Raw genomic sequence first — 55,729 nt, 5'->3', positions numbered from 1 at the left:
CCCACCATGGCGCCATACAATCGCGCCGATTCGCCCTTGAAGAGGACGCGGGTCTCGTCGTATTGCTGGTTGGCCGCCATCTCGGCCAGTTGCTCATCGACCTTGATGTAAGCGGCCAGGTTCTTGCCGAACCGGGCGTACTGCTCCTTTTCCTGCGGCTCGGACATGCGTTGTTCGAAGACGGCGCGTTGCTTGGCCAGGGCCTCCAGGCGCGTCTTGATGGCCTGGTTGGCGGCGGCGCGCTCCTGCGGGGTGACGGCGGTGACCAGTTCCAGTTCGGTCAGGCGCAGCGGCGGCAGCGAACCCTGCAGCTCGCGCGCGGCATCCATGGTCGGCATCCACTTGGTGACGATCTCGCCGGAAGCGTTGTTGACCTGCTTGAGCTCCTTGATGGCGAACAGGCCCTGCAGCAGGGTCAGTGAGATCACCACGGCAAAGGACAGGGCCAGCTTCCTGGCGATGTTGAGGTTGTAGAACCAGATCATGTCTTCCTCGCGTTCGATTGCTATCGTTGTTGGTATCGGACCCTGGCGATGCGATCGAAGCGGAGCCGCCCGTTTGGCGTGCGGGCGTGCGGGCGCGAGAAGCTAGGAGCGGCGGCCGGCCCGGATGGGCGGTCGCGGCGAGCAATGAAGTGCTGGTGATGTCATGCTGTCATGCCGTCACGAAGCGTCTGCTTCCTGCCCATCCTGTCTCTCTTCTTGCCGCCGGCCTCCCTGTGCTGCCGGCGTTTGCTTGTTCGATGGTCGCATGGCTGAATCGCCAATGATAGTAATCAGCGGCAAGACTTCCATCCAATGAAATTATTCTTTCGGGCAATGCGCGATTTGATATCGATTTGCAGCCCGTTCCCGTCGGTCGCGGCATTGGCTGTCGAGGGACGAAAAAAAAGACCGGGCGAACCCGGTCTTTTCTGGCTGCCCAGGGCCTGGCTCAGGCCTTGGACTTGCCGTCCTGTGCCTTGGCCGCTGCCAGCGCGGTCATGTTGAGGACGCGACGCACCGTGCTCGACGGGGTCAGCACATGCACCGGGGCGGCCGCACCCAGCAGGATGGGGCCGATGGTGGTGCCCTGACCGCTGCTGGTCTTCAAGACGTTGAAGAGGATGTTGGCGGCATCCAGGTTGGGGCAGACCAGCACATTGGCCGCGCCGGTGAGACCGCTGTCGGCCAGGCCGACGTTGTTGCGGATCTTTTCCGACAGGGCGGCGTCGCCGTGCAGTTCACCGGCCGATTCCACTTCCGGGGCCAGCTTCCTGAAGGCTTCATGCGCCTGCGCCATCTTGCGGGCCGACGGGCGCGAGGAGCTGCCATGGTTGGAGTGCGACAGGAAGGCGACCTTGGGCGGCACGCCGAAACGCGCCACTTCCTCGGCGGCGGCCTTGGCGATGCGCGCCAGTTGCTCGGCGTCCGGGGTGTCGTTGACGTAGGTATCGGTGATGAAGAGGGTCTGGTCCGGCAGCAGCACGGCGTTCAATGCCGCGAATTCCTGGGCGCCGTCCTTCAGGCCGATGACCTTTTCCACATGCGCCAGGTGGCCGTCGTAGTTGCCGTCCAGGCCGCACAGCATGGCATCGGCGTCGCCGGCCTTGACCATCAGCGCGGCCAGCAGGCTGCCGCTGGCACGCACGTCGGCTTCGCTGCCGCCCTGGTATTGCGCGGCGTAGGCGGCCACGCGGGCATCGCTGGCGGGGTTGATGACTTGCACGTTCTGGCCGATCTTCAGGCGCAGGCCAGCCTTCTTGATGCCGGCTTCGATGGCGTCCGGGCGGCCGACCAGGATGGGCGCGGCCAGGCCTTCGTCGGCCACGAACTGCACTGCGCGCAGGACGCGCTCATCTTCACCGTCGGCATAGACCACGCGCTGCGCGGCCACCTTGGCGGTGTTGAAGACGGGCTGCATGAACATGCCGGTCTGGTAGATGAAGCGGGTCAGCTCTTCGCGGTAGGCGGCGTAGTCCTTGATGGGACGGGTCGCCACGCCGGACTCGGCGGCAGCCTTGGCCACGGCCGGGGCGATCTTCAGGATCAGGCGCGAATCGAAGGGGGTCGGGATCAGGTAGTCGGCACCGAACACCAGTTCCTTGCCGGGATAGGCGGCGCTGACTTCGGCGCTGGTCTCGGCCTTGGCCAGGTCGGCGATCTCGCGCACGCAGGCCAGCTTCATGGCTTCGGTGATCTTGGTGGCGCCGCAGTCCAGCGCGCCACGGAAGATGTAGGGGAAGCACAGCACGTTGTTGACCTGGTTCGGATAGTCCGAACGACCGGTGGCGATGATGCAGTCCGGGCGCACCGACTTGGCCAGTTCGGGGCGGATTTCCGGTTCCGGGTTGGCCAGGGCCAGGATGATGGGCTTGTCGGCCATGGTCTTGACCATCTCGGCGGTCAGCACGCCCGGGGCCGAGCAGCCCAGGAAGACGTCGGCGCCGTTGACCACGTCGGCCAGGGTGCGCGCCTCGGTCTTGATGGCGTAGCGTTGCTTGGAAGCGTCCAGGCCGCCGGGGCGACCTTCATAGATGACGCCCTTGCTATCGACCATGAAGACGTTCTCGCGCTTCACACCCAGGCCGATCATCACTTCCACGCAGGCAATCGCGGCTGCGCCGGCGCCGGAGACGGCGATCTTGACGCTACCGATGTCCTTGCCGACCAGTTCCAGGCCGTTCAGCAGGGCGGCCGAGGAGATGATGGCGGTGCCGTGCTGGTCATCGTGGAAGACCGGGATGTTCATGCGGGCCGACAGCTTCTGCTCGATGTAGAAGCACTCGGGGGCCTTGATGTCTTCCAGGTTGATACCGCCCAGGGTAGGCTCCAGCGAGGCGATGATCTCGACCAGCTTGTCCGGGTCGGTCTCGGCCAGTTCGATGTCGAACACGTCCACGCCGGCAAACTTCTTGAACAGGCAACCCTTGCCTTCCATCACCGGCTTGGATGCCAGCGGACCGATGTTGCCCAGGCCCAGCACGGCGGTGCCGTTGGAGACCACGGCCACCAGGTTGCCGCGCGAGGTGTAGTCGAAGGCTTTCAGCGGATCGGCTTCGATATCCAGGCAGGGATAGGCCACGCCCGGCGAATAGGCCAGCGACAGGTCGCGCTGGTTGGACAGCGGCTTGGTGGGGCGGACTTCGATCTTGCCGCGCGACGGGGTGCGATGGTATTCGCGGGCGGCGTCACGCAGGAGTTGCTCGGCGGCGGAAATTTGTTGGGTCATGATCTTGATGAGGGATTAACGGTCTTGAGGAAGCGAGGGCCGGATGCAGGCGGCTCGCGTTCGCTGGTCTGGTTTCCTGGTCTGAATGCGGCGGGCCGATCGCGCAGGGTGCTGCGTTCTCGTCGGCTCGGATAATGGGTACGGGAACCGGTGACCGGCTCCACGCGCCTGCCTCCGCCCGCTCCGGGCTTGTGGCCGCCGGAACGGGTGCGGGGAGGGGGATATTACCTAAAATTTCAACATTCGGGTTTTTTGTGCGTACGTCGGCTTTGAGCGAAGTCTTGTCGGCTGTCTGTTACAAGCTGTTTCCATCTCGTTGATTGTCGACACATCTCTTCGAGAGGAAGGCGCGCATAATCCATTTGTCGGCGATCCCGTTCGTCCATGGGTTGAATGTGGGTCGCTGTGTCTACATTTGTCGTCATTACCGTAACGGCAGGAGCCCGCCATGATGAATCCGCAAGAAACCCAAGCCCTTCAGGATTTTCTCCAACAATTGACCCAGGTACGGGGCATCACCAAGGATGCCCAGGCCGATGCGATGATCGCCCAGGCGGTCGCGCAGCAGCCGGATGCGGCCTATCTGCTGGTGCAGCGAGCGCTGCTGATGGAGCAGGCGCTCAATGCCAGCAAGGCCCAGGTCAGTGCGCTGCAGGCCCAGGTACAGGCGCTGCAGGCCGGTGGCGCCCGGGAACCGGGTTTTCTGGATGGCAATGCCTGGGGGCATGCACCGTCTGGCGCCCGCCCGCAGGCGGCACCGGCGTCGGCATCGGCTTATCCACCGGCTTATGCAGCGGCTTATGCAGCGGCGCCCGCACCGGCACCGGCTTATGCTTCACCTGCGCCAGCGCCGGCCTACCAGGCAGCGCCGGCACCGGCGCCGTCTTCAGGCTTCTTCGGGGGCGGCATGGGCAGCGTGCTGGGCAGTGTCGCCGCCACGGCGGCCGGCGTGGCCGGTGGTGCTTTCCTGTACCAGGGCATCGAGCACATGTTCAATGGCAATAGCGGGGCTGGCCTGGCGCGCCAGAACGGCCTGAGCGCTCCTGTGGAAAACATCGAGAACACCACGGTCAACAATTACTACGGCAGCGATGGCGAGCGCAAATCAGACCTGGCCAGCAATGCCAGCGGTAGTGACAGCGGTAATGACAGCAGTGACTTCGGCTCCAGCAGCGATCTGGCAGACCTGAGCAACTTCGATCTGGACGACAGCGGCGGTTACGACGATTCGCTGGTATGAGCGCATGAGGTCATGAGCATTTCGCGTGATTGCCTGAGCGCCCGATTGCTTGATTGACTGATGGAAGAAGAAAAGCCAGCTGCGCGGAGCTGGCTTTCTTGTTTTCGCTCAGGCTGTCATGGCTCAAAGCGGGTAGTGCTCATCTTCCAGCAGCATGTCTTCGAAGAAGGCGCCGAAGCGATGCTGAGGATCGCGCAGGTGGATTTCCAGGATCCAGCGCATGGTCGCCGGCGCCTGTTCGAACTCGGCCAGTGCACCGGTGTGGATGGCCGCATGCGGGAAATCCGACACGCGGTGGCCCGGCAGGTCGAAATTGAGTTCCCAGCCCATGGCGCGTGCCGTCTTGTCGGCGAAGTCATAGAGCTGGCGCCCGCTCAGTTGCTGCCGGTCCCAGGCCTGGCGTGCCTGGTGGAAGAGTTCCTCGGCATCGCGGGCGCAGCGTGCGTAATCGGCATGTTGGCCGACCGTGAAGGTCTTGCCGCCATCGCCTTCCCAGGCCTCCACCCGGGGGGCGATGTCGAGGAAGAAGATATCGTTCTCCCCTAGCACCACGCCGGGCTCGGAGGCCAGTTTCATGGGCTTGATGGTATTGCGCCCGAAACGCACGCGGGTGGGGTGCCAGCTCAGGGCCAGGCCCATGTCGGCCATCTCCTGTTTGGCCATGGCCACTGCGTCTTCTTCCACCATGCCAGGCACGACGCGCTCGGCGATGCGGGCGATGGCTTCACGGGTCTTGCGCCGCGCCAGCAGCATGCCGTCCACGGAGAAGGCGGGGCCGACGCGTTCGGCCGGCAGGGAAACGGAGGGGGGAGGGGAAGACATGCAGAACTCCTGGTGGTCATGCCGGCGGTGCGGCGGGAGCGAGGATTATCGCGGCGCCACCGCAAGCCGGGACGCGCATTCGGCCTGGGCTTTCGGCCAGTCTGAAGGTGAATCCGGCCAGCACCGGGGCTGGCCGGATTCGGCTGTCGTCTGGCCGATGCTCAATGGCGCTGCCGCAGCAGCCGGCCCATGCGCGTGCCACAATTGCGCTCTGCCGACGGCATGCGGGCAGGCCTGCATGCCGTTTTCCGACCCCTGATGCGAACCCCCATGAAGACAGTGACAGTCGTGATTTTCGATGGCGTGCAATCGCTGGATGTGTCCGGCCCGCTGGACGTGTTCTCCGAGGCCAACCGGTTTTTGCTGCCGGGTGACCGCTATCGCCTGCAGACCGTCAGTGTGGATGGCGCGGCAGTGACTTGTTCGAATGGTCTGGGCTTGAACGCCGGCCTTACCTGGCGCGACGCCGACGGCGAGGATGACCTCTTGCTGGTGGCCGGTGGCCCGACGCTGGTGGAACGTCGTTTCGATCCCGCCATCCATGCGTGGTTGCGCCAGGCCTGCGCCCGTGCCGGCAAGTTCGGCTCGATCTGCAATGGCGCGTTCATGCTGGGGCGGGCCGGGCTGCTGGATCACCGCACCGTGACCACCCACTGGAATGATGCCGCCGCGTTGGCCACGCTGTGTCCGCTGGCGCGGGTCGAGGCCGACCGTATCTATGTACAGGACGAGGACCTGTACACCTCGGCCGGCGTTACCGCCGGCATCGACCTGGCGCTCTACCTGCTGCGTCAGGATCATGGCGCCGAACTGGCCCTGAACGTAGCCAAGCGGCTGGTGGTGGTGATGCAACGCAGCGGCGGCCAGTCGCAGTTCAGCCCGTATCTGGATCATCTGGCGCCGCCCGATTCTCCCATTGCCGAGGTGCAGCGCCATGTGCTGGCCAATCTCACGCAGCCGCTGTCGGTAGCCGAACTGGCGGCCGTGGCGCGCATGAGCCTGCGCAGTTTCTCCCGCAGTTTTTCACGCGAGGCCGGCATGGCGCCGGCCGAGTTCGTGCAGCGCGCCCGCATCGATGCAGCACGCGCCCAGCTGGAGCATGGCACCGCGCCGATCAAGGCGATCGCCTTCGCCTGCGGCTTTGGCGACGCCGGCCGCATGCGCAATGCCTTCGTGCGGGTGCTGGGGGTGAGTCCGCAGCGTTATCGGGAGTCCTTTGGCCAGGAACTGGGCACCTGATACGGCCGGGCACAAGTCTGCGGTGTGGCGCGGGAGGTACAACGCAAACTGGGAATCGGCAAAAAATATGATGAGCATCATATTTGTGCTATTGTGCTCCCATGAATTCCACCGCACCCAGCAAGAAGGAGCAATCCCACCAGCGCATCGTGGCCGCCGCCGCGCGGGCGATGCGTCGCAGCGGCTTCAAGGGCGTCAGCGTGGCCGAGGTCATGAAGGAGGCCGGGCTGACCCATGGTGGCTTCTACGCCCACTTTGCCTCGCGGGATGCCTTGCTGGCCGAAGCGCTCAGCCATGCCAGCCGCGACAGCTCGACGCTGATCATGAACCACGTCGGCAAGCAGGCGGATGCCGGGGGCGAGCGCTTCCGCGCCTATGTCAATGCCTATCTGTCCGACACCCAGATCGAGGCCTGCGAAAACGGTTGCCCGGTGGCGGCGCTGTGCAGCGAGATGCGCGGCCAGGCGCCGGAGGTGATGGCGTCCTCGCGCGAGGCCATCCACAGCCTGCAGCAACTGGTGCGCCAGGTCTTGCCAGCCCATCATGACGAGCAGGCGAGCTGGGTGGTGGCCGCGACCCTGAGCGGCGCGCTGCAGATGGCACGGGTGATGGGCAACACCCCGCAGGGACGCGCCTTGCTGGCATCCACCCGGGCCGAATTGCTGGCGCGCTACGCAGACTGAACAGGAGACTGAGCCAGGGCGCCCGGGATCGGGTGGCGCCCTGTTTTTTTACCCATGAATATGATGATCATCATATTTTGATTTGACCCGATCACAAGACGCTTGATTGCCAACCCGGATCGAGGCCGGACAGACCGGCCTCACTGACCCCACAGAACTCCATTGAAAGGAAAGATCATGAAACTCGAAAACGCTGTCGTCCTGGTGACCGGTGCCAACCGTGGCCTGGGCCTGGAATTCGCCAAGCAAGCCCTGGAGCGCGGCGCCCGTCGTGTCTATGCCGGTGCGCGTGATATCGCCTCGGTCAAGCTAGCCGGCGTGGAGCCGATCGCGCTCGACGTGACCAAGCCCGAGCAGGTCAAGGCCGCCGTGGAACGTATCGGCGACCTGAGCGTGCTGATCAACAACGCCGGCATCGCCCGCGTAGGCGGCCTGCTGCACGCCGGTGCGCAGGAACAACTGCAGGATCACTTGAACACCAACCTGTTCGGCATGCTCAACCTGAGCCAGGCCTTCGCCCCGGTGCTGGCCCGGCAGGGTGGCGGCGCGCTGGTCAACGTGCTGTCGGTGATCAGCATGGTCAATTCGCCCATGTTGGCGGCCTACGGGGTTTCCAAGGCAGCCGCCTGGTCGCTGACCAATGGCCTGCGCCAGGAACTGCGCGAGCAGGGGACGCAGGTGATGGGCGTGCACGCCGGTTTCATCGATACCGACCTGACCCGTGGCTTCGACGCCCCCAAGTCGCGCCCTGAGGATGTGGTGCGCCAGACCCTGGATGCGCTGGAAGCCGGTGCGCTGGAGGTCTTCGTCGATGAAGTCAGCCGCCAGGTGCATCAGGCCCTGTCGTCCTCGGTTTACCTGCAGGACGCGCTGGCCCGCTGAGTCGCGGTGTCATGACTCGGCCCGCCCACCCGGCGGGCCCGCCTGGGGCGGAACTTTTGGCGTACAATGATCATCTATTTTCGAAGTTGATCGACAGGAGAGCGCCATGCGCAAATCCAACGCCGAAACCGCCGAAACCAGGAAGCGCATCCTCGCCATCGCCTCCGGGCTGTTTCTCAAGAATGGCATCGCCGCCACCGCCATTTCCGACGTCATGTCCGCTGCCGGACTGACGCAGGGCGGCTTCTATCGTCACTTCACCTCCAAGGAACACCTCGTGGCCGACGCCAACGCGGTGGCCTTCGACTTCATCGTTGCCAACCTTGACGAAGCCACACGCGGCATGTCGCCCCGCGAGGCGGTGCAGCAGATCGTCTTCCACTACCTGCGTCAGCACATGGGCCAGGACCCCCGCATGCTCTGCCCGCTGGCCAATCTGTCCACCGAACTGGGGCACGCCGACCAGCAGGTCAAGGAAGTGGTCACGGCCGGCTATTCGCGCTTCGTCAAGCTGTTCGCCGCCCACCTGATGCGGCTGGATTACCAGGACTACATCGGCCTGGCCGAATCCATCGTCTCGGTCATCGTCGGCGCGGTCTCGCTGGCCCGCATGGCCGATGACCAGGCCCTGGTCGATACCATCGTCGGCAATGCCGAAAACACTGTCCAGCTGCTCCTGCAGAGCGCTCCCACCCAGGCCGATCTGGTCACTGCCCGCCCATAAAAAAATCCCGGCAGGATTGCTCCTGTCGGGATAAAGTCGCTGCCCCTTGGCGGACAGCGACGCTCCACGGGGATGGTGCTCAGTCCTTGCGGGCCAGCCTGTCGGTGCCGGTGGCGCTGCCACTGCCACTGCTCTGTTCCTGCCAGCCTCCGCCCAGCGATTTGTACAGCGCGATGCGGTTCTGCACTTCGGCCAGGCCGGTACGGATGGTCTGCTGCTGGCTGGCGAACCAGGCACGTTGCGCATCGAGGTAGTCGAGGTAGCTGGCTTCGCCGCTGTCATAGCGCAGCTTGGCCAGGTCATGACGCTGCTGTTCGGCACGCTCCTGGGCTTGCACCGCACGCAGCTCGGCGCCCAGCGTTGCCTGTCCGGCCAGGGCGTCGGCCACTTCGCGGAAGGCCACCTGGATCGTCTTTTCGTACTGCGCCACGGCGATATCGCGGTCGGCCTGGGCCACGCCGAGATTGGCGCGATTACGGCCACCATCAAAGATCGGCAGGCTGATCGAAGGCAGGAAGCTCCAGGCCCGGCTGCCGGATTCGAACAGGCCATTCAAGGCATCACTGGCCGAACCGAAGCTACCGGTCAGGCTGATGCGCGGGAAGAAGGCTGCCCGCGCCGCGCCGATGTTGGCATTGGCGGCGCGCAGCAGGGCTTCCTGCTGGGCGATGTCGGGTCGGCCCGTGAGCAGGTCCGAAGGCAGACCGGCGGGCAACTCGGCGATGACGCTGCCGTTCCAGTCGGTGTCGGCTGCCGGCAGCAGGCCGGCCGGGACCGGCTGGCCGATCAGCAGGGCCAGTGCATTCTGGTCCAGGGCGCGCTGGCGCTGGGCTTGCAACAAGGCGATGCGGGCGGCTTCAAGCAGCGAATCGGACTGGCGCAGGTCGTAATCGGAACTGGCACCCATCTCGCGCAGGCTGACCTGGCGCTGATGCGAGGCCGTGCGGCTGTCCAGCGTCTGGCGCGCCAGCGCCAGCAGGCGTTCGTCGGCCACCAGCGCTTCATAGGTGTAGGCCACTTGCGCCACCACGCTGATCTGCGTGGTCTTGCGGGCCTGCTCGGTAGCGCTGAAGCGTTCCAGTGCCGCGCCGCTCAGGTTGCGCACCCGGCCGAACAGATCCAGCTCGAAGGCGGTTACGCCCAGCCCCACGCTGTAGGCGGTGGTCAGGCCCCCCTTGCCGGCCGGCGCCACTGCATTGGGGGTTTCCTGGCGGGCGCCGGAGACGCCCAGGTTCAGCGTCGGCAGGCGGTCGGCCGACAGCACCTGGTAGAGGGAGCGCGCCCGCTCGATGTTCAGGGCGGCCACGCGCAGGTCGCGATTGTGATCCAGGGCCAGGCTGATGAGCTGGCGCAGCGATGGATCGCGGAAGAACTGCTGCCAGGGCAGGCTGGCTGCCGACGGCGCCTCGCTGCCGCCGGCGTTGGCATTGGTGGCGGCGGTAGCGGCCAGATCGGCCGGCCACTGGGTCTGCACCGGCAGGGCCGGGCGTTCATAGGTGGGGGCCAGCGAGCAACCGGCCAGCAGGGTCGCCAGCAGAGACGCGGCGCCCAGGTGTTTGATGACGTTCATGCGAACTCCTTGGAATCGGAATGCTTGACCAGAGGGGCGTTGGCCGAGGGCTTGCGCACCTTGAACCACAGCGAATACAGCGCCGGCAGGAACAGCAGGGTCAGCAGGGTACCCACGCCGACACCGCCGATGAGCACATAGGCCAGCGGACCCCAGAAGCTGGAGTGGGTCAGCGGGATGAAGGCCAGCATCGCCGCCACGGCGGTCAGGATCACCGGACGTGCACGGCGCACGGTCGATTCGATCACCGCCTCGTAGGCCGACAGGCCGGCGTCGAGGTCATGGCGGATCTGGTCCACCAGGATCAGCGTGTTGCGCATCAGGATGCCGGCCAGACCGATCAGGCCCAGGATGGCATTGAAGCCGAACGCCTGATGGAACACCAGCAGCGTGGGCACGGCACCCACCAGACCCAGCGGGGCGGTGGCAAACACCATCCACATGGTGGCGAAGGAGCGTACCTGCAGCATGATGACGGTCAACATCAGCACGATCATCAGCGGGAACAGCTTGGCCAGCGCCTTGTCGGCCTTGGCGCTTTCTTCCACCGAGCCACCGGTATCGATGTGGTAGCCCGGCGGCAGGCTGGCCTTGAGCTGCTCCAGCTTGGGCAGGATGGCGTGGGTCACGTCGGGCGGCTGGGTGCCGTCGCGGATGTCGCCCTGCACGGCGATGTAGGTCTCGCGGTCATAGCGCTTGAGGACGGCATCTTCCATCCGCGTTTCCAGCCGCGCCACCTGGGCCAGCGGCACGCTGGCGCCGGTGTCGGTGGTCAGCACCAGATTGCGCAGGTCGGCCAGGTTGTTGCGTTCGGCGTGCGGGCTGCGGATGAGCACATCCACGGTGCGCAGGCCTTCCCTGACCTGGGTGGCGGGGATGCCGTTGAGCATGGCCTGCAACTGGTTGGCGGCGTCGCGCGGCGACAGGCCCAACTGGCGCAGACGTTCCTGGTCCAGGCTCAGGTGCACGGTGGGCGTACGGTTGCCCCAGTCCATGTGCACATCCCGCATGTCGGGGTTCTGGATCATCACCACGCGCACCTGCTCGGCGATGTCGCGCACCTTGTCCAGGTCCGGACCGACCACGCGGAACAGTACCGGGAAGGGGACCGGCGGGCCGAACACGAACTGGCTCACCCGCACCCGTGCCTGCGGGAAGCGGCCCTCGGCGATCATCTTGCGGATCTTTTCCTTGAGCACGTCGCGTTCGGCAGGGCCGGCAGTGAGCACGATCATCTGTGCAAAGGCCGGGTTGGGCAGCTCGGGATTGATCGAAAGGAAGAAGCGCGGCGTACCCTGACCGATGTAGCTGGAGACGATCTCGGCTTCCGCTTCCTGGCGCAGATTGGCTTCGATCTGCTTGACCACGGCGTCGGTGGCGGCGAAGGCGCTGCCTGGCGGGAGATTGATTTCCAGCGTCAGTTCAGGACGTTCGGAGTTGGGGAAGAACTGCTTCTGCACCGACCCCATGCCCACGCCGGCCAGCAGGAACAGGCCCACGGTCACGGCGGCGGTCAGCCACTTGTGGTCCACGCACCAGCGCACCAGATTGCGCAGGCGCACGCCGAAGGCGGAGAGGTTGAAACCGCTCATGTTCCGCTCCCCATGCGGGTTTCCGCCAGCAGGGCTACCTTCTGGCCGGCCTTGAGCAGGTGTCCACCCATGGCCACCACCCGCTGGCCGGTGACCAGGCCGTCGGAGATACGGACCTGCTCGGCCCCCAGTTGCTCCACCTTCACCGCTTGCAGGCTGACGGTATTGGTCTTGGCATCGATGACCCACACACCGCTGCCCTTGCCCTGATCGACCAGCGCGCTGATGGGCAGGGTGACGCCGGTGGCGGCCGGGGTGGCGACATGGATGGTGACGGTGGCGCCCAGTGCGGCGTGGGCGGCACTGCCACCCAGGGCGTAGCGCGCCAGGTAGGTGCGGGTCTGCGGATCGGCCACGGCAGCCAGTTCGCGCAGGGTGGCCGGGGCCTGCTTGTCCGGATCGCTGAACAGCGAGGCGGTGGCACTGCGCCTGGCCATGCCCAGTTCCTGCTCGGGCAGATACACCAGGGCTTCGCGGGCGCCATCGCGGGCCAGGGTCACCACGTTCTGGCCAGCGGCCACTACCTGGCCGACATCGCTGGGCACGGCCAGTACCACGCCGTCCATGTCGGCTTTCAGGACGGCATAGTCACGTTGATGTTCGGTCTCGCGCGCCTTGGCGGCTTCGGCGCGGGTCTGGGCTACGGCGGCGTCGGCGGCTGCCTTGGCCAGTTCATAGGCCTGGTTGGAGGTGGCGCCATGTTCCAGCAGCTTGCGCAGCCGCGCTTCCTCGGCCACCGCCTGCACCTGGCGCGCCTGGGCGGCTTCCACGGCGGCACGGGCGGCGGCCAGGGCCAGGTCATAGTCCTCGGCATCGATGCGCATCAGAGCCTGGCCACGGCGCACGGTCTGGCCCGGGTCCACCAGGCGCTCCACGATCTTGCCGGCGACACGGAATCCCAGTTTGCTCTCGGTGCGTGCATGCACCACGCCGGTAAAGCTGACCCGCTCGGTGGTGGCCGGCTGCACGGTGGTCCAGGCCACCTTGGCGACGCTCTCGGCAGGTGGGGGCGGATGGCCGCAGGCGGCCAGGGAGAGCAGCAGCGTGGCGCTGAGGAGGGTGCGCCGCGGCAAACGGGGGAGCAGGGTTTTCATGAGGGCCTCGGAAGAAAGGGATGGTGCGGTGCTGGCGCTGGCCAGCGAACATTAGAGTACATCTAACCACTAAATATAGATTATTAACGAACTCTAAATTGTTCAAGGTTTTTCTTCCGGGCGGGGTCCGGATACCACAATGCTGCTGCCCGGAAAGCTCAGTCCGCCACCGCGACCGGCGGCAGCATGGCGTGCAGGGTCTTGCGGCAATTGGCGAGGATGGCCTGCTGGCTGTCGTCGTTGATCGCCACCCGCGCCAGCATGACCGCCCCCACCATGGTGGTGACCACGGCTTTGGCCAGGCGGGCGGGATCGGGCGCACCGGCCCGGGTCGCCAGCACCTGGAAGTACTGCACCAGCCGCTGGTAGCCGGCCATGGCGGCGCCCCGCACCAGGCGGTCGGCGCGGCGCAGTTCGCTGCCCAGGTTGGGCAGAGGACACATGCCGCCGCACTCCGCCCCGTCGAGCTGGCTCAGGTACATGTCGACGGCGGTGACCAGCGCCTGGCGTGGCGGCAGGCCGGCCAGTGCCTGGCTGAAAAAATCGAACATGCGGTCATTGGCGGCCAGGTTGGCTTCGGCGATGAGCTGCTCCTTGGACCGGAAGTGCCGGTAGAAGCCGCCCTGGGTCAGGCCGGCCGCGCTCATGATGCTGGCGATGCCGGTCTCGGCCAGGCCGTCGGCGAGGAACATGCGGGTGGCGGTGGACAGGATGCGCTTGCGTGTATCCAGTGTTTCCTGCTTGGATTTCTTCATGGCTTGAACTCCTTTTCAAATCTGCTTGCGCGATTTAGAGTTCTAATATAATCTATTTTAGATGTTTACCGAACTCTAAATTGTTTCGATTTCTTTCATGGGAAACGGGCGCGGCGCGCGGTGGGTGGTGCAGCAGATCACCACCCGGTACGAAGAAAGTCTTTTCCATCGATCCGAATCAACCCATACGAGGAGTAGCAACATGTCCCCCATCAAGGTAGTGGTAGTGACCGGCGTGTCGTCCGGAATTGGTCGCGCAACGGCGCAGCGCTTTGCCGAACGCGGCCACAAGGTGTACGGCACCGTACGCAAGCTGGAGGGTGCCGCCGGCATCACCGGTGTAACCCTGCTGGAGATGGACATGCGCGAGGCCGCTTCCATCGAGGCCGCCATGCAGCAGGTGGTACAGCGCGAGCAGGCCATCGACATCCTGGTCAACAACGCCGGCATGTCGCTGGTGGGGGCGGTGGAAGAGACCTCGGCGGCCGAGGCCCAGGCCCTGTTCGAAGTCAACGTGCTGGGCCTGCTGCGCACCAGCCAGGCGGTATTGCCCCAGATGCGCAAGCAGGGCGCCGGACGCATCGTCAACCTGAGTTCGGTGCTGGGCTTCCTGCCGGCGCCCTACATGGGCTTGTATGCCGCCTCCAAGCACGCCGTGGAAGGACTGTCGGAAAGCATGGACCATGAGACCCGCCAGTTCGGTGTGCGCGTGCTGCTGATCGAACCGGCCTATACCCGCACCAGCCTGGATCTGAACGCCCCCAAGGTCCATCACCGCATTCCCGCCTACGACGCCCAGCGGCAGGCCGCAGGGGCGGCGGTGGCGCACCACGTCAACCATGCGCCCCTGCCCGAGACGGTGGCCCAGACCATCGTGGCGGCCGCCCTCGACCCGAAGTGGCACATGCGCCGCACGCCCAAGGGACAGGCCTCGCTGCTGAGCAAGCTGCGCCGCTTCATGCCGGCCGGCCCGGTGGATGCGGCCATCCGCAAGGACCTCAACCTGAAATGAAGTGGGCCGGCGGGAGGATGGTCGGGATGCATGCACCGAACAGGTGGCGTGATCCCGGGAAACATTCCCGCCGGACTTCGCAAGCGCAGCAAGGCGCTTGACTTGGCCTCGCGCCGTCCATATGATGCGCATACATCGATGCATATGCATAGTTGTAGCAATCAGACGGCCGGCCATCCCGGTTGTCGGGTTTGTATCTACTGACGACCGGGATGCCCATGAGCAAGGATATTTGTACCTGCGCGCCCCTGCGCCGCCTAACGCGCAGGATCACCATCATCTATGACCACCACCTGCAGGACAGCGACCTGAGCATCACCCAGTATTCGCTGATCAGCCGCATCGGCCGCAAGGGCCCGATCGCCAATATCACCCTGGCGCAGGACATGGGCATGGACCGCAGCACCCTCAGTCGCGCCCTCAAGCCGCTGATGGCGGCCGGCTGGGTCGAGACCGTGGACCTGCCGGAGGAAGCCTTGCTGGACAAGCGTTCCTTCGCGCTGCAACTGAGCCGCGCCGGCCAGGCCAAGCTGGAAGAGGCCCGACCCCGCTGGCGCCGCGCCCAGGACGAGATCGACCGCCGCCTCGGCCCCAAGCTGGCGCGCGAATTCAACGACCTCATCGAAGACGCCTATATACGCCTGCAGGACGCCTGAGCGCGTTCGGCTTCGTTTTTGCCTTTGCTGCAACCACAACCACAATCACAACCTCAACCCTTACGCGTCTCTTTCTCCACAGGACCGCAATGAACAAGCTCACACAATCGCTCGCCAACGCCGTCACGCCACGCTTTCACTACGCCTGGGTGGTGGTGGGCGTGATCTTCCTGGTCCTGCTGTGTTCGGCCGGCATCCGCGCCACGCCCTCGGTGATGATCCTGCCGCTGGAGCAGGAGTTCGGCTGGAACCGCTCCACCATCTCGGTGGTGATTTCGGTCAACATCGCACTCTACGGCCTGATCGGTCCATTCTCGGCTGCCGCCATGCAGCGCTTCGGCATCCGCCGGGTGGTGCTGGCAGCCCTGGTGCTGCTGGCCACCGGCACGGCACTGTCGACCCTGATGCACATGCCCTGGCACATGCTGCTGTCCTGGGGCCTGCTGGTGGGCGCCGGTACCGGCGTGGCCGCCAATACCCTGGGTGCCACCATCGTCAGCCGCTGGTTCGAGACCCGGCGCGGTCTGGCCATGGGTCTGCTGACCGCCAGTGCGGCGACCGGACAGATGGTGTTCCTGCCGCTGATGGCATCGATGGTCGGCAGCTATGGCTGGCGTTCGGTGGCTTTCCTGGTGTCGGCGGTGGCGCTGCTGGCCATCCCGCTGGTGTGGTTGCTGTTGCCGGAGAGCCCGGCGGCCATCGGCCAGAAGATGGTCGGCCAGGTCGAGGACATCAAGGACGAAGGCCTGTCCCGCCGCAATCCCCTGGCCATCGCCCTGGATGCCTTGCGCACCTCGGTACGCATGCCGGACTTCTGGCTGCTGTTCATGAGCTTCTTCGTCTGCGGCCTGTCCACCAATGGCTATATCGGTACGCAGTTCATCGCCATGTGCAATGACTACGGCATCAACGAAGTCAGCGGCGCCTCCATCCTGGCCGCCATGGGCATGCTGGACCTGGTCGGCACCACGCTCTCGGGCTGGCTGTCGGACCGCTACAATCCGCGCGTGCTGCTGTTCTGGTACTACGGCCTGCGCGGCCTGGCGCTGATCTTCCTGCCCTATGCCTTCGGTCTGCAGTATTACGGCCTGACCATCTTCGCCATCTTCTATGGCCTGGACTGGATCGCCACCGTGCCGCCTACCGTGCGCCTGGCCAATGACGTTTTCGGTCGCCTGGCTGCACCGGTCGTCTTCGGCTGGATCGTCGCCGGCCACCAGCTGGGTGCCGCCACCGCCACCACGGTCGCCGGCTATATGCGGGCCACGCTGGGCAACTACACCCTGTCGTCCATCATGATGGGTGTCGCCTGCCTGATCGGTGCGGTGCTGGTACTGCGCATCAAGGGCAAGCAGGGGCAGCCGACGCCGGTTCCAGCCTGATTCTGCCCCCGGGTTTGTGCGAAAAGTCAGCCTTCTTTTGGAGGGATGACTTTTCTTGCTTGTTAGGTATTTGTGGCAATCGTGCAAGGGCATATGGCGTGCGAGAATGCCGCACGCCCGCAGCGCCGGCCTGACCGGGCGTGCGGATCTCCGGCATTGCTTGCGCCGGTCCAATCACCTGCCCGATGATGAACAAGAATCGCAACCTCACTCTGCCAAGGATGTCGACCGCGCTGGCGGTCATGCTCGGCCTGAACCTGCCGGCCTACGCCGGTCCGGCGACCCTGCCATCGATAGCGGACAAGACACCGCTGCGCATGCCGGCCGAAGCCCAAGCCCGGCCGGCCTTCCTGGCCCGTGCGCTGCGTCATTTCGAGCAGGACCCGCAGGTCATCGGCGAGCTGCAGCAGGGGCTGTTCTGCTCGCGCAAGAACGACATCGTCTGGAACCCGAAAAGCGCCGATGTGCTGCTGCCCACCAATGCCCTGTCCGCACGCTTTCGCCAGGAGCTGCAGGCCCAGGGTTACCCGGTGCCGGCGGCGAGGCCGGAAATCCTGTTTCCCGAGCGGCCGGAAGACATTGCACAAGCCGATCCCAACCGGAGCGGCGAAGCCAATCTGCAGGTCGGCGTGGTGGTCACCCAGTTGCAGGCCAATCTCTGCGTGAAGAGCGGGAATGCCTGGTCCGGCGAGGCCTACGTCAGGCTTGACTGGCAACTGTTCGCGCCGGAGCAGCGCAAGGTGATCTATCGCGGCAGCAGCGAAGGGGTGTTTCGCTCCGGCAGCACCGGCTTTGAGGGCGCATCGCCCCAGATTCCGGTGGAAGCCTTTGCCGTGGCGGTACGCAATCTGCTGGCCGATCCTGCCTTCGCACTGGCGGTGCAGACGCCCTACGAGCGCGCTGCCGCTGCGTTGCCACCGCCCAGAACCGAGCATCAGCCGCCGGCCAGGGCTGTGGAGATAGACAACCGCTCACCCGACCGCCAGGGGGCGGAGATGTCCAAGGTCATCGGCGAATTGCGCACGGCGGTGGTCACGGTCTTCAGCGAGCGTAGCTCCGGTACCGGTTTCTATATCGGCAGTTCCGGTTGGCTGCTGACCAACCATCACGTCATCGGCGATGCGCGGGTGGTGCGCGTGCGCCTGCCCGCCGGGCGCGAGCTGACGGCCGAGGTGGTGCGCTCCGACGTGGCGCGGGATGTGGCCCTGCTCAAGACCGCGCCGCCCGGTGTACGGCCGCTGCCGCTGCGCCTGAGCGAGCCCGGCATTGGCGAGGATGTCTATGCCTTGGGCTCGCCGCTGGGCGATGCCTTCAATACCACGTTGACGCGCGGCATTCTCAGTGGGGTGCGCACGGTGCGCGATCTGGAATTCCTGCAGAGCGACGTGGCCATCCTGCCCGGCAGCAGCGGCGGTCCCTTGCTGGACAAATCGGGCCAGGTCATCGGCATCACCGTGGCCGGCCTGGGCGCCAAGGGGTTGGCGGGAATGAATTTCTTCATTCCGGTGGGCAGTGCGCTGCAGCGCCTGAATCTGCAGTTGCAGGACCGGCCATCCTCCCAGACGCCGCAATCTTCCCCCTCCCGTAGCAGCCCCTAGCGGACTGCAGCTCAATTGGCGGCTTGCCGCAGTTCATAGACCTGCAGGTGGCAATAGGCCGCCCGTAGCAAGGGCAGCTCGATGCCGAGCTGCCGGGCCCGGGTCAGCATGTCGCCAATGATGGCGTCGGCTTCCAGCCGCGCCATGCCGGCGGCGATGTCGCGCGCCATCGAGGCTTCCCAGGTGGAAGCGGGTGACAGCAGCAGCTTGTGCATCTGGTCCAGCGCTACCTGCGGCAGGGGATAGCCGCTGCCGGCGGCCACCGAGGTAGTCTCCGCGATGGCCTGGCGCACCAGCGACTCGCCCCCGGCCGTCGCCAGGATCTGCCCGATGTTGCCGCGCATCAGGCAGGTCACGGCGGCGCCGGCCGCGATCATGGCCCACTTGTTCCACAGGGCCTGATCGATGTTGTCGGAGAACTGTCGCAGACCTGGCGTGCGTGCGATGGCGGCGTGGAACGCCCTGGCGATGTTCTCGCTGCTGCTGGCGCGAGCGCCAACGCTCAGGCTGTCGTTGCTGCCCTGGTGCTGGATATGGCCGTTCTTGTCCAGCGTGGTCGCGATATAGGACACCCCACCGAGGATGCGATCCCGACCGAACGTGGCGTCCAGGCTGTCGTAGGTGGACAGGCCATTGAGAATGGGCAGGATGACCGTGTTCTGCCCCGTCAGTGGCTTCAAGGTCTCGATGGCACCGTCCAGGTCGTAGCTTTTGCAGGCCAGCAGAATGAGGTCGAACTCCGCCGCGATGGCGGTACCGGAGACCAGCGTCTTGACCGGGCCGGCGAAGTTGCCCAGCGCGCTGTCGATGACCAGTCCCTCCTGTTGCAATTGCCGGGCACGCCGCTCACGCACCAGGAAACTGACGTCCTGGCCCGCTTCAATCAGACGTGCACCGTAATATCCTCCCATAGCGCCAGCGCCGAGAACCAGTATCTTCATGTTCATTGATCCGTTAAATAAATTATGATCATAATATATAAATCGAAGAAAATATGCACCGCACCCTACTCGGGAGGCGGTAGCTGGTTCGATGGGCGTGCAGGAGACCCGTCCGGGGCCGTTAGGCGCAGGACATGGCGGGATTTCTAGGGCCGCTTTTCCTTCAGGCCCGAGAGCAATTCCTTCCGGGTGGCGTCGAGGATCTCGCCGGACAGAGCGGTCGCGCCGCTGGCCCGCGCCAGCAGCAGTGCGCCCACCATGGTGGAGAGCTGGGCGATGGCGCGTCGTCTGCGGGTCTTGGGTCCACTTTGTGGCTGAAGTGCGGTCAGGCTGTCGAGCAGGTCATCCAGGCCGGCGCGATAGGCGGCCCGCACCGGCTTGTCCTCGTCCACGCGTGCCACGTCGCTGGCCAGCATGGCGGCCGGGCAGGCCTTGCCGGGCGCGTCGCGGTTGTCCTCGCTGAGGTAGCGGCCGATGATGGCCTCGATGGCGTCCGTCGGTGATCGGCTCTGGGCGGCCTGGGCGTGCCATTTGTTGCGCGACAGATCGAAGGCGCGGGTGCAGGCGATGGCGGCGAGCTCGTCCTTGGATTTGAAGTGGCCGTAGAAACCGCCGTGCGTGAGGCCGGCGGCCTTCATCAGGTCGATCACGCTGACCCGGTCGATGCCCATTTCGCGAAACAGTTGCGCCGAGACGTGTTCGATGCGGTCACGATTCAGTTCTGCTTGCTCAAGGGTAACGCGGGGCATGGTGGTTCCTGGGGATGGAGAAAAGGCTTCATCATAAGCGATCAAGCCTGCCACCGGTACCTGGTCCCGGCCTGGCCTGCGCGGTCCCTGGTCGTGGCTGGTGGGCATGCATGATGCTTGTCATTTATCCTTGTTCATCCACGGTATCGAATTCCTCGTCTGCGTCCATGAATAAATCGCCACCTGCTTCCGAACGATCCAATCTGGTGCGCCTCTGGCGCGAGGCGGACTTCGGCGGTGCCGAACTGCTTGCCGCCAGCTATCACAACCACCATTTCCCACCGCATGCGCATGATGAATATGCTTTCGGCATCATCGAACGAGGTGCTCAGGCCTTCCAGCACGACCGTGGCAAGCGGCTGACCATGCCGCAAGGATCGATCGGCGTCATCAATCCGGGCGACGTACACGAAGGACGCCCCGCCGACGGTCAGGGATGGGATTACCGGATGGTCTATCTGTCGCCCGACTTCGTCTGCCGTCTCTTCGAGCGGGAAGCCGGCCATCCGGCTGGCTTGCCCTGGTTTGCCCGGAACGTGATCTTCGATGACCAGACCATTGTCATGTTGCGGGCGGCGCACTGCAGTTCGGCGTCGCCCCATGCGAGCCGACTGGAGGTGAGCTCGCTCTTGACTGCGGCAGTGATCCAGCTGTTCGCCCGGCATGCGCAGTTCCGTCAGCGCAGGCTGGAGCAGGCGGCTGCGCCGCGGGCAGTCCGTCATGCGCGGGAATTCATCGATGCCCATCTGGTCGCCAGTCCTTCGCTGGAGGAGTTGGCGTCGGTGGCCGGGGTCAGCCCCTACCACCTGCTGCGCCAGTTCAAGGCCATTCACGGCATGGCGCCCCATCGCTACCTGATCCAGCGGCGGGTTGCCATGGCCAAGACGATGCTGCTGGCCGGCCGCCAGCCCAGGCGGGTCGCCATCGAGCTGGGCTATTGCGATCAGGCGCATCTCAGTCGTGAGTTCAAGACCTTCTACGGTGTAGCGCCGAGCCGGATCGGTCGCTAGAAAATAGCAAGATTATCCAAATCCCGAGACCGCGCCGCGCGCATATTGCTTGCTCCATCATTGAAGCGAGGTGTGCCGTGATTGATCTTCGAAGTGATACCTGCAGTCGGCCTACCGAGGCCATGCGCGACGCCATCCGGGATGCAGTGGTCGGTGACGACGTTTATGGCGACGACCCGACCGTCAAAGAACTGGAGCGCGAGGTTGCCGCGCTGCTCGGCAAGGAGGATGCAGTGTTCATGGTGACCGGCACCATGACCAACCAGGTCGCCATCCGCGCCCATACCGAACCGGGCGATGCGGTACTGTTCGATCAGAACGCCCATGTGTACATCCTGGAAGGCGGGGCGCCGGCGGCTTTCGCGGGCGTGCTGCCGCGCTTGCTACCGGGCGCGCGCGGTGTGTTCTCGGCCGCCGATGTGAGTGGCGCCCTGGGCCTGTCGCACCGCTTCTTCCCCAGCACGATTCCGGCACCGGTGAAACTCCTGTGCCTGGAAAATACCCACAACCTGGGAGGCGGAAAGGTCTGGCCCATCGAGCAGATGGCCGCGGTGTGCGAACTGGCGCGGCAGCGCGGCATCGCCCTGCATCTTGACGGTGCCAGATTGTGGCATGCCACGGCCGCCTCCGGCATCACGGAGCGCGAATATGCGCGGCACGTTGATTCCGTCAGTGTCTGCTTTTCCAAGGGGCTGGGAGCGCCAGTCGGTTCCGCACTGGCAGGCTCGCGGGAATTCATCGCGCGCGCCCGTCGCTTCAAGCAGCAGATCGGTGGCGGTTTCCGTCAGGCGGGCATCATTGCTGCCGGCGCCCTGTATGCGCTGCGTCACCATCGCGAGCGACTCGGCGACGATCACCTCCACGCAAGAATTCTCGCAAGAGGCATCGCCGGGATACCCGGCATCGCCATCGATGTGGCCACGGTCGAAACCAATATCGTCCGCTTCGAAGTCACTTCGACCACGGCCGGCGATTTCGTCGACAGGCTGCACGCCCGTGGGCTGCATGTTCTGCCATCCGGGGAGCGGGGCGTGCGTGCCATTCCCTATTTGAACATCTCGCCGTCGCAGATCGATGAGGCCGTCGGCATCATCGCGGCAGTTGCCAGGGAGGTGCAGGCGCTCAACTGAGTTCGTCACCGGCAGGGCCGGATCGAGACGGGGCCATGCTGCGAGGCGGCATCAATCCCACGCCGGAGCAAAGTCCGGATTGGCCAGGCGCTCGCCGCGATCCAGTGCTGCGATGGCACTCATCTCGGCGTCCGACAAGCTGATCTTGCCCGCGGCCAGGTTGCTGGCCAGGTTCTCGCGCCGGGTGGACGAGGGGATCACTGCGAAGCCCTGTTGCAGCGACCAGGCCAGCGCCACCTGCGCGGCCGATACACCGTGCCTGGCGGCGATCTCCAGCAGCGTCGCATCCTGCATCACCTTGCCATAGGCCAGGGGCATGTAGGCGGTCAGGTGGATGCCCTGGGTGCGGGCGTATTCGATCAGCTTGCGGTTCTGCAGGAAGGGATGGATCTCGACCTGGTTGGTGGCGATCTGGTCGGCACCGATGGCGGCAATGGCTTGCTCCATGTGGGCGATGGTGAAGTTGGAGATGCCGATCAGGCGCGTCAGGCCTTGTGCCTTGGCTTCGGCCAGGGTCTGCAGGTAGTCGGCCACCGGCAGCGCGTCCTGCGGCGAGGGCCAGTGGATCAGCGTCAGGTCGACCTGTTCCAGGCGCAGCTTCTGCAGGCTTTCCTTGAGGCTGGGGATGAGCTTGTCGCGCGACAGGTTCTCGGTCCAGATCTTGGTGGTGACGAACAGCGCATCACGGGCCACGCCGCTCTCGGCCAGCGCCTGGCCGACTTCGGCTTCGTTGCCGTAGATCTGCGCGGTATCGATATGGCGATAGCCCAGCTCCAGGCCGGTGCGTACCGAGTCGATGACCTGCTGGTCCTTGAGGCGGAAGGTGCCCAGGCCCAGGGCGGGGAGGGTGGGGGTATTCATAGGATTTTCCTTTGCAGTGGTGCGCCTGGCCCGGTGGGCTAGGCGGGTGAAATGGTGGTGAGCCAGTATCGGCCAATTCATTCCTTGCAAAAACCGCCGCTGCTACAAAACATTATTGATTCAAGATCAATAATCGGAGGGCATGAACGGCGACATCCTTGTTGTTTTGGTAACGCTACCAGCGATGCTAGAATGCGGCCATGCCCCAACACAGCCCACTCCCTGAAAATACCTCCGACGACACCTCCGCAGATGCGCGTGGCGGCCGCGACGACGACGGTCCCGAACCGCGTCGTCGCGGCCCGCGCAAGAGCGCCGGTGGCATCACGCTGCGCGACGTGGCGCAACTGGCCGGGGTGGCGCCGATCACGGCGTCGCGGGCCTTGAACACACCCTCGGCGGTTTCGCCCAAGGTCTTGCAGAAAGTGCGCGAGGCGGTGGAAAAGACCGGCTACGTCCCCAACCTGCTGGCCGGCGGGCTGGCCTCCAACAAGAGCCGGTTGGTGGCGGTGGTGGTGCCCACCGTGATCGGACCGGTGTTCCAGGAAATCGTCCATACCCTGACCGAAACCCTGGCCGCCGCCGGCTATCAGGTCATGCTGGGCCAGAGTGGCTATGAAAATTCGCGTGAGGATGCACTGCTGGAAGCCATCATCGGCCGCCGTCCCGATGGCGTGGTGCTGACCGGCATCATGCGCTCGGCCGAGGCCAGGAAGCGCTTGCTGGCCAGTGGCATCCCGGTGGTGGAGACCTGGGACCTGACGCCCACGCCGATCGACATGCTGGTCGGTTTTTCGCACGAGGCCATCGGCCGCGAAGTGGCGCGCTACCTGCACCAGCGCGGTCGCAAGAAGGTCGCGGTGGTGGGCGGGCGCGACGAGCGCAGCCAGCGCCGCATGCAGTCCTTCGCGCAGGAAGCGGTGGCGCTGGGCATGAACGACGGGCAGGGGGCAGCAGCCCTGCCGATGTACCACGTCATCGCCCCGACCACCCTGGGGCAGGGACGGCGGGGTCTGGCCGATCTGTTGCAGCAACAGCCCGACACCGATGCCATCTTCTGCAGTTCCGACCTGCTGGCCCTGGGCGTGATGATCGAGGCCCAGAGCCGTGGCATCGCCATTCCCGGACAACTGGCGGTGGTCGGCTTCGGCGACCTGGAATTCTCGCGTGACCTGCAACCCCGCCTGACCACCGTGCGCATCGACGGCACCGGCATCGGCCAGCGCGCGGCGCGTTTCATCATTGACCGGGCGGCGGGCATCGAGGTGGCCGAGCGCATTGTCGATGTCGGCTTTTCCATCATCCAGCGCGAAAGCGCCTGACGCGGCGATTCCGCACTTCCTGCTCCTCCTGCCCCTCCTGTCTTTCCCACCTTTACCGTCCCATCCGTTTCGATGCTGCCAGGCAAGTTGATCTGGCACTTCACATCCCTCTGTTGACAGGCTGATTTGGTACCGCTACCATGCATTCATTCTGATTTGGTACCGCTACCAAATTATCGCCGGATCCGCTGCCAGGTCATTCCCAGTGGGTGCCGGGTTTTCTTCATTGAAAGAGAAAGTGCTGCCATGACTTCCTTTGCCACTCCTGCCTCCTCGACGTCTGCCACCTCGTCTTCCGCTGCCCTGGCCAAGGGGGCGCCCCGCGTCACCGACATGCGCGTCATTCCGGTGGCCGGCCACGACAGCATGTTGCTGAACCTGTCCGGCGCGCACGGTCCGTATTTCACGCGCAACCTGGTGATCCTCACCGACAGCGCCGGCCATACCGGGGTTGGCGAGGTCCCGGGCGGGGAGGGCATCCGTCAGACCCTGGAAGATGCGCGCTCGCTGGTGGTGGGGCAGTCCATCGGCAATGTCCAGGGCATCCTGAACCGGGCACGCACGGCCTTCGCCGACCGCGATGTCGGCGGTCGTGGCCTGCAGACCTTCGACCTGCGCATCGCCGTCCACGCCGTCACCGCGCTGGAAGCGGCCCTGCTGGACCTGCTGGGCAAGTTCCTGGAGGTGCCGGTGGCCGCGCTGCTGGGCGAGGGGCAGCAGCGCGATGAGGTGGAAATGCTGGGTTACCTGTTCTACGTGGGCGACCGCAGGCAGACCGACCTGCCGTATCACGCCGAAGAGGAGCAGGCCGATGACTGGCTGCGCCTGCGCCATGAAGCCGCGCTCACGCCCGAGGCGGTGGTCCGCCTGGCCGAGGCGGCCTATGCGCGGTATGGCTTCAATGACTTCAAGCTCAAGGGTGGTGTCATGCGTGGCGAGGAAGAGATCGCCGCCGTCACGGCGTTGGCAGAACGCTTCCCCAAGGCCCGCATCACCCTTGATCCCAACGGCGGCTGGCTGCTCAAGGATGCCATCCGCCTGTGCCGCGACCAGCATGACGTGCTGGCCTATGCGGAAGATCCGTGCGGCGCCGAGGACGGTTATTCCGGGCGCGAGGTGATGGCCGAGTTCCGTCGTGCCACCGGCCTGCAGACTGCCACCAATATGGTGGCCACCGACTGGCGACAGATGGGCCATGCAATATCGCTGCAGTCGGTGGATATCCCGCTGGCCGATCCGCATTTCTGGACCATGCAGGGTTCGGTACGGGTGGCGCAGATGTGCCATGAATGGGGCCTGACCTGGGGTTCACATTCCAACAACCATTTCGACGTCTCGCTGGCGATGTTCACCCATGTGGCCGCAGCCGCGCCGGGAAAGATCACCGCCATCGATACCCACTGGATCTGGCAGGACGGCCAGCGCCTGACCCGTGAACCCCTGCAGATCGTGGGCGGCAAGGTGCAAGTGCCGGCCAAGCCGGGCCTGGGCGTGGAACTGGACATGGAGCAGGTGGAAGCGGCCCACCAGACCTATCGCAACATGGGACTGGGTGCGCGGGACGATGCGGTGGCCATGCAGTACCTGATCCCGGGCTGGAAATTCGATCCCAAGAAACCCTGCCTGGTGCGTTGAGCACAGGGCTGCACATCTGCTAGCGGGGCCGTGACAAGAGCGCGATGAACGCGCCGCCGGTCCGAATTTTCGTTCAGCTTTCTTTCATCCATCGGTAGTACGGGCTCAACAGAGGAGACAACCCGTGAATCCTTCCCCATCCGCATCATCCGGCGCAGCAACCCTGGCCCTCACCAGCGCGGTGAGCAAGATCAAGTGGCGCATCCTGCCGCTATTCGTGGCCATGTTCATCATCAACTACATCGACCGCGTCAACATCGGTTTCGTGCGCAGTCACCTCTCTACCGACCTGGGCATCGGCGCGGCTGCCTTCGGCCTGGGCGCCGGGCTGTTCTTCGTCGGTTACGCGATCTTCGAGGTGCCGTCCAACATGCTGCTGCAACGTTACGGCGCGCGCGCCTGGCTGACCCGCATCATGTTCACCTGGGGCCTGGTGGCGGCCTGCATGGCCTTCGTGCAGAGCGAGACCAGCTTCTATTTCATGCGTTTCCTGCTGGGCGTGACCGAGGCTGGCTTCTTCCCCGGCGTGGTGTATTACTTCACGCAGTGGTTGCCCAACCATGAACGTGGGCGCGCCATGGCGGTCTTCCTGTCGGGCTCGGCGATTGCCTCCATCCTCTCCGGCCCGATTACCGGTGCGCTGTTGCTCATCGAGGGCGGCGGCCTGCATGGCTGGCAATGGATGTTCCTGATCGAAGGCGGCGTCTCGATGCTGTTCTGCGTGGTGGTCTGGAATGTGCTGGACTCCACCCCGGCCGATGCCAAGTGGCTTTCGCCGGAACAGCGCCAAGCACTGACCGCGGTGATCGCCGCCGAACAGGAGCTGCGCGCCGCCAACCGGCCGGCGCACGTTTCCGCGCTGACCTTGTTGCGCGACCCGCAGATCGTCTTGTTCTGTCTGATCTACTTCGCCATCCAGCTGACCATCTACGGTGCGACCTTCTGGCTGCCGACCATCATCAAGAAGATGGGTCATTTCAATGACTTCCAGGTCGGCCTCTTCAATACCATCCCGTGGATCGTCGCCATTGCCGCCATGTACATGTTCGCGGTGCTGGCGGCGCGCTTCAAGCGGCAGCAGTTCTGGGTCGCCGCTGCGCTGGTGATCTCGGCGACGGGCATGGCGGTGTCGGCCTCGTCCGGGCCGGTGATCGGGTTTGTCGCGGTGTGCTTCGCCGGCATCGGCTTCAAGGCGGCTTCCTCGCTGTTCTGGCCGATCCCGCAGGCCTACCTGGATGCACGCATTGCGGCAGCGGTGCTGGCACTGGTCAATTCGCTGGGCAACCTGGGCGGCTTCTTCGCGCCGGCCACCTTCGGCTACCTGGAGCAGAAGACCGGTTCCATCCAGGGCGGGCTGTATGCCCTGTCCGGTGCCTCGTTGCTGGCGGCGGTGCTGGTGTTCCTGGCTCGCACCCGGCCGGCAGCATAGGACGGTGGCGGCACCGCCAGCGGCAAGAGCGAGGCGGTCGTCGAGCACGCTGCCTGAGGCGGTCCGGCAGGATCGATTTCTCCGAGGTCTTCCTCGTTCGCGCCTTGCGCGCCCGCGTTGTAGCGGGTGAGCAGGGCGCTTTTTATGGTCCGTCCCCTTTTTATCCGTATCAGGCCAAGCAGGGGCGGTGTCGGCATGCCTATAATGGCAGCCTGCAATCCGCCGTTACGGCGGGACAGTCGCCGCTTCTCACGCGGCAAGACATCAAGGCGGCCTGGCCATGGAAACCCTCTACCACCTCATCGAGCAATACGGTCTGATCCTCGTTTTCGTCAACGTGCTGGTGGAGCAGCTGGGCGCGCCGGTGCCGGCCTATCCGACGCTGATCATCACCGGTGCCTTGTCGGCCACCGGTCGCTACTCGCCGCTGCTGTTGCTCGTCCTGGCGGTCTGTGCGGCGCTGATGGCTGATTACGTCTGGTATCTCGCCGGCCGCCGTTACGGGCGCAAGATCATGTCGCGCCTGTGCCGCATTTCGCTCTCGCCGGATTCCTGTGTGCGCCAGACCGAATCGATCTACCTGCGCTGGGGCGCGCGGTCCTTGCTGCTGGCCAAGTTCATCCCCGGCTTTGCCTCGATTGCCAGCGCGCTCTCCGGCACCATGGGAACGCGCCGCGTCAGCTTCATCCTGTGGGACGCAGCGGGCAGCGCTTTATGGGCGGGACTGGGGATTTTCCTGGGTTCGCTGTTCAGTTCGGCCGTGGATGACCTGCTGAACGTGCTGGCCCAGCTGGGGCATTACGGCATGCTGATGATCGCCGTGGCGCTGGCGGCGTTCGTGGCCAACAAGTGGTGGCAGCGCCGGCGCTTCCGCAAGTCGCTGGAGATGGCGCGCATCACCGTGGATGAACTCAACACCATGCTCGAACAGGGCAATGCGCCCACCATCATCGATGTGCGCTCGCCGCTGTCGCAGCAGGATGGCCGTATTCCGGGAGCGGTGACCATCTCCAACCAGGAAATCCAGACCTTCGTCTTCGATGGTCCGGTGGAAGGGGAAGTGGTGGTCTATTGCGCCTGTCCCAACGAGGCCTCGGCGGCCGTGGTGGCGCGCCAGCTGATGCGGCGCGGCTACACCCGGGTGCGGCCGCTGACTGGCGGCATCGATGCCTGGCGCGCAGCCGGTTACGCGATCGACGTCTGAATCGCCGTGCCCTGGCGGATGGTCTTGGTGACCGGGGTCTTTTCGCAGATTTCCGCCAGGCGGGTCAGTTGTTCCTGGCTCAGGGCATTGCCGAAGCTGATCTTGCGGGTGATGGTTTCCAGGCCGCTGTCGTCGCGGCCGAAGTGGGCGTCCACTGCGATGCTGCCCAGGTCCCAGCCCTTGCGGTCGGCGTACATGCGCAAGGTCAGCGAAGTGCAGGATGTCAGCGCGGCCAGCAGCAGTTCATAGGGCGCGGGACCGGTGTCCTTGCCGCCATTGCTTTCCGGTTCATCCGACTTGAGCTGGTGGATGCGCGCCTTGATGTCCTGGGCGTAGCCGGCGGCGTTGTGCAGGGTGACGTGGGCCATGGTTTCTCCGATCGGTAGTCTGTGTGGCTTAAGGGGGAGCGGCGATTGTGACACACACGCGGCGGCCGATCTTGTACTTTCCTGCTGCGACCTTACACCAGCGTGCGCACCGAATTGGAGATCGAGCGTGCGCACTCCAATACCAGCGGCCCCAGCTTGCGTTCGGCATCCTCGGCGGTCCAGCGGCTGGTCGGCGCCACCACGTGCACGGAAGCCACCGGCCTGCGCTCGCTGTTGAAGATGGGCGCGGCCACCGTCATGTCGCCCAGGAACAGTTCTTCCCGGTTGCTGGCAAAGCCGCGTTCGCGGGCCATCCTGACCATGTCCATGATCTCTTCCACCCCGGTGCGCGTATGCGGCGTGTGGACCGTGCGCTCGCTGGAGAGCAGCAGCGTCTGCGCCTCGCCCTCGTCCAGCCCGCTCAGGTAGGCTCGCCCGGAGGCGGTGCAATACATGGGGATGCGGCTGCCGATGGGCATGTGGATGGGAATGAACTTGCTGGCCACGAAGCGGGCCACATAGACCATCTCGCGCTCGTAGGGCTCGGTGAGATTGACGGTCTCGCCGGTCATGTTGGCCAGTTCGGACAGGAAGGGATTGGCCACGTCCACCAGGATGTCGGCCGCCAGGTAGTTGTAGCCCACCTCTAACACCTTGGGCGTGAGCTGGTAGCGGCGTGTCCTGGGATGCTTGCAGATGTAGCCAAGCGTTTCCAGCGTATGCACCATGCGTTGCGCCGAACTCTTGGAAATGGACGTGGCGCTGGCCACGTCGCCCAGGGTCATGGTGCGGCGCTGCGCATTGAAGGCGCGCAGCACGGCCAGGCCTTTTTCCAGTGATTGATTGAACAGCAGGTCGGTGGGGCTTGCTTCGGTCTCGCTCATGCCTACTCCTCGCAGATAGGAATGACAGAATTCTACGGGAATTCGCATCCAATGTATCGAATATCGATACATAAATATCTATTGACGATTCGAGTAAACCAAATATACTTAATCCAAGGCCGTATATTGATATTCATGCATCTTTGTTTGTCGTCTGCCGTTCTTCCCGCCTCAGCCCTTCCAGCCGCTTCAGTGGTTTAAGTCGCATCGCGCCATACCGGGTAGTCCGATGCAGGCCGGGCCGGGGAGGAAGACCGGAAACCGCGTCCCCGCCCGGGGGCGTTGCAGTCCACACCGCCGTCGGCACCTGCCGGCGTGCGGACTTCCAGCCGTTCGTTCCGATCCGTCGTGATCTTGTGCCAAAGGGGGAGTCGTATGAAGTCGTTCAATCTGCCGTCCAGTCGCCTGTTGCATCGTCTGCTGTCGCCACTGCTGGGGGCTGCGGCCCTGATGTCGGTGCTGGCCGCCGCGCCCGCCATGGCCCAGTCCAGCTACAACGTGGGCGCCACCTCCACCGGGGTGCCTTTCACCTTCCTCGATATCAAGACCAACAAGCTGCAGGGCATGATGGTCGACACCGTCACGGCGGTAGGCAACAAGGCCGGCTTTTCGGTGAACATCCAGCAGACGCCGTTCTCCGCGCTGATCCCCTCGCTGACCGGCAACAAGATCGACATCATCGCCGCAGCCATGTTGAAGACCGAGGCCCGCGCCCAGATCGTGGACTTCAGTGATCCGGTCTATTCCTATGGCGAGGGTCTGTTCGTCAACGCCCAGGACCAGAAGGTCTACAAGACGTTGGACGACCTCAAGGGTGAGATTGTCGGCGCCCAGGTGGGGACGGTGTTCGTCGATGCCCTGAACAAGAAGGGCGGCTTCAAGGAAGTGAAGACCTACGATTCGGTAGCCGACATGATGCGCGACGTCGGCCTGGGCCGCATCAAGGCCGGTTTCGGTGATCGCCCGATCGTGGCCTACCAGCTCTCGCAGGGCGCCAATCCCCAGGTGCGGCTGGTCAAGGAATACCAGTCCACCCTGATGGGGGATGTCTGCCTGGTGATCCGCAAGGGAGACCCCAAGCTCATGGAGCGCCTGAACAAGGCGATTGCCGAACTCAAGGCCGATGGCACGCTCACGCGCATCGTCGATCAGTGGAAGCTGAACTGAGTGAACCGGGCTGACGTCGGCGCGACGTCACTGTAACCGGAGGTCGCCGCTCCACCGGCGGCCGCGCAAGTTCCCGTCGCCGCAGGGTGGCGGGGCGGTTCTCCTGCGCAGCTTTCCACGCTCATTTCCACCTACCTTCCACGCCCATGCTTTCCCAAACCGTGCTGGACTTCCTGCCCATCCTCCTCAAGGGAGCGCTGGTCACCATCGAAGTCACGATCTATTCCTTCCTGCTCAGTTCGCTGCTGGGGCTGGTGCTGGCGCTGATGAAGGTATCGCGCCTGAAACCGGTCTCGCTGCTGGGCGCCACCATCGTCAACATCATCCGCGGGCTGCCCATCATCGTGCAGCTGTTCTACATCTATTTCGTGCTGCCCGAGATCGGCATCCAGCTCTCCGCCTTCCAGGCCGGGGTGATCGGGCTGGGGATCGCCTACTCGGCCTACCAGGCGGAGAACTTCCGCGCCGGCATCGAGGCGGTGGACGTGGGCCAGATCGAGGCGGCGCAATCGATCGGCATGCGCGGGCCGCTGATCATGCGCCGCGTGATCCTGCCGCAGGCCTTTCGCATCGCGCTGCCGCCCTATGGCAATACGCTGGTGATGATGTTGAAGGATTCGTCGCTGGTCTCGACCATCACCGTGCTGGAGATGACCCGCGCCGGCCAGATGATCGCCTCCAGCACCTTCCAGAACATGACGGTCTATACCATGGTGGCAGTGCTGTACCTGCTGTTGTCGCTGCCGCTGGTGTTCCTGATCCGTCGCCTGGAAATCCGTGGCAGCAAGGGGAGGGCACGATGATCGAGGTCAAACGTATTTCGAAGTGCTTCGGCCAGCACGAGGTGCTCAAGGATGTCTCGCTGTCGGTGGCCGAGGGTGAGGTGGTCTGCCTGATCGGGCCATCGGGCTCGGGCAAGTCCACCGTCCTGCGTTGCATCAACGGACTGGAATCCTACGAGCGCGGCGACATCCTGATCGACGGCCAGCGCGTGGATCGCAACGGCGCAGACATCCATCGCCTGCGCACGCGGGTGGGTATGGTGTTCCAGCGCTTCAACCTGTTCCCGCATCGCACGGTGCTGGAGAACGTCACCGAGGGACCAATCTTCGTCAACCGGGTGCCGCGTGAACAGGCGCGGGCGCAGGCCATCGCCCTGCTGGACAAGGTCGGCCTGGCGCAGCGCTGCGATGCCTATCCGGCGCAATTGTCGGGCGGCCAGCAGCAGCGTGTGGCCATTGCCCGCTCGCTGGCGATGCAGCCGGAAGCCATCCTCTTCGATGAGCCGACCTCAGCCCTGGACCCGGAACTGGTGGGCGAGGTGCTGGCGGTGATGCGCACCCTGGCCGCGGACGGCATGACCATGATCGTGGTGACGCACGAGATGGGATTCGCCCGCGAGGTGGCCGACCGCGTCTGCTTCCTGCACAGTGGCAGCATCGTCGAATCCGGCCCGGCAGCACAGGTGCTGAGCGAACCACAACATGCACGTACCCAGGATTTCCTGCGGCGCGTGATCGGCAAGTGAGGCGCGCATGACGAGCTTGCTGCAGGATTTTCCGCCCTCCCTGTGGGCTGCCACGGCGGCCGCCGACGCCGCCCCGGAGGTGCCACCGCTGGCCACCAGCGCGCGCTATGACGTGGTCATCGTCGGTGCCGGTTATACCGGGCTCTCGACCGCACTGCACCTGGCCGAGGCCGGGGTATCGGTGTGCGTGCTGGATACCCATGCCCCGGGCTGGGGCGCTTCCGGGCGCAATGGCGGGCAGGTGATTCCGGGGCTCAAGTACGACCCGGACCAGTTGCGGGTGATGTTCGGCAGCGCCGTGGCCGATCCGCTGATCGCGGCCATCGGTTCGGCCGCCGATACGGTCTTCGACCTGATCGAACGTCACGACATCGCCTGCGATGCGCTGCGACGCGGCTGGATCCAGCCCACCCATTCGTCCAAGGTGATGCATGCGCTGGAAGCCCGCGCCCGGCAGTGGATGGCCGAAGGCGCGCCGGCGCGGCTGATGGATGCGGCCGAGGTGGCGCGCCATATCGGCACCGATGCCTACGTCGGTGGCTGGAAGGATGAGCGTGCCGGCAGCCTGCATCCGCTGAAGTATTGCCAGGGGCTGGCGCGTGCGGCGCAGCGGCTGGGGGTGGTGATCCACGGTGGCACGCCGGTGGTACGGCTGGAGCGACGCCAGCCGGGCTGGCGCCTGCACAGCGCCCAGGGGCCGCATGTGGATGCCGAGCGCGTGGTCATTGCCACCAATGGCTATACCGACGGGCTGTGGCCGCATCTGCGGCAGTCGGTGATCGCTGCCAACAGCTTCATCGTGGCGACGCAACCCCTGTCGCCGGAGCAGGGGGCCAGCATCCTGCCGGGTGGCGAAGTCACCTCCGATTCGCGGCGGCTGCTGCTGTATTACCGGCGCGATGCCCAGGGGCGCCTGCTCATGGGCGGTCGGGGTCCCTTCGGCGAGCCGCGCGGGGCGGGCGATTTCGCGCACCTGGAACGGTCGGTGGAACTGCTATTCCCGCAGTTGGCGGGGATCGGCTATGAATACCGCTGGTCGGGGCGGGTCGCCATCACGCGTGATTTCCTGCCGCACGTGCATGAGCCGGCGGCCGGGCTGTCCATCGCAGTGGGCTACAACGGGCGCGGCATTGCCATGGCCAGTACCATGGGACGTTGCCTGGCGCAACGCATCACGGGGCAGGCAGGGGCGGTGTTCCCGTTCCCGGTCAGTACCATCCAGCCGATTCCGCTGCACGGCCTGCAGCGCTTCTACATCGCCGCCGGGGTGGCCTGGTACAGCGTGCTGGATCGCTTTTCCTGACGCTGTATGCCGGGCAGGGACGAAAAAAAACCACGCTTGCGCGTGGTTTTTTCTTGCCGGGAAGGCAGCAGCCGGGATCAGGCGAAGTTCTTTGCCACGAAGTCCCAGTTGATGATGCCCCAGTAGTTCTCGACATACTTGGCGCGTGCGTTGCGGTAGTCGATGTAGTAGGCGTGTTCCCACACGTCGACCGTCAGCAGCGGCTTGCTGTCGGTGGTCAGCGGGGTGCCGGCGCCGGTGGTGTTGACGATGTCCAGGGTGCCGTCAGCCTTCTTGACCAGCCAGGTCCAGCCGGAACCGAAGTTGGCCAGGCCCTGCTTGGTGAACTCGGCCTTGAAGGCGTCGAAGCCGCCCCACTTGGCGTTGATGGCGTCAGCCAGCGCGCCGCTCGGAGCGCCTTGACCCTTCGGGGTCAGGCCGTTCCAGTAGAAGGTGTGGTTCCACACCTGGGCGGCGTTGTTGAAGATGCCACCGGAAGACTTCTTGATGATTTCTTCCAGGGACAGGTTTTCGAATTCGGTACCCGGGATCAGGTTGTTCAGGTTGGTCACATAGGTCTGATGGTGCTTGCCATAGTGATATTCCAGGGTTTCCTTGGAAATCGTGGGCGCCAGCGCGTCCAGATCGTAAGGCAGTGCCGGAAGGGTATGTGCCATGATGAATCCTTTCAGTCTTGTTGGTTTGCTACGAAGGGGTCTTTTCCGAACCTGAGATTCTAAAGCGGAAGACAATTCTTTGCACTCGATCAAATGCCCTGCCGGTCGGCTTCTTTCACATCCCGGTCGGGTAATGCGAATGGTTCTTGCTGGCGTGGCGCCTGTCCGCGAGGCAAGGAAAACCGTAGATGCCAGTGGTGGAAAGACGTTCCAGCTCATCCTTCACCTGCGTGGCGGACGTGCCAAGCCGAACGGGCCGGGAACCGTCCCCGGCCGGCGTTATAAGCTGATGAGAAAAAAGTCTGCCACAGCTGTCAAGCGTAGCGCGTTCACCCTTCAATCCAGCCGTGGCTGCACGCTGGCAATGCCGACCTCGGCGCTGCCCTGGGCCAGGCGGATGGTGATCTCGCTGCGGGCGGCCAGCTCGGCCGGTGCGTGCAGCACCCGCCCCTGACGGTCGCTGACGATGGCATAGCCGCGTTCCAGCGTGCGTTGCGGGTTCAGCAGTTCCAGCTGCGCATTCAGGCTGGCCAGCGCCTGGCGCTGCTGGGCCTGGCGGCTCGCCTGGGCATCCTGCAGGCGGCGCGCCAGCTCGGCCAGATCACGCCGGGCGTGGGTGGTATCGGGCATCTGGTGCGCCAGGTGGGTGGCGGCCTGCTGCAGGCGATGGCGCATGCGCGTCAATGGCACGCGGTTGGCATGCGAGAGGCGGGTTTGCAGGGCGGCCAGCTTGACCCGCTCATGGGCGATGGTGGCACCCGGATTGACCAGGCGGCGTGCCAGCCAGTCCATGTTCTGGGCGCGGTCGGCGAGCGTGCGGCGCAGGGCGCGGGTGAGGTCGCTCGCATGGCCGCGCAGTTCGGCCAGCCAGTCTTCGCGGGCCGTGGCGGCCAGCTCGGCGGCGGCGGTCGGCGTTGGCGCGCGCAGGTCGGCGGCGAAGTCGGCAATGGTGAAATCGGTCTCATGGCCGACGCCGGAAATGACCGGCATGGGCGCGGCGACGATGGCGCGGGCTACCACCTCTTCATTGAAGGACCACAGGTCTTCGATGCTGCCACCGCCCCGGCAGACCAGCAGCACGTCACATTCGGCGCGGGCCGAGGCGGTCTGGATGGCGGTGGCGATGCGCTGGGCCGCGCCTTCGCCCTGCACCGGGGTCGGATAGAGCACCACCTCCACGTGCGGCGCCCGGCGGCGTAGGGTGGCCAGCACATCGCGCAGGGCGGCGGCCTGGGGGCTGGTGACGATGCCGATGCGGCGCGCAAAGCCCGGCAGGGGGCGCTTGCGCTCGCGGGCGAACAGGCCTTCGCGTTCCAGTCTTTCCTTCAGCTGCACGAAGGCAGCGTAGAGGTCGCCTACACCGGAGCGGCGGATGGCTTCCACGTTCAATTGATAGTCACCCCGTGGCGCGTAGAGGGTGACCAGGGTGCGTACCTCGACCTTGTCGCCCTCGCGCGGCATGAAGCCGGCGTACTGGGCGCGTCCCTTGAACATGACCGCGCGGACCTGGGCGCCGTCATCCTTGAGATTGAAATACCAATGGCCGGAGGCGGCGCGGGTGAAGTTGGAGATTTCGCCCTTGACCCAGATCAGCGGGAAATTGCGCTCCAGCATGCGTGCCACCGCCTGGTTCAGCGCGGAGACCGTCAGCATGGGCGGTCCGCCCTCGCTGGCGGCGCCTGCGGGCAGGGCTTCGGCACGGGGGCGGGCGGTGGGGAAGGGCGGGAACTTGTCGGTGGGCATGAGGGCGCAGGTGATCCAGGGGCGATACAATGCCGCATTGTAAGGCCAAGCCGACGGCGCTTGCCGAGGCGCACGCAACCGGCTACATTCTGCACCGCAGAAGAAGGCGCGCCCGGCGGGTCGTCTCTTTGCCACAGAATCAGATCTTCACCGCATTTCAACAGGAGTACGTTTTGCTCGCCATCATCCTCGCCGCCGGCTGGCCGATCTGGCCTTTGCTGATCGCTTCCATCATCGGCCTGGCGCTGGTCATCGAAAGACTGGTCTATCTGCGCCGCCCGCGCATCCTGCCGCCGGACCTGCTGGGGGAGGTGGTACGGGTCTATCAGAGCGGTCGCGTCAACGACGACGTGATCGACAAGCTGGAACAGAATTCGCCGCTGGGCCAGGTGCTGGCTGCCGGTCTGCGCAATGTCGACGCCCCGCGCGAAGTCATGAAGGAAGCCATCGAAGAAGCCGGCCAGGCCGCCGCGCACCGGCTGGAGCGCTTCCTGACCACGCTGGGTACCATCGCCTCGCTGGCACCGCTGATGGGCCTGTTCGGTACCGTGGTGGGCATGATCGAGATCTTCGCCTCGCAGAATGCGGTCGGCACCAACCCGGCGCAACTGGCGCACGGTATCTCCATTGCGCTCTACAACACCGGGTTTGGTCTGGCCATCGCCATGCCGGCGCTGGTGTTCTACCGCCACTTCCGGGCCCAGGTGGATGGCTTCGTGGTGGACATGGAGCAGCAGGCCGTGAAGTTCGTGGACATCGTGCACGACGTGCGCCGTTGATTGCGCGGAGCCGACCATGAACTTCCGCAAGGGCCGTCCCCGCGAAGACCTGGAGATCAACCTGATCCCCTTCATCGATGTGCTGCTGGTGATCGTGATCTTCCTGATGGTGACCACCACCTACAGCAAGTTCACCGCGTTGCAGGTCACCCTGCCCACGGCCGATGCCCAGAAGGCGCTGGAGCAGCCCTTCGAGATCAACATCGCCATCGATGCCAGCGGGCGCTATGCGATCAACAACAAGCGCATCCCGGCACGTGATGCGCAGGGGCTCGCCGAGGAAATGCAGGCCGCCATGCAGGCCAGCGGCAGCCAGCGCGACCCGGTCATCATCATCAATGCCGACGCACTGGCCACGCACCAGACCGTGGTCAACGTGATGGAGGCAGCGCGTCTGGCGGGGTATCCCAAGCTGACCTTTGCGGCGCAGTCCAGCAGCAAGTGATTTATCCACAGGCTTTTGTTTGCCGACGTGGCGCCAGGGCCTTGGCCTTGGCGCCACGCTTTTCTTGATGACGGATTGAAACCATGGCCGATTCCAGGCCCACTGCCGAAGCCATCCTGAGCCGCGCCTGGCAATCTCGTGGCGTGCTGGCCTGCGCGCTGTGGCCGCTGTCGCTGCTGTTCGGCGGCCTGGCGGCGTTGCGCCGGCTGCTCTTTGCGCTGGGCATCAAGCGCGCCGAGCGCCTGCCGGTACCGGTGATCGTGGTGGGTAATGTCTTCGTCGGCGGGACCGGCAAGACGCCTTTTGCGATCTGGCTGATCGAGGCGCTGCGGGCGGCCGGTTTGCATCCGGGCGTGATTTCGCGTGGCTATGGAGGAGGCAACGGTACCGGGCAGACCCTGGAGGTCAGCCCCGAGGCCGCGGCGTCGCAGGTCGGTGATGAGCCGCTGCTGATCGCCCAGCGTACCGGCGTGCCGCTGGTGGTCGGGCGGCGCCGGGTTGCGGCGGCGCGCAGCCTGCTGGCGGCGCACCCGGAGGTGGATGTGATCATCTCCGACGACGGGCTGCAGCATTACGCACTGGGGCGCGATATCGAGATCGTCCTCTCCGATGCACGGGGCGTGGGCAATGGCTGGCTGTTGCCGGCCGGCCCCTTGCGCGAGCCGGCTTCGCGCCGGCGTGATTTCTCGGTGCTCAATGTTGGCTTGCAGGGCAAGGCTCCGGCCGGTGTGCATGCCATGCGCCTGCAGGCTGACGAGGCCGTGCAACTGGCGCCACCGCAGGCGCGCAAGCCATTGGCACAGATGGGCGAGGGCGGGGTGCGCCTGGCAGCGGTGGCCGGCATCGGCAATCCCGAGCGCTTTTTCGCCACGCTGGAAGGGGCCGGCCTGAGCTTTGCCCGCCACCCCTTGCCTGACCATTACGACTTCGCCATCGATCCCTTTGCAGGCCTTGCCGCCGATGTCATCCTGATCACGGAAAAGGATGCAGTAAAATGCAGGGCTATCGAGGCCATCCGAAACGACCCGCGTATCTGGGTCGTGCCCGTAACAGCGCGCATCGACGGCGCGCTGGCTGAACATATAGTGGAGAAACTCCGTGAACGCCCGACTGCTTGATATCCTGGTTTGCCCCATCTGCAAAGGTCCCCTGGACTACGACAAGAAAGCCCAGGAACTGATCTGCAAGGCAGACAAGCTGGCCTACCCCATCCGTGACGGCATCCCCATCATGTGGGCCGATGAAGCACGTGAACTGGGCGCTGCGCCTGCGGCTGCTTCAGGTACTTCCGTGCCGCCGGCTCCGGCAGCCTGATCCCGATTTTCCCTTCCTGCTGCGGCTGATCCCATGACCTTCACCGTCATCATCCCGGCGCGCCTGGCTTCCACGCGCCTGCCCAACAAGCCCCTGGCCGACCTCGGCGGCAAGCCGATGATCGTGCGGGTGGCCGAGCGTGCGGCCCTGTCCGGTGCCGCACGCATCATCGTGGCCACCGATCACCACGACATCCATGCCGCCTGCCAGGCGCATGGCGTGGAGGTGGCGATGACCCGCGCCGACCATCCCTCCGGCACCGACCGCATCGCCGAGGTGGCCGCCGCCATGGACCTGGCCGAGGATGCCGTGGTGGTCAACGTGCAGGGCGACGAACCGCTGATCGATCCCGGCCTGATCGCCGCCACCGCCGCTCACATCAAGTCCGGCGTGCCCATGGCCACGGCTGCGCATGCCATCGAGAGCGCCGCCGATGCCTTCAATCCCAATGTGGTCAAGGTGGTGCTGAACAAGGAAGGCTGCGCCATGTATTTTTCGCGGGCCACCATTCCCTGGCATCGCGATGCCTTCGCCCAATCGCGCGAGGTGTTGCCGGACGCCAGCGGCCCTGATCACGCCAACGAATACGTACCGCTGCGCCATATCGGGCTGTATGCCTACAGCAACCGCTTCCTGCAGCTCTATCCCACGCTCACGCCGGCCCCGCTGGAACGCATCGAGGCGCTGGAGCAGCTGCGCGTGCTGTGGCACGGCCATGCGATTGCCGTGCATGTCACTTCGCTGGTGCCGGAAGCCGGCGTCGATACGCCCGAGGACCTGTTGCGCGTGCGCAAGCATTTCGAGGCCCCGCCCGACAGTGCCCTGGTGCAAAGCATCTCCGCACTCTGATGTGAAGACAGGCAGCCATCCTGGCATGATCCGGCGCAAGGCTGGCCGGTGCCGCTTGCTGTAAGTTCCCTGTCAAGCTGACACGACACAATCAGGGCCGGGAGACTGCTTAAAAATCAGGCGTTTGTCATGGTTTGGTAAGATTTTGTGGTAAGTTTCGTCCCGGAGCTGACGCAAACGGCGCGCAAACAAGCTGCATAACCGTGTAGATGGCAGGCATCCTCTGTCATCCCGTCGCAAAAGAATTCAAGCATTCAAATTTTCAAAAACCTCAATTTAGGAAACCCTATGCGCCTCATCCTTTTAGGAGCGCCTGGTGCCGGTAAAGGCACGCAAGCCACTTTTATCAAGGAAAAATTCAACATTCCGCAGATCTCCACCGGCGACATGCTGCGTGCTGCGGTGGCGGCGGGTACCGAGCTGGGTATCGCCGCCAAGAAGGTGATGGATGCGGGCGGTCTGGTTTCCGACGACATCATCATCGGCCTGGTCAAGGACCGTCTGCAACAGCCGGATTGCGCCAACGGTTACCTGTTCGACGGCTTCCCGCGCACCACCCGTCAGGCTGACGCCATGAAGGAAGCCGGCGTGGCCATCGACTACGTGCTGGAAATCGACGTCCCCGACAGCGCCATCGTCGAGCGCATGAGCGGCCGTCGCGTGCACCCGGGTTCGGGCCGCAGCTACCACGTCAAGTTCAACCCGCCCAAGGTCGAGGGCAAGGATGACATCACCGGCGAAGCGCTGGTCCAGCGCGACGACGACAAGGAAGAAACCGTCAAGAAGCGCCTGTCGGTCTATCATGACCAGACCGAAGTGCTGCTGGGCTACTACGGCAAGTGGGCCGAATCGGGCCAGCCGGGTGCGCCGAAGTATCGCAAGATCGCCGGCGTGGGTCCGGTGGAAGAAATCAGGGATCGTGCATTTGCCGCCCTGGCGGAGTAAAGTAAAGCGGACTACGGTCCGCTTTTTTTTAGCCTTTTGAAGGCTGACACAAAGAGCGGAAGAGCTCGAAAACTAACAAATCGATAGATCGCGGCAGATCGCGGTCCATCGGCGAGGTCAATCGGCGAGGTCGATCGGAATTGGTCGCCGCCCGCACCCGCCCGAGGGTGGGGCGGTTGCAGCCCCGGCAAGCACAACAACTCCAATGAGAAGGGCGACGTAATTTGCAGGCGCAGTATCGGCGGTGATGCGTGGGTGACAGGGCAGCGATGTCCGATCCGGGCGCCACGGCGGATGTTCGTGATTGTTGATGAGTCGTGATAACAAAAGGAGATAAAGATGGCACTTGCCCTGTGGTTTGCCATTGCCTGCGGCATTGTCGCGGTGATCTATGGCCTCGTCTCGCGTAGCTGGATTCTCAAGCAGGACCCCGGCAACCCCCGCATGCAGGAAATCGCACTGGCCATCCAGCAGGGCGCGGCGGCCTACCTGGCGCGGCAGTACCGCACCATCGCCATGGTGGGCGTGGTGCTGCTGATCGTCATTGCCCTCATCCCCGGACTGGGCTGGCTGACCGCCGTCGGCTTCCTGCTGGGGGCGGTGCTGTCGGGCGCCTGCGGCTTCATCGGCATGAATGTCTCGGTGCGGGCCAACGTGCGCACCGCCCAGGCGGCCACGCGGGGCATGAACGAGGCGCTCGCCGTGGCATTTCGTGGCGGGGCGATCACCGGGATGCTGGTGGTGGGGCTGGGGCTGCTGGGAGTGTCGCTGTTCTTCTGGGTCCTGTATGTCTATGGACAGGGGCGCGCGGCCAGTCTGCACGACGCCATCCAGCCGCTGATCGGGCTGGCTTTCGGGGCCTCGCTCATTTCCATCTTCGCCCGCCTGGGCGGGGGGATCTTCACCAAGGGCGCCGATGTGGGCGCCGACTTGGTGGGCAAGGTCGAGGCCGGCATTCCCGAGGACGATCCGCGCAATCCTGCCGTGATCGCCGATAACGTCGGCGACAACGTGGGCGACTGCGCCGGCATGGCGGCCGACCTCTTCGAGACCTACGTGGTCACGCTGATCGCCACCATGCTGCTGGGTACCCTGGTGCTGCAGGGCATGGAGACGCTGGCCGTGCTGTATCCGCTGGCGCTGGGCGGGGTGTCGATCCTGGCCTCCATCGTCGGCTGCGCGATGGTCAAGGCGCAGCCGGGCAAGAAGATCATGTCGGCGCTCTATACCGGCTTGTGGTGGTCGGCCGGGCTGTCGCTGGTGGGCTTTGCGCTGGTCACCTGGCTGCTGCTGCCGCCCGAATTGCGCGCGCCGCTGATGGGCGCGGCGGTGGTGGGCATCGTGCTGACCGGCCTGATGGTCTATATCACCGAGTACTACACCGGCACCGACTTCAAGCCGGTGCGCCATATCGCCGAGGCCTCCACCACCGGGCATGGCACCAACATCATCGCCGGGCTGGGTGTGTCGATGAAGTCGACCGCCTATCCGGTGCTGGCGGTGTGCGCGGCGATCCTGGTGTCGTACTGGCTGGCGGGCCTGTATGGCATTGCCATCGCGGCAACCGCCATGCTGTCCATGGCTGGCATCGTGGTGGCGCTGGATGCCTATGGCCCCATCACCGACAATGCCGGCGGCATCGCCGAGATGTCCGGCCTGCCTGACTCGGTGCGGGCCATCACCGATCCGCTGGATGCGGTGGGCAATACCACCAAGGCCGTTACCAAGGGCTATGCCATCGGTTCGGCTGGGCTGGCGGCGCTGGTGCTGTTCGCCGATTACACGCATGCGCTGGAATCGGTGGGGAAGACGGCCAGCTTCGACCTCTCCAGTCCGGCGGTGATCATCGGGCTGTTCATCGGCGGCCTGATTCCCTACCTGTTCGGCGCGATGGCGATGGAAGCGGTGGGGCGGGCGGCTGGCGCGGTGGTGGTCGAGGTGCGGCGCCAGTTCAGCGAGATCAAGGGCATCATGGATGGCAGCGGACGGCCGGAATACGACAAAGCGGTCGACATGCTGACCTCGTCGGCCATCCGCGAGATGATCCTGCCATCGCTCCTGCCGGTGATCGTGCCGATCCTGGTGGGCCTGCTGCTGGGGGCCTCGGCGCTGGGTGGCCTGCTGATGGGCACCATCGTCACCGGCCTGTTCGTGGCGATCTCGATGACCACCGGTGGCGGCGCCTGGGACAACGCCAAGAAATACATCGAAGACGGTCATCACGGCGGCAAGGGTTCCGATGCCCACAAGGCGGCAGTCACCGGTGACACCGTGGGTGACCCCTACAAGGACACGGCCGGACCGGCGGTCAATCCGCTGATCAAGATCATCAACATCGTGGCGCTGCTGCTGGTGCCGCTGTTGCCGAACATGCCGAACTGAACCGGTCTGCAGTCGTGCAATTGTCGCCGCGCGGATAGTCGGGGCGCGGCGGCCTGCGCATAATCTCCGCCACCACGGAATCGCCATGCCGGGCAGACATTGCCAGGCCGGCCGATCCGTCAAATAATGCTGCCTGAGGCATCACCTCATCATCAGGCCACGGCGACCCGGGCCATCCATCCGGGCCAGCGAGATAAAAAACAGGAGACTCCATGCGTATCGAAGGAAATGTTTTCATCGTCACCGGCGCTGCATCCGGTCTGGGCGCGGCCACTGCGCGCATGATCGCCGCCGCCGGCGGCAAGCCGGTGCTGGCCGACCTGAACCAGGAAACCGGCAGCGCGCTGGCGCAGGAACTGGGCGGCATCTTCGTGCGTTGCGATGTCAGTTCGGAGGACGATGCACAGGCAGTGGTGCAGGCCGCGCAAGCGCTGGGCAGCCTGCGCGGCCTGATCAATTGTGCCGGCATCGCTCCGGCCGAAAAGCTGATCGGCAAGAACGGCCCGCATACCATGGCGCTGTTCATGAAGACGCTCAACATCAACCTGATCGGCAGCTTCAACATGGCGCGCTTCGCGGCCGACGCCATGGCCAAGGGCGAGGCGCTGGCGGAGGGCGAGCGCGGCATCATCATCCACACCGCCTCGGTGGCGGCGTATGACGGCCAGATCGGGCAGACCGCCTATTCGGCCTCCAAGGGCGCCATCGTGGCGATGACCTTGCCGATGGCGCGTGATCTGTCGCGCAGCGGTATCCGGGTCATGACCATTGCACCGGGCATCTTCGAAACGCCGATGATGCTGGCCATGCCGCAGGAAGTGCTGGACTCGCTGGGCCAGGCCGTGCCCTTCCCGCCGCGTCTGGGGCGCGCCACCGAATACGCCCAACTGGCCAGGAGCATCATCGAGAACGTGATGTTGAACGGCGAGACCATCCGTCTGGATGGGGCCATCCGCATGCCGCCCAAATAGGCCGCATTTCCCCGCCAATTCTCTTGTCCACAGCGCGGGCGCTGCTGATAAGCTGCCCGCATGGAGACAATGGAACATAAAACAGGCTTGATCCTGACCGGCGGCGGCGCACGGGCGGCCTATCAGGTGGGCGTGCTCAATGCGCTCTCGATGATCCTGCTCGAAGCCGGCTGGCCGGTACACAGCAATCCCTTCCCCATCATCTGCGGCACGTCGGCCGGTGCCATCAACGGTACCGCGCTGGCCTGCCGCGCCGATGATTTCGGCGAGGCCGTGCGCGAGCTGATGGCGGTATGGAGCAACTTCCAGGTGGAGCAGGTCTACCGCGCCGATTCACTGGGTGTGATCCGCTCCGGGGCGCGCTGGCTGTCGCTGTTCTCGTTCGGCTGGCTGCTGCGCAAGTGGCGCGCCAACCCGCCCAACTCCCTGCTGGACAACACGCCCCTGGTGAGCATGCTGCATCGCCTGCTGGACTTGCCGCGTCTGGATGCCGCGCTGGCGGAAGGACAGCTGCATGCGCTGGCGGTGACCGCCTCGTCCTATACCAGTGGCCAGCACATCACCTTCTATCAATGCGCCGAGGAAATCGAACCCTGGCGGCGCACGCAGCGTCTGGCCATCCGCGACCAGATCGGCATCGACCATCTGTTGGCCTCGTCGGCGATTCCCTTCATCTTCCCGGCCATTCCCGTGTATATCGACGGGCGCTGCGAATACTGCGGCGATGGTTCCATGCGCCAGATCGCACCGATCTCGCCGGCCATCCACCTGGGCGCGACCAAGGTACTCATCATCGGCGCCGGCCGCATGGGCGAGAAAGGCGAGCAGGCGCCCACCAACACGCCGCACTATCCCAGCCTGGCGCAGGTGGCAGGGCATGCGATGTCGGGCATCTTCCTGGATGGCCTGTCGGCCGACATCGAACGCATCAACCGGGTCAACCAGACCCTCTCGGTGTTGAACGAGGAGCAGCGTCGCCACACGCCCTTGAAACCCATCCGTACCCTGGTGATCTCGCCCTCGCACCGCATCGACAGCATCGCCAGCCGTCACGTGAGCAGCCTGCCGCGCCCGATCCGCACCATGCTGGGCGGCATCGGCGCGACCGAGGCACGTGGTTCGGCATTGGCGTCCTACCTGTTGTTCGAACAGAGCTTCACCAACGAGTTGATCGCCCTGGGAGAGAGCGATACCTACGCCAAGCGCGAGGAAGTGCTGGCCTTTTTTGAACCGGACACGGCGCAATTGCTCCAAGCCTCTGCCTGATTTGCTGCCGGTCAAGCCCTGGCCCTGCCGTGGTTGCCTAGCTGAAAGCAACAAGTTAATCTACCGGGTGCTGTTGTTTTTAATTGACAAAATTGCAATTCAAAGAATAACCACGGACCACGCAGATGCGAGCTCGATTCATCTCTTCGATATTCATGAAGTACTGGCTGGTGCTGCTCACCGCCCTGATGCTGGCCGCGCCCGTGCATGCACGTGGCCCGGAGCCGGGCGGCCTGCCCGAGGTGAACCTCGACCAGTTGCCGCGCGAGGCCCAGCAGACCATGGCCCTGATCCGCGAGGGCGGGCCTTTCCCGTATGAAAAGGACGGTGCCGTCTTCGGCAATTACGAAGGGGTTTTACCCAGGCAGAAGCGCGGGTATTATCGCGAATACACTGTCAAGACGCCGCGAGCCCGCAACCGGGGCGCCCGACGCATCATCAGTGGCGGGGATCCCAAGTCTTCCGGCGAATACTATTACACGAGCGATCACTACAAGAGCTTCCGCCGGATCCGCGATTGATCGCGGTCAGGCAGCAGGGCAGGGCACCGGGCCCTGTCGCAGCACGCGTGTCAGCCCAGGTCAGCCAGATCAACCACGACAGCCACACAGCCTCGCCTATGGATACTGAAGGGAGAATGAGTTTGTTTAAAACGGTGCCGCCCAATATCGTGCAGTCCATTCGCGCCTTCCGCGTGAACGAGCTGCAGCAGGAGGCCGCGCATCTGGAGCAGCATTTTCTCTATGCCTATTGTGCCGAGGCCGTCACCAAGCAGCAGGTGTTGAGCACCATCGCCAGCGCCTTCCATTTTCCCCGGCATTTCGGCAAGAATTTCGACGCCCTGCATGATTGCCTGACCGACCTGACCCACAAGGCCGGCAAGCAGATCGGCTTCGTCGTGGTGCTGGAGCAACTGCCCAATACCCAGAAGTTCGACAAGGAAGCCCGGGAGACCCTGCTGGACGTGTTCCGCGACGCCGCCGATTACTGGGCCGAAAAGAAGGTGCCGTTCCGGGTTTTCTATTCCTTCCAGTAAATTGCGCAGCAATCCGGGCACATTCCGGCACATTCGGGGTACATCCGGATAAACCATTTACGCCACGCTCTGCCTTTCGCATTGTGAAAAACGGCGGCAGCCGGGCCGGCAGCAGGTACAATGCGACCCCATGAGAAGCATCGTCATCCTGATTTCCGGACGGGGCAGCAATATGGAAGCCATCGTCCGTGCCGCACAGGCCGAGCGGTGGCCTGCCAGAATCGCCGCCGTCATCAGCAATCGCGCTGATGCCAGCGGCCTGGAATTCGCCGCCCGGCACGGTATCGCCACCGCCGTCATCGCCAATCGCGACTATCCCACGCGTGATCTGTTCGACGCCGCACTGCGCGATCGCATCGATGCGTTTGCCCCTGACCTGGTGGTCCTGGCCGGCTTCATGCGCATCTTGACGGCGCCTTTCGTGGACCATTACCAGGGCCGCATGCTCAACATCCATCCGTCCCTGCTGCCCAGTTTTCCGGGCCTGGCGACGCACCGGCAGGCCCTGGCCGCCGGCGTGAAGCTGCATGGCGCCACGGTGCATTTCGTCACGCCCGATCTCGACCACGGCCCCATCGTGGCCCAGGCGGCCGTGCCGGTGCTGGAAGAGGACAGCGAGGAAACGCTGGCCCAGCGCGTGCTGGAACAGGAACATGCGATCTATCCGCGCGCCGTGCGCTGGTTCATCGACGGCCGCCTGACACTGGAAGGCGCCCGCGTGCGCCTGACGGGCGCGGCCTGAATTGCCTGCCGGCCGGGCCGGCCTGCGCATCACTTATCTTGAATTGAAACTGAAGGACCTAGCATGAGATTGCCTCCCGCGATCATTCCCCATACCGAAGAACTGCTGCGCGAAGTGCTGCGCTTCACCGGCCCCGCCGACGTGACGCTGTCGCGTTATTTCCGCGACAACCCGCGCCTGGGCAGCCGCGAGCGCGGCGTCATCGCCGAGGCCGTCTATGGCCTGCTGCGCAACAAGACGGTGCTGACCAACTTCGCCGAGTCCGGCATCGGTCCGATGATGCGCCGCCTGGCCCTGCTGGGCCTGGCCGATGCTGTCGGTGCCGAATCCATCGCCGGCCTGCAGGAAGGCGAGGCCGAATGGCTGGAGCGTGTGGCCCAGATCGATCGTACCCAGCTGGCGCCGCAGATGCGCAGCAACCTGCCGCCCTGGCTGTGGGACAAGCTGGTGGCCCGCATGGGCGAGGCGGCTACCCTGGAACTGGCCGACGCCATGAACCGCCCGGCCCCGCTGGACCTGCGCGTGAACACCATCAAGTCGGACCGCGACACCGTCATCGCCGAACTGGCCAAGGCCCCGGTGGCCTGTGAGCCGACCCCGTATTCACCACTGGGCCTGCGCGTGTTCAAGAAACCGGCGCTGCAGAACATCCCGGTGTTCAAGGAAGGCGCCATCGAAGTACAGGATGAAGGCAGCCAGTTGCTGGCCCAGATCGTCGGCGCCAAGCGCGGTGAGATGGTGGTCGATTTCTGTGCCGGCGCCGGTGGCAAGACCCTGGCCCTGGGTGCGCTGATGCGCAATACCGGTCGCCTGTATGCCTTCGACGTGTCCGAAAAGCGCCTGGCCAAGCTCAAGCCGCGCCTGGCGCGCAGTGGCCTGTCCAACGTGCACCCGGTGGTGATTGCCCACGAGAACGACGCCAAGGTCAAGCGCCTGGCCGGCAAGCTCGATCGCGTGCTGGTCGATGCGCCCTGCAGCGGCCTGGGCACCCTGCGTCGCAACCCCGACATGAAATGGCGCCAGTCCGTGGAAACCCTGGGCGAGATGCGCGCCAAGCAGGGCTCCATCCTGGCCAGCGCCGCCCGCCTGGTGCGCCCGGGTGGTCGCCTGGTGTATGGCACCTGCAGCATCCTGGAAGAAGAGAACGACGAAGTCATCGCCGACTTCCTGCAGTCGCACCCGGATTTCATCCTGCGTCCGATGAGCGAGGTCCTGGCCGAGCAGAAGATTGCGCTGGACATGGGCGACTACCTGAAGTTGCTGCCGCACCTGCATCAGACCGACGGCTTCTTTGCGGCCGTGCTGGAGCGTCGCGCGGCATGAAGCGCATGATGGGCATGATGCGCCTGGCTTCTGTGCCGATCCTGACGGCCGGGCTGCTGCTTGGCCTGGCCGCCATCCGCAGCGCCCAGGCCAGGGAATCCCTGCCGCCACCGCCCGTGGTGGCCGCGCAGGGCACGATCCAGTCGGCCTTCGCTCCCTGGGACGACATCGAAGCCCTGATCGTCAGCCAGCTTGACGGCGCCCGTCGCCAGATACTGGTGCAAGCCTATCTGCTGACCAGCCGGCCCATCACCGACGCCCTGGTGGCCGCCCGCAAGCGCGGCATCGATGTGCGCGTGCTCATGGATGGCGGGCAGCTGGACAAGAACGCCAACGACCGCCTGCGCCAGCTGCGCGGTGCCGGCATCCCGGTCTGGCTGGAGACCGCCTACCGCAATGCCCACAACAAGGTGATCGTCATCGATGCCAGCCTGGCCTCGGCCACGGTGATCACCGGTAGCTATAACTTCACCTGGTCGGCCCAGCACAAGAACGCCGAGAACATCCTGGTCCTGGGCAAGAATCCGCCACTGGCCGCGCGCTACGCCGCCAACTGGCAACGCCACCGGCAGGATGCCGAAGCGGCGCCTTGAAGCGTCGAGCCTGAGCTGACCGTCGACAGCGGCCTTTCATGACCCCATGACCGACCATTTCTTCTCCCTTTTCACTGATCCCAGCCCGGTTGACCTGTTGCGCCAGCTGGTGGTGATCGTCCTCTCGCTGCTGGGCGGTATCGGCCTGTCGCGCTGGCTGCGGGCGCGCTTCGTGCTGCCCTCCGACCAGGAAGAGCAGTCCCTGGTGATGCAGATCGGCGTCAAGAGCTTTGCCCGCGTGCTCTCGCCGCTGCTGGCGCTAGGCCTGCTGACGGCGGCTTACTTCATCCTCAAGCGCGGCGGCCACGGAGTCTCGCTGTGGGAAATCATGTTCCCGCTGGCCGTCGCGCAGGTGGCGATGCGCTTCGTGTTCTATGTATTGCGAGGGATCTTCGTCAAGGACGCCACCGTGGGCGCGCTGCTGCACCTGTCGGAAAAGCTGATCGCGCTGCTGGTCTGGCTGTGCGTGGTGCTGTGGATCACCGGCCTGTGGCCGGACTTCGTCGATTATCTCGATACCACCACGCTGCCGCTGGCGCGCCACAAGGTGTCGCTGCTGACCATGCTGCAGGGCGCGGCCTCGGTGCTGGTGACGCTGATCATCGCCCTCTGGATAGGCACGGTGGTGGAGAACCGGCTGATGAAGTTCAGCGGCATGCACTCCTCGCTGCGCACGGTGGTGGCCCGCATGGCGCGTGCGCTACTGATCCTGATCGCCTTCCTGGTCAGCCTGTCGCTGGTGGGGATCGACCTGACCGTGCTGTCGGTCTTCGGCGGTGCGCTCGGCGTGGGTATCGGTCTGGGCCTGCAGAAGATCGCCAGCAGTTATGTCTCCGGCTTCGTGATCCTGCTGGAACGCAGCATGGTCATCGGCGACATGGTTGCGGTGGAGAAATATTTCGGCAGGGTCACCCAGATCAACTCCCGCTACACCATCCTGGAAGGGCTGGACGGTATCGAGACGGTGTTGCCCAACGAGCTCTTTGTCTCCAATGCGGTACAGAACTATTCCTTGACGCATCGCATTGTACGTTTGTCTACACAAGTTACAATTCTGTACCAGGATGATGTGGAAACGGTCTTGTCCATCATGGAGCAGGCCGCACTTGGGGTAGAGAGAGTCTCCCAGCAGACCGCGCCGCATGCGCTGCTGATCAAGATCGGCGTCGATGGGCTGGACCTGGAGCTGGGGTTCTGGATCACCGATCCTGAAAACGGGCGCCTCAATGTCCTTTCCGACGTCAACCGTGCGATCTGGAAAGCCTTCAAGCAACATGGCATCCAGGTGGCCCATGCCAAGCGCGACATTCGCATCATGGATGAGCGGAGCTTCCGCCAAAGTACGCCCCAGGAAAATCCTGATGGTCCGGAGCCGAAGAATTCGCGTACAATACCCGGCACTTAAAAGAAAATAAAACCATTTTCACGGAACAAGTAATATCCCGATTTGTAGTCCGATAGTTGTTTTCTATTTGGAGTTGTACTGATGACCCTTGATGCGATCCTCGACTTTGTTGCCAACGGCCTGCTGCATGCATCCGGTTGGCAGATTGTCATCTACACACTGGTGATGACCCACATCACCATCGTGGGCGTGACTCTCTACCTGCATCGTTGCCAGGCGCACCGCGCGCTCGAACTGCACGCGATCCCCAGCCACTTCTTCCGTCTGTGGCTGTGGATGACCACCGGCATGGTGACCAAGGAATGGGCTGCCATCCACCGCAAGCACCACGCCAAGTGCGAGACCGAAGAGGACCCGCACAGCCCGCAGACCCGCGGCATCAACAAGGTGATGTGGCAGGGCGCCGAGCTCTACCGCAATGAGTCCAAGAATGCCGAGACCATGGAAAAGTTCGGTCACGGCACCCCGGACGACTGGATTGAGCACAACATCTACAGCAAGTACGGCTGGCAGGGTGTGGGCATCATGCTGATCATCGACGTGCTGCTCTTCGGCGCCATCGGCCTGACGGTCTGGGCCGTGCAGATGGCTTGGATTCCCTTCTGGGCAGCCGGCGTGGTCAACGGCCTGGGTCACTTCTGGGGTTACCGCAACTACGATTGCAATGATGCAGCCACCAACCTGTTCCCGATCGGCATCATCATCGGCGGCGAGGAAATGCACAACAACCACCACACCTTCGGCACCTCGGCCAAGTTCTCGGCCAAGTGGTACGAGTTCGACATCGGCTGGATGTACATCCGCATCCTCGAAACCTTCGGCCTGGCCAAGGTCAAGAAGGTGGCTCCGGTGCCCAAGTTCGATCGCCAGAAGTCCGTGATCGACCTGGATACGCTGCAATCGGTCATTTCCAACCGTTACGACGTGACGGCCAAGTATGCCCGTTCGCTGAAGACCGCCTGGCAGGACGAGCTGGACCACCTGATCGAGAAGGCCAAGCTGGAATCGCGCTTTCTGAAGTCCTCCAAGAAGCTGCTGCAGCGTGAGCCGGGCCGCCTGGAAGATGGTCAGAAGCAGCAATTGTCCGAGCTCTTCGCCCACAGCAAGGCGCTGCAGACCATGCATGAAATGCGCATCGAACTGAGCGCCATCTGGGAGCGTTCGCATTCGACCCGCGAACAGCTGCTGCAGCAACTGCAGGACTGGTGTGCACGTGCCGAAGCCTCGGGCGTGAAGGCCCTGCGCGACTTCGCCCTGCGCCTGCGCAGCTACGCATGATTTTCCAGCCCGGTCAGGCCGGGATGTGAATAAAAAATCCCCGCAGAGCGATCTGCGGGGATTTTTTCTTTGGGCGCCGCTCAGGGATATGAACAATCGTCCGCGCCGGGTTTGGGGCTGCAGCGGTCGTCGCGTCGCTTACCCCGCCAAGGTGGGACGTGGACGTAGCGTCCAATGATGGAGGGCCGGCTGATCTCGCAGCCTTGTGCCCACTGCCGCGCAGGAAAAGCAGTGCTGCCTTCCAGGTGGTGGTCGCCGACCGGCGCCGGGCAATAAAAAACCCGCAGATCGCTCTGCGGGTTTTTTACTGGAATACCCAGAGACCGGGATCAATTACTTGATCTTGGTTTCCTTGTATTCGACGTGCTTGCGCGCCTTGGGATCGAACTTCATGATGCTGATCTTTTCGGGCGTAGTACGCTTGTTCTTGGTGGTGGTGTAGAAGTGACCAGTACCTGCGGTCGACTCCAGTTTGATTTTGTCGCGGCCGGATTTCGCCATGATAGATTTCCTTTACTCTGCTAATTAGACTTTTTCGCCACGAGCACGCAGATCGGCCAGAACGGCATCGATGCCGATCTTGTCGATCACGCGCAGGCCGGCGTTGGACAAACGCAGCGAAACCCAACGGTTCTCGGATTCGACGAAAATGCGGCGATTCTGCAGGTTGGGCAGGAAACGACGCTTGGTCTTGTTGTTTGCATGGGAAACGTTGTTGCCGACCATCGGCCCCTTCCCGGTGACTTGGCAGACACGTGCCATGTGAGACTCCTTAAAAATTTCCGAATTTGGGAAAAACGAGAGTATATGGAAAAAACTCAGATTTTTCAATGACTTGCATAAAACAATTGTGTCTTGCAATTCCTGTTTGATTTAACAATTGGCGGAGGCATTGCGGTCAAGACCTGGGTCATCGGGCTCTCAGCCTTGTTCCATGCGGGTTTGCGGCTGGTCAGGCCTGCCTGCGTCACAGCCGGCCATGGTCGGCGAAGGAGTACACGAGTGTCTCGGCCACCACGAAATGGTCCAGCAGATCCACGTTGATCATCCCCAATGCCTCGTCCAGCGCCTTGGTGAGTTCCAGGTCGGCCTTGCTGGGCTCAGGGTCACCCGAAGGGTGGTTATGGGCCACGATCACCGAGGCGGCATTGTGTCGCAGCGCCGCCTTGACCACTTCGCGCGGGTAGACCGCGGAATGATTGAGCGTGCCGCGAAACAATTCCTCGGTACCGATCAGGTGACCGCGCACATTGAGGAAGAGGGCGACGAAACTTTCACGTTCCTTGCCCTTGAACATCAGCTTCAGGTAGTCGCCTACGGCGCGGCTGGAGTTCATGACCGATCGTTTCTTCAACTGTTCGTGGATCACGCGCCGCGACAGTTCCAGCGCCGCCCGCAACTGGCTGCATTTGGCCGGACCCAGGCCGTCGCCCAGGTCGCTGTTCTTGTGGGCGGCATCGAAGAGTTGATCAAGGGTGCCGAAACGCTGCAGTAGTCCATGGGACAGGTCCATCACGTTCTTGCCGGGGATGCCCACCCGCAGGAAGATTGCCAGAAGTTCGGCGTCCGACAGGGCTGCCGGCCCATGCTGGATCAGGCGTTCGCGTGGCCGTTGGTCCTTGGGCCAGGCTGTCAGGGTCATGCTCATGTCGTTGCTCCTCTAAGAAGATGGAATGAAGATCACGAGGGAGCGGATTTGCGCAGGCGCAAGGACAGGGCAGGGAACTGCATGTGGAACCTCAGCGCCGTGAAGCCTCCAGCGGCGCGCCGGTCCAACGTGGCTTACAATAGCGGGTTCCTGTGCACCTTCGAATACCTGTCATGTCCAGCCCATCCGTCCCCGTCGTCACCGAAAACGCCTATCTCACGCTGCATTACCGCCTGGCTTCGCTGGAGGGGGAAGATATCGTCAGCACCTTCAACGAAAACCCGGCCACGCTGCAATTCGGCCAGGGCCAGTTGGCCCCTTTCCTGGAAGCCTGCCTGCTGGGCCTGCCGGAAGGGGCGCACCAGACCTTCGAACTGGCGCCGGCCCAGGCCTTCGGCGAACGCAGCGATGAACTGGTCCAGCGCATCTCGCGTGCCACGCTGGACGAGAACTCGTCCATGGACGAGCAGTACCGCATCGGTGACCTGGTGGATTTCGCCGCCCCCGGTGGCGGCCGCTTCGCCGGCATCCTGCGTGCAATGGATGATGATGGCGCAATTTTCGACTTCAATCACCCGCTGGCCGGGCAGACGTTGAAGTTCGAGGTGAAAATCATAGGAATCCTGTAAGCGCCTCGATAATTGGCGATACTGCGCTCGCGATGTTTTGAAGAATCAAGGGAATTACCATGACCATGGCTAAAGCCGAATCCGAAATCCTGCTGGCCCAGCCCCGTGGTTTCTGCGCGGGCGTGGACCGCGCCATCGAGATCGTCGAACGCGCCCTGGCGCAGTTCGGCGCCCCCATCTATGTGCGCCATGAGATCGTGCACAACGCCTATGTGGTCAGCGACCTGCGCGCCAAGGGCGCAGTGTTCATCGAGGAACTGGCCGACGTGCCGGCCGGCAGCACTGTCATCTTCTCGGCACACGGCGTGTCCAAGGCGATCCAGGCCGAGGCGGCCGAACGCGGCCTGACCGTGTTCGACGCCACCTGTCCCCTGGTCACCAAGGTGCACATGGAAGTGGCCAAGATGCGCCGCGAAGGGCGCGAGATCATCATGATCGGCCACGCCGGGCACCCCGAAGTCGAAGGCACCATGGGCCAGACCGAAGCCGGCATGCATCTGGTGGAAACGGTGGACGACGTCGCGCGCCTGCAGGTGGCCGACCCGGCGCTGCTGGCCTATGTCTCCCAGACCACGCTGTCGGTGGACGACACGGCCGAGATCATCGCCGCCCTGCGCGAGCGCTTCCCGGCCATCTCCGAACCCAAGAAGGGCGATATCTGCTACGCCACCACCAACCGCCAGGAAGCCGTGAAGTTCATGGCGCCGCAAGTGGACGTGGTGATCGTGGTGGGCAGTCCCAACAGCTCCAACTCCAACCGCCTGCGTGAACTGGCCGAAAAGAAGGGCGTGCCGGCCTTCATGGTCGACAACGCCGCCCTGATCGATCCGCAATGGATCAGCGGCCGCCAGCGCATCGGCGTCACTGCCGGCGCCTCCGCGCCGGAAGTGCTGGTGCAGGCCGTGATCGATCGCATCAAGGAAATCGGTGCCCGCAGCGTCCGTGTGCTGGAGGGGATCGAGGAAAACGTCACCTTCCCCCTGCCCAAGGGCCTGGGCGCGCGCGGCACTGCTGCCGAGACCCACTGAGTACCTGCGAGCTGGCGGCCGTATCGACTGTTGCGGCCCCCACAACCGCCACAACCGCTCCAACCGCCCCCAGGCTTGCTGACGCAAGCCTTTTTTATTGGGAATGTGCCTTGCCGGAGCCTGTGGCAGATTTGCCCTATGGTTCAATGGTCTTACCGCGATTTCTTGTGTAACAGCCGATTGTTTGTGCGCGATTGTTGGCCGCTTCTGCGTATAATTCCGCACCATTATCGACACGCCGCCCAAAAGGCGGCTCCCGCGCAAGCCCTCTCCAAAGAGGGCGGAGCGCCGCAAATGCGGCGCAACCAGAGACAGGGAGACACCACCATGCAAGTCCATCTGCCTACCGGCGCGCGCCGGTGCATCCGGTCCCGGCCGCCCAGTTGCCGCTCCGGTGGCGCTTCCTGGTCCAGCCCCCGCCGCCCTGGCGGCGACAGCAGCTGATCCCCACTTCATTTCCTCCCGAATCCGACGACTGTTTCGACGGTGCGCTATCGCCTTTTATAGGAAAGGTGATAACGCTATCCCGAACGCCGGGAACGGATTTTGCTAATCGACATGCTTTCGCGCGGTGTCCGCTTTGGTGCAGACCTGCGTGTTTTTATTGTTTCAATTTAGATCGAAGAGTTATTCATGGACATTTTCATCCAGCAGATCATCAACGGATTGGTGCTAGGCAGCATGTACGCACTGATCGCCCTGGGCTA

At 64.3% G+C, this 55,729-nt stretch carries 54 protein-coding genes (1 of these 54 cut by a window edge); 37 read left to right on the top strand and 17 right to left on the bottom strand.

Annotation, left to right across the window (positions count from 1 at the left end):
* On the bottom strand, window positions 1-485 hold the 5' portion of the coding sequence (locus BTM36_RS12770; RefSeq protein ID WP_077236565.1) for a methyl-accepting chemotaxis protein. It extends 1,063 nt beyond the left edge of the window; 485 of the gene's 1,548 nt are visible here — the first part of the coding sequence; the start codon lies at window positions 483-485; its stop codon lies off the left edge, out of view.
* 448 nt (window positions 486-933) lie between these two features.
* Window positions 934-3,210, bottom strand: coding sequence for an NADP-dependent malic enzyme (locus tag BTM36_RS12765; RefSeq protein WP_077236564.1), 2,277 nt, complete (start codon window positions 3,208-3,210; stop codon window positions 934-936).
* A 451-nt stretch (window positions 3,211-3,661) separates the two neighbouring features.
* On the opposite strand from BTM36_RS12765, the gene BTM36_RS12760 reads away from it, so the two are divergent.
* Entirely contained in the window at window positions 3,662-4,450 is a 789-nt protein-coding gene (locus BTM36_RS12760) for a DUF2076 domain-containing protein (protein WP_077236708.1), read from the top strand.
* A 123-nt stretch (window positions 4,451-4,573) separates the two neighbouring features.
* On the opposite strand, the gene BTM36_RS12755 is transcribed toward BTM36_RS12760, so the two are convergent.
* Window positions 4,574-5,272, bottom strand: coding sequence for a M24 family metallopeptidase (locus tag BTM36_RS12755; RefSeq protein WP_077236563.1), 699 nt, complete (start codon window positions 5,270-5,272; stop codon window positions 4,574-4,576).
* 270 nt (window positions 5,273-5,542) lie between these two features.
* Between BTM36_RS12755 and BTM36_RS12750 the strand changes: the two genes are divergently transcribed.
* The 4 genes from BTM36_RS12750 (at window position 5,543) to BTM36_RS12735 (ending at window position 8,800) form a co-directional block, all read left to right on the top strand.
* Window positions 5,543-6,511 (top strand): GlxA family transcriptional regulator, encoded by a 969-nt coding sequence (locus BTM36_RS12750; RefSeq protein ID WP_077236562.1) that lies wholly within the window; start codon window positions 5,543-5,545, stop codon window positions 6,509-6,511.
* Window positions 6,512-6,612: 101 nt separating this feature from the next.
* Complete coding sequence (locus tag BTM36_RS12745; protein WP_077236561.1) at window positions 6,613-7,194, top strand: TetR/AcrR family transcriptional regulator; 582 nt, start codon at window positions 6,613-6,615, stop codon at window positions 7,192-7,194.
* A 177-nt stretch (window positions 7,195-7,371) separates the two neighbouring features.
* Entirely contained in the window at window positions 7,372-8,076 is a 705-nt protein-coding gene (locus BTM36_RS12740; protein WP_077236560.1) for an SDR family oxidoreductase, read from the top strand.
* Window positions 8,077-8,182: 106 nt separating this feature from the next.
* Window positions 8,183-8,800, top strand: coding sequence for a TetR/AcrR family transcriptional regulator (locus BTM36_RS12735; RefSeq protein WP_077236559.1), 618 nt, complete (start codon window positions 8,183-8,185; stop codon window positions 8,798-8,800).
* Window positions 8,801-8,879: 79 nt separating this feature from the next.
* Here BTM36_RS12735 and BTM36_RS12730 read toward each other — a convergent pair whose 3' ends face one another.
* From BTM36_RS12730 to BTM36_RS12715, 4 genes are all read right to left on the bottom strand, one after another.
* A complete protein-coding gene (locus BTM36_RS12730) occupies window positions 8,880-10,370 on the bottom strand; it encodes an efflux transporter outer membrane subunit (protein ID WP_077236558.1) in 1,491 nt (496 codons plus the stop codon).
* Window positions 10,367-11,962, bottom strand: a complete 1,596-nt coding sequence (locus BTM36_RS12725; protein ID WP_254426993.1) for an efflux RND transporter permease subunit — start codon at window positions 11,960-11,962, stop codon at window positions 10,367-10,369. Before BTM36_RS12725 ends, BTM36_RS12730 begins: the two co-directional genes overlap by 4 nt.
* Window positions 11,959-13,056, bottom strand: coding sequence for an efflux RND transporter periplasmic adaptor subunit (locus BTM36_RS12720; protein ID WP_234295697.1), 1,098 nt, complete (start codon window positions 13,054-13,056; stop codon window positions 11,959-11,961). Before BTM36_RS12720 ends, BTM36_RS12725 begins: the two co-directional genes overlap by 4 nt.
* A gap of 158 nt (window positions 13,057-13,214) precedes the next feature.
* Window positions 13,215-13,811, bottom strand: coding sequence for a TetR/AcrR family transcriptional regulator (locus BTM36_RS12715; RefSeq protein WP_077236556.1), 597 nt, complete (start codon window positions 13,809-13,811; stop codon window positions 13,215-13,217).
* A 202-nt stretch (window positions 13,812-14,013) separates the two neighbouring features.
* On the opposite strand from BTM36_RS12715, the gene BTM36_RS12710 reads away from it, so the two are divergent.
* From BTM36_RS12710 to BTM36_RS12695, 4 genes are all read left to right on the top strand, one after another.
* Window positions 14,014-14,823 carry an oxidoreductase gene (locus tag BTM36_RS12710; RefSeq protein WP_077236555.1) on the top strand — a complete coding sequence of 270 codons (810 nt, stop codon included), beginning with the start codon at window positions 14,014-14,016 and terminating at the stop codon, window positions 14,821-14,823.
* 218 nt (window positions 14,824-15,041) lie between these two features.
* Window positions 15,042-15,479, top strand: coding sequence for a MarR family winged helix-turn-helix transcriptional regulator (locus tag BTM36_RS12705; RefSeq protein ID WP_077236707.1), 438 nt, complete (start codon window positions 15,042-15,044; stop codon window positions 15,477-15,479).
* Window positions 15,480-15,568: 89 nt separating this feature from the next.
* The gene (locus BTM36_RS12700; protein WP_077236554.1) at window positions 15,569-16,861 is read left to right on the top strand and encodes an MFS transporter; all 1,293 of its coding nucleotides are present in this window, start codon (window positions 15,569-15,571) and stop codon (window positions 16,859-16,861) included.
* A 185-nt stretch (window positions 16,862-17,046) separates the two neighbouring features.
* Window positions 17,047-18,459, top strand: coding sequence for a S1C family serine protease (locus tag BTM36_RS12695; RefSeq protein WP_077236553.1), 1,413 nt, complete (start codon window positions 17,047-17,049; stop codon window positions 18,457-18,459).
* Window positions 18,460-18,470: 11 nt separating this feature from the next.
* Here the strand turns inward: BTM36_RS12695 and BTM36_RS12690 are convergent, their stop codons facing one another.
* Window positions 18,471-19,400 carry a ketopantoate reductase family protein gene (locus tag BTM36_RS12690; RefSeq protein WP_077236552.1) on the bottom strand — a complete coding sequence of 310 codons (930 nt, stop codon included), beginning with the start codon at window positions 19,398-19,400 and terminating at the stop codon, window positions 18,471-18,473.
* A 146-nt stretch (window positions 19,401-19,546) separates the two neighbouring features.
* Entirely contained in the window at window positions 19,547-20,149 is a 603-nt protein-coding gene (locus BTM36_RS12685) for a TetR/AcrR family transcriptional regulator (protein WP_077236551.1), read from the bottom strand.
* A gap of 167 nt (window positions 20,150-20,316) precedes the next feature.
* On the opposite strand from BTM36_RS12685, the gene BTM36_RS12680 reads away from it, so the two are divergent.
* Together BTM36_RS12680 and BTM36_RS12675 are read left to right on the top strand one after the other, a co-directional pair.
* Window positions 20,317-21,159, top strand: coding sequence for an AraC family transcriptional regulator (locus tag BTM36_RS12680; RefSeq protein ID WP_158243295.1), 843 nt, complete (start codon window positions 20,317-20,319; stop codon window positions 21,157-21,159).
* 77 nt (window positions 21,160-21,236) lie between these two features.
* A complete protein-coding gene (locus BTM36_RS12675) occupies window positions 21,237-22,289 on the top strand; it encodes a low specificity L-threonine aldolase (RefSeq protein WP_077236549.1) in 1,053 nt (350 codons plus the stop codon).
* Between the two features lie 51 nt (window positions 22,290-22,340).
* Here BTM36_RS12675 and dkgB read toward each other — a convergent pair whose 3' ends face one another.
* Window positions 22,341-23,150, bottom strand: coding sequence for a 2,5-didehydrogluconate reductase DkgB (gene dkgB / locus BTM36_RS12670; protein WP_077236548.1), 810 nt, complete (start codon window positions 23,148-23,150; stop codon window positions 22,341-22,343).
* A gap of 200 nt (window positions 23,151-23,350) precedes the next feature.
* On the opposite strand from dkgB, the gene BTM36_RS12665 reads away from it, so the two are divergent.
* From BTM36_RS12665 to BTM36_RS12650, 4 genes are all read left to right on the top strand, one after another.
* Window positions 23,351-24,472: a LacI family DNA-binding transcriptional regulator gene (locus tag BTM36_RS12665; RefSeq protein WP_077236547.1), complete on the top strand. Its 1,122-nt coding sequence runs from the start codon at window positions 23,351-23,353 to the stop codon at window positions 24,470-24,472.
* 246 nt (window positions 24,473-24,718) lie between these two features.
* Window positions 24,719-26,107, top strand: coding sequence for a glucarate dehydratase (gudD, locus tag BTM36_RS12660; RefSeq protein WP_077236546.1), 1,389 nt, complete (start codon window positions 24,719-24,721; stop codon window positions 26,105-26,107).
* Window positions 26,108-26,231: 124 nt separating this feature from the next.
* Window positions 26,232-27,536, top strand: a complete 1,305-nt coding sequence (locus BTM36_RS12655) for an MFS transporter (protein ID WP_077236545.1) — start codon at window positions 26,232-26,234, stop codon at window positions 27,534-27,536.
* A gap of 280 nt (window positions 27,537-27,816) precedes the next feature.
* Window positions 27,817-28,740, top strand: coding sequence for a DedA family protein/thiosulfate sulfurtransferase GlpE (locus BTM36_RS12650; RefSeq protein ID WP_077236544.1), 924 nt, complete (start codon window positions 27,817-27,819; stop codon window positions 28,738-28,740).
* Here the strand turns inward: BTM36_RS12650 and BTM36_RS12645 are convergent.
* A complete protein-coding gene (locus BTM36_RS12645) occupies window positions 28,722-29,108 on the bottom strand; it encodes an OsmC family protein (RefSeq protein WP_077236543.1) in 387 nt (128 codons plus the stop codon). The two genes, BTM36_RS12650 and BTM36_RS12645, sit on opposite strands and share 19 nt — an antisense overlap.
* A 92-nt stretch (window positions 29,109-29,200) precedes the next feature.
* Entirely contained in the window at window positions 29,201-29,992 is a 792-nt protein-coding gene (locus tag BTM36_RS12640) for an IclR family transcriptional regulator (RefSeq protein WP_077236542.1), read from the bottom strand.
* Window positions 29,993-30,442: 450 nt separating this feature from the next.
* On the opposite strand from BTM36_RS12640, the gene BTM36_RS12635 reads away from it, so the two are divergent.
* The 4 genes from BTM36_RS12635 to BTM36_RS12620 all read left to right on the top strand — a co-directional run bounded on the left by BTM36_RS12635 (window position 30,443) and on the right by BTM36_RS12620 (window position 33,990).
* Window positions 30,443-31,159, top strand: coding sequence for an ABC transporter substrate-binding protein (locus tag BTM36_RS12635; RefSeq protein WP_254427000.1), 717 nt, complete (start codon window positions 30,443-30,445; stop codon window positions 31,157-31,159).
* Between the two features lie 146 nt (window positions 31,160-31,305).
* Window positions 31,306-31,962, top strand: a complete 657-nt coding sequence (locus BTM36_RS12630; protein ID WP_006463752.1) for an amino acid ABC transporter permease — start codon at window positions 31,306-31,308, stop codon at window positions 31,960-31,962.
* Window positions 31,959-32,687 carry an amino acid ABC transporter ATP-binding protein gene (locus BTM36_RS12625; RefSeq protein ID WP_006463751.1) on the top strand — a complete coding sequence of 243 codons (729 nt, stop codon included), beginning with the start codon at window positions 31,959-31,961 and terminating at the stop codon, window positions 32,685-32,687. Before BTM36_RS12630 ends, BTM36_RS12625 begins: the two co-directional genes overlap by 4 nt.
* Window positions 32,688-32,694: 7 nt before the next feature.
* Window positions 32,695-33,990 (top strand): FAD-binding oxidoreductase, encoded by a 1,296-nt coding sequence (locus BTM36_RS12620; protein WP_077236540.1) that lies wholly within the window; start codon window positions 32,695-32,697, stop codon window positions 33,988-33,990.
* A 77-nt stretch (window positions 33,991-34,067) separates the two neighbouring features.
* Here the strand turns inward: BTM36_RS12620 and sodB are convergent, their stop codons facing one another.
* Both sodB and xseA read right to left on the bottom strand, forming a co-directional pair.
* The gene (sodB, locus tag BTM36_RS12615; protein WP_077236539.1) at window positions 34,068-34,646 is read right to left on the bottom strand and encodes a superoxide dismutase [Fe]; all 579 of its coding nucleotides are present in this window, start codon (window positions 34,644-34,646) and stop codon (window positions 34,068-34,070) included.
* Between the two features lie 336 nt (window positions 34,647-34,982).
* The gene (gene xseA / locus BTM36_RS12610) at window positions 34,983-36,389 is read right to left on the bottom strand and encodes an exodeoxyribonuclease VII large subunit (RefSeq protein ID WP_077236706.1); all 1,407 of its coding nucleotides are present in this window, start codon (window positions 36,387-36,389) and stop codon (window positions 34,983-34,985) included.
* Between the two features lie 173 nt (window positions 36,390-36,562).
* Between xseA and BTM36_RS12605 the strand changes: the two genes are divergently transcribed.
* The 16 genes from BTM36_RS12605 (at window position 36,563) to BTM36_RS12530 (ending at window position 51,717) form a co-directional block, all read left to right on the top strand.
* On the top strand, window positions 36,563-37,168 hold the full coding sequence (locus BTM36_RS12605; protein ID WP_006463747.1) for a MotA/TolQ/ExbB proton channel family protein: 606 nt from the start codon (window positions 36,563-36,565) through the stop codon (window positions 37,166-37,168).
* Between the two features lie 16 nt (window positions 37,169-37,184).
* The gene (locus tag BTM36_RS12600) at window positions 37,185-37,613 is read left to right on the top strand and encodes a biopolymer transporter ExbD (protein ID WP_077236538.1); all 429 of its coding nucleotides are present in this window, start codon (window positions 37,185-37,187) and stop codon (window positions 37,611-37,613) included.
* Between the two features lie 83 nt (window positions 37,614-37,696).
* Window positions 37,697-38,731: a tetraacyldisaccharide 4'-kinase gene (gene lpxK, locus BTM36_RS12595; protein WP_077236537.1), complete on the top strand. Its 1,035-nt coding sequence runs from the start codon at window positions 37,697-37,699 to the stop codon at window positions 38,729-38,731.
* Window positions 38,712-38,927 (top strand): Trm112 family protein, encoded by a 216-nt coding sequence (locus tag BTM36_RS12590; protein ID WP_077236536.1) that lies wholly within the window; start codon window positions 38,712-38,714, stop codon window positions 38,925-38,927. Before lpxK ends, BTM36_RS12590 begins: the two co-directional genes overlap by 20 nt.
* A 33-nt stretch (window positions 38,928-38,960) precedes the next feature.
* Entirely contained in the window at window positions 38,961-39,776 is an 816-nt protein-coding gene (gene kdsB, locus BTM36_RS12585) for a 3-deoxy-manno-octulosonate cytidylyltransferase (RefSeq protein ID WP_077236535.1), read from the top strand.
* Window positions 39,777-40,064: 288 nt separating this feature from the next.
* The gene (gene adk / locus BTM36_RS12580) at window positions 40,065-40,721 is read left to right on the top strand and encodes an adenylate kinase (RefSeq protein WP_006463742.1); all 657 of its coding nucleotides are present in this window, start codon (window positions 40,065-40,067) and stop codon (window positions 40,719-40,721) included.
* Between the two features lie 339 nt (window positions 40,722-41,060).
* On the top strand, window positions 41,061-43,103 hold the full coding sequence (locus BTM36_RS12575; RefSeq protein WP_174616848.1) for a sodium-translocating pyrophosphatase: 2,043 nt from the start codon (window positions 41,061-41,063) through the stop codon (window positions 43,101-43,103).
* Window positions 43,104-43,315: 212 nt separating this feature from the next.
* Window positions 43,316-44,074, top strand: a complete 759-nt coding sequence (locus tag BTM36_RS12570; protein ID WP_077236533.1) for an SDR family NAD(P)-dependent oxidoreductase — start codon at window positions 43,316-43,318, stop codon at window positions 44,072-44,074.
* 60 nt (window positions 44,075-44,134) lie between these two features.
* Window positions 44,135-45,340, top strand: a complete 1,206-nt coding sequence (locus BTM36_RS12565; RefSeq protein WP_077236532.1) for a patatin-like phospholipase family protein — start codon at window positions 44,135-44,137, stop codon at window positions 45,338-45,340.
* A gap of 125 nt (window positions 45,341-45,465) precedes the next feature.
* Window positions 45,466-45,861, top strand: coding sequence for a ribonuclease domain-containing protein (locus BTM36_RS12560; RefSeq protein WP_039875565.1), 396 nt, complete (start codon window positions 45,466-45,468; stop codon window positions 45,859-45,861).
* 47 nt (window positions 45,862-45,908) lie between these two features.
* Window positions 45,909-46,376 (top strand): barstar family protein, encoded by a 468-nt coding sequence (locus tag BTM36_RS12555; protein WP_254426992.1) that lies wholly within the window; start codon window positions 45,909-45,911, stop codon window positions 46,374-46,376.
* A 130-nt stretch (window positions 46,377-46,506) separates the two neighbouring features.
* Complete coding sequence (gene purN / locus BTM36_RS12550) at window positions 46,507-47,118, top strand: phosphoribosylglycinamide formyltransferase (RefSeq protein ID WP_006463736.1); 612 nt, start codon at window positions 46,507-46,509, stop codon at window positions 47,116-47,118.
* A 63-nt stretch (window positions 47,119-47,181) separates the two neighbouring features.
* On the top strand, window positions 47,182-48,441 hold the full coding sequence (locus BTM36_RS12545) for an RsmB/NOP family class I SAM-dependent RNA methyltransferase (RefSeq protein WP_077236531.1): 1,260 nt from the start codon (window positions 47,182-47,184) through the stop codon (window positions 48,439-48,441).
* A complete protein-coding gene (locus BTM36_RS12540; RefSeq protein WP_174616847.1) occupies window positions 48,438-49,034 on the top strand; it encodes a phospholipase D family protein in 597 nt (198 codons plus the stop codon). Before BTM36_RS12545 ends, BTM36_RS12540 begins: the two co-directional genes overlap by 4 nt.
* A 46-nt stretch (window positions 49,035-49,080) precedes the next feature.
* The gene (locus BTM36_RS12535) at window positions 49,081-50,439 is read left to right on the top strand and encodes a mechanosensitive ion channel family protein (RefSeq protein ID WP_077236530.1); all 1,359 of its coding nucleotides are present in this window, start codon (window positions 49,081-49,083) and stop codon (window positions 50,437-50,439) included.
* Between the two features lie 81 nt (window positions 50,440-50,520).
* Entirely contained in the window at window positions 50,521-51,717 is a 1,197-nt protein-coding gene (locus BTM36_RS12530; RefSeq protein WP_006463732.1) for an acyl-CoA desaturase, read from the top strand.
* A gap of 333 nt (window positions 51,718-52,050) precedes the next feature.
* Here the strand turns inward: BTM36_RS12530 and rpmG are convergent, their stop codons facing one another.
* From rpmG to radC, 3 genes are all read right to left on the bottom strand, one after another.
* Window positions 52,051-52,218 (bottom strand): 50S ribosomal protein L33, encoded by a 168-nt coding sequence (gene rpmG / locus BTM36_RS12525; RefSeq protein ID WP_006463731.1) that lies wholly within the window; start codon window positions 52,216-52,218, stop codon window positions 52,051-52,053.
* 24 nt (window positions 52,219-52,242) lie between these two features.
* Window positions 52,243-52,479, bottom strand: a complete 237-nt coding sequence (gene rpmB, locus BTM36_RS12520) for a 50S ribosomal protein L28 (protein ID WP_006463730.1) — start codon at window positions 52,477-52,479, stop codon at window positions 52,243-52,245.
* A 205-nt stretch (window positions 52,480-52,684) separates the two neighbouring features.
* Window positions 52,685-53,365: a DNA repair protein RadC gene (radC, locus tag BTM36_RS12515; protein ID WP_077236529.1), complete on the bottom strand. Its 681-nt coding sequence runs from the start codon at window positions 53,363-53,365 to the stop codon at window positions 52,685-52,687.
* Between the two features lie 173 nt (window positions 53,366-53,538).
* Between radC and BTM36_RS12510 the strand changes: the two genes are divergently transcribed.
* Complete coding sequence (locus tag BTM36_RS12510) at window positions 53,539-53,994, top strand: peptidylprolyl isomerase (protein ID WP_006463728.1); 456 nt, start codon at window positions 53,539-53,541, stop codon at window positions 53,992-53,994.
* Window positions 53,995-54,053: 59 nt separating this feature from the next.
* The gene (gene ispH / locus BTM36_RS12505; RefSeq protein ID WP_077236528.1) at window positions 54,054-55,022 is read left to right on the top strand and encodes a 4-hydroxy-3-methylbut-2-enyl diphosphate reductase; all 969 of its coding nucleotides are present in this window, start codon (window positions 54,054-54,056) and stop codon (window positions 55,020-55,022) included.
* Window positions 55,023-55,729 lie beyond the last annotated feature (707 nt).

The organism is Herbaspirillum sp. VT-16-41, assembly GCF_001994935.1.
Classification (GTDB): domain Bacteria; phylum Pseudomonadota; class Gammaproteobacteria; order Burkholderiales; family Burkholderiaceae_D; genus Herbaspirillum; species Herbaspirillum frisingense.
Note: the sequence above shows the minus strand (reverse complement) of the source record. Positions and strands in the feature narration are given on the sequence as shown.

What these genes read in the sequence shown, in the direction of transcription:
- BTM36_RS12725 (WP_254426993.1), bottom strand. Translation starts at nt 11,962, where the DNA reads ATGAGCGGTTTCAACCTCTCCGCCTTCGGCGTGCGCCTGCGCAATCTG.
- BTM36_RS12715 (WP_077236556.1), bottom strand. Translation starts at nt 13,811, where the DNA reads ATGAAGAAATCCAAGCAGGAAACACTGGATACACGCAAGCGCATCCTG.
- BTM36_RS12535 (WP_077236530.1), top strand. Translation starts at nt 49,081, where the DNA reads ATGACCGACCATTTCTTCTCCCTTTTCACTGATCCCAGCCCGGTTGAC.
- BTM36_RS12690 (WP_077236552.1), bottom strand. Translation starts at nt 19,400, where the DNA reads ATGAAGATACTGGTTCTCGGCGCTGGCGCTATGGGAGGATATTACGGT.
- BTM36_RS12685 (WP_077236551.1), bottom strand. Translation starts at nt 20,149, where the DNA reads ATGCCCCGCGTTACCCTTGAGCAAGCAGAACTGAATCGTGACCGCATC.
- BTM36_RS12570 (WP_077236533.1), top strand. Translation starts at nt 43,316, where the DNA reads ATGCGTATCGAAGGAAATGTTTTCATCGTCACCGGCGCTGCATCCGGT.
- BTM36_RS12565 (WP_077236532.1), top strand. Translation starts at nt 44,135, where the DNA reads ATGGAGACAATGGAACATAAAACAGGCTTGATCCTGACCGGCGGCGGC.
- rpmG (WP_006463731.1), bottom strand. Translation starts at nt 52,218, where the DNA reads ATGGCGAAATCCGGCCGCGACAAAATCAAACTGGAGTCGACCGCAGGT.
- BTM36_RS12540 (WP_174616847.1), top strand. Translation starts at nt 48,438, where the DNA reads ATGAAGCGCATGATGGGCATGATGCGCCTGGCTTCTGTGCCGATCCTG.
- BTM36_RS12665 (WP_077236547.1), top strand. Translation starts at nt 23,351, where the DNA reads ATGCCCCAACACAGCCCACTCCCTGAAAATACCTCCGACGACACCTCC.
- BTM36_RS12735 (WP_077236559.1), top strand. Translation starts at nt 8,183, where the DNA reads ATGCGCAAATCCAACGCCGAAACCGCCGAAACCAGGAAGCGCATCCTC.
- purN (WP_006463736.1), top strand. Translation starts at nt 46,507, where the DNA reads ATGAGAAGCATCGTCATCCTGATTTCCGGACGGGGCAGCAATATGGAA.
- kdsB (WP_077236535.1), top strand. Translation starts at nt 38,961, where the DNA reads ATGACCTTCACCGTCATCATCCCGGCGCGCCTGGCTTCCACGCGCCTG.
- dkgB (WP_077236548.1), bottom strand. Translation starts at nt 23,150, where the DNA reads ATGAATACCCCCACCCTCCCCGCCCTGGGCCTGGGCACCTTCCGCCTC.
- ispH (WP_077236528.1), top strand. Translation starts at nt 54,054, where the DNA reads ATGACCATGGCTAAAGCCGAATCCGAAATCCTGCTGGCCCAGCCCCGT.
- BTM36_RS12510 (WP_006463728.1), top strand. Translation starts at nt 53,539, where the DNA reads ATGTCCAGCCCATCCGTCCCCGTCGTCACCGAAAACGCCTATCTCACG.
- BTM36_RS12745 (WP_077236561.1), top strand. Translation starts at nt 6,613, where the DNA reads ATGAATTCCACCGCACCCAGCAAGAAGGAGCAATCCCACCAGCGCATC.
- lpxK (WP_077236537.1), top strand. Translation starts at nt 37,697, where the DNA reads ATGGCCGATTCCAGGCCCACTGCCGAAGCCATCCTGAGCCGCGCCTGG.
- BTM36_RS12650 (WP_077236544.1), top strand. Translation starts at nt 27,817, where the DNA reads ATGGAAACCCTCTACCACCTCATCGAGCAATACGGTCTGATCCTCGTT.
- BTM36_RS12765 (WP_077236564.1), bottom strand. Translation starts at nt 3,210, where the DNA reads ATGACCCAACAAATTTCCGCCGCCGAGCAACTCCTGCGTGACGCCGCC.
- BTM36_RS12760 (WP_077236708.1), top strand. Translation starts at nt 3,662, where the DNA reads ATGAATCCGCAAGAAACCCAAGCCCTTCAGGATTTTCTCCAACAATTG.
- BTM36_RS12710 (WP_077236555.1), top strand. Translation starts at nt 14,014, where the DNA reads ATGTCCCCCATCAAGGTAGTGGTAGTGACCGGCGTGTCGTCCGGAATT.
- BTM36_RS12740 (WP_077236560.1), top strand. Translation starts at nt 7,372, where the DNA reads ATGAAACTCGAAAACGCTGTCGTCCTGGTGACCGGTGCCAACCGTGGC.
- BTM36_RS12640 (WP_077236542.1), bottom strand. Translation starts at nt 29,992, where the DNA reads ATGAGCGAGACCGAAGCAAGCCCCACCGACCTGCTGTTCAATCAATCA.
- BTM36_RS12545 (WP_077236531.1), top strand. Translation starts at nt 47,182, where the DNA reads ATGAGATTGCCTCCCGCGATCATTCCCCATACCGAAGAACTGCTGCGC.
- BTM36_RS12680 (WP_158243295.1), top strand. Translation starts at nt 20,317, where the DNA reads ATGAATAAATCGCCACCTGCTTCCGAACGATCCAATCTGGTGCGCCTC.
- BTM36_RS12600 (WP_077236538.1), top strand. Translation starts at nt 37,185, where the DNA reads ATGAACTTCCGCAAGGGCCGTCCCCGCGAAGACCTGGAGATCAACCTG.
- radC (WP_077236529.1), bottom strand. Translation starts at nt 53,365, where the DNA reads ATGAGCATGACCCTGACAGCCTGGCCCAAGGACCAACGGCCACGCGAA.
- BTM36_RS12645 (WP_077236543.1), bottom strand. Translation starts at nt 29,108, where the DNA reads ATGGCCCACGTCACCCTGCACAACGCCGCCGGCTACGCCCAGGACATC.
- BTM36_RS12575 (WP_174616848.1), top strand. Translation starts at nt 41,061, where the DNA reads ATGGCACTTGCCCTGTGGTTTGCCATTGCCTGCGGCATTGTCGCGGTG.
- BTM36_RS12720 (WP_234295697.1), bottom strand. Translation starts at nt 13,056, where the DNA reads ATGAAAACCCTGCTCCCCCGTTTGCCGCGGCGCACCCTCCTCAGCGCC.
- sodB (WP_077236539.1), bottom strand. Translation starts at nt 34,646, where the DNA reads ATGGCACATACCCTTCCGGCACTGCCTTACGATCTGGACGCGCTGGCG.
- BTM36_RS12750 (WP_077236562.1), top strand. Translation starts at nt 5,543, where the DNA reads ATGAAGACAGTGACAGTCGTGATTTTCGATGGCGTGCAATCGCTGGAT.
- BTM36_RS12730 (WP_077236558.1), bottom strand. Translation starts at nt 10,370, where the DNA reads ATGAACGTCATCAAACACCTGGGCGCCGCGTCTCTGCTGGCGACCCTG.
- BTM36_RS12620 (WP_077236540.1), top strand. Translation starts at nt 32,695, where the DNA reads ATGACGAGCTTGCTGCAGGATTTTCCGCCCTCCCTGTGGGCTGCCACG.
- rpmB (WP_006463730.1), bottom strand. Translation starts at nt 52,479, where the DNA reads ATGGCACGTGTCTGCCAAGTCACCGGGAAGGGGCCGATGGTCGGCAAC.
- BTM36_RS12635 (WP_254427000.1), top strand. Translation starts at nt 30,443, where the DNA reads ATGTCGGTGCTGGCCGCCGCGCCCGCCATGGCCCAGTCCAGCTACAAC.
- BTM36_RS12705 (WP_077236707.1), top strand. Translation starts at nt 15,042, where the DNA reads ATGAGCAAGGATATTTGTACCTGCGCGCCCCTGCGCCGCCTAACGCGC.
- BTM36_RS12630 (WP_006463752.1), top strand. Translation starts at nt 31,306, where the DNA reads ATGCTTTCCCAAACCGTGCTGGACTTCCTGCCCATCCTCCTCAAGGGA.
- adk (WP_006463742.1), top strand. Translation starts at nt 40,065, where the DNA reads ATGCGCCTCATCCTTTTAGGAGCGCCTGGTGCCGGTAAAGGCACGCAA.
- BTM36_RS12695 (WP_077236553.1), top strand. Translation starts at nt 17,047, where the DNA reads ATGATGAACAAGAATCGCAACCTCACTCTGCCAAGGATGTCGACCGCG.
- gudD (WP_077236546.1), top strand. Translation starts at nt 24,719, where the DNA reads ATGACTTCCTTTGCCACTCCTGCCTCCTCGACGTCTGCCACCTCGTCT.
- BTM36_RS12625 (WP_006463751.1), top strand. Translation starts at nt 31,959, where the DNA reads ATGATCGAGGTCAAACGTATTTCGAAGTGCTTCGGCCAGCACGAGGTG.
- BTM36_RS12560 (WP_039875565.1), top strand. Translation starts at nt 45,466, where the DNA reads ATGCGAGCTCGATTCATCTCTTCGATATTCATGAAGTACTGGCTGGTG.
- BTM36_RS12530 (WP_006463732.1), top strand. Translation starts at nt 50,521, where the DNA reads ATGACCCTTGATGCGATCCTCGACTTTGTTGCCAACGGCCTGCTGCAT.
- BTM36_RS12755 (WP_077236563.1), bottom strand. Translation starts at nt 5,272, where the DNA reads ATGTCTTCCCCTCCCCCCTCCGTTTCCCTGCCGGCCGAACGCGTCGGC.
- xseA (WP_077236706.1), bottom strand. Translation starts at nt 36,389, where the DNA reads ATGCCCACCGACAAGTTCCCGCCCTTCCCCACCGCCCGCCCCCGTGCC.
- BTM36_RS12700 (WP_077236554.1), top strand. Translation starts at nt 15,569, where the DNA reads ATGAACAAGCTCACACAATCGCTCGCCAACGCCGTCACGCCACGCTTT.